Origin of the sequence: Jejuia pallidilutea (genome assembly GCF_002973595.1) — a bacterium.
GTDB classification, from domain to species: Bacteria; Bacteroidota; Bacteroidia; order Flavobacteriales; family Flavobacteriaceae; genus Jejuia; species Jejuia pallidilutea.
In genome coordinates, this window is record NZ_PVEO01000005.1 from 1 (window position 1) to 57,671 (window position 57,671).

A 57,671-nucleotide genomic window follows, 5' to 3' on the forward strand; every position below is an offset into this window, starting at 1 on the left:
GGATCACTCGTTGGGCCACCTGGGAAGGTTGTGGGATCATCTGGTGTGCTTGGGTCATCGATTCCTGTGGTTTCTTCACAATCCGTAAGTCCATCGCCATCTGAATCTGTTGTATTGATGCCGATTGGACTACAAGCATCATTTGGATCACTCGTTGGGCCGCCCGGGAAGGTTGTGGGATCATCTGGTGTGCTTGGGTCATCGATTCCTGTGGTTTCTTCACAATCTGTTAACCCATCGCCGTCGCTGTCTAAAGCACTCGGACATGGAGGTATTGTAACAGAAATAACAGCTTCGTTAGAAGTGTTACCTGCATCATCATTTACTGTATATGTTATCGTTGTTATTCCGTTATTAAAACCTGGAACAGGGTCAAAAGTTACAGTTCCATTTCCGTTATCAGTAAAAGTCCCCTCTCCTGGTACAGTAAATACACTTTGTTGACCCGGAGTATTTGGGTCTAAATCCAATGTACTATCATCAATAGTCCCATCAGAGTCCGTATCATTATCAGTAATATCAATAATAACATTTACATCTTCATTAGTTGAACTGGTATCATTGTTAGCAATTGGATTATCGTCTACTGGGTTTACGGTAACATCTATCACTGCTGTGGTACAATCGCCGTCCGCGTCACAGATTTCGTAGGTGATCTGGTCGGGGCCGTTGTAGTCCGCATTTGGCGTGTAGTCTATCGTATCGTCCGTAGGGTCGTTCGGTGTACCGCCATCGTTTACCGTGGCCGTTCCATTGGTCGGTGGCGTTGTGATGCTAATGGCGCCCGTACTTGGGCCGTCGCCGCCAAAATTATCGTTGCCCAGTGGGGCGATGTTTACCGTATCGTCCTCGTCTACGCTTGCTGTATCGTCCACGGCCGTTGGCGTGTCATCTACTGGGTTTACGGTAACGTCTACCACTGCCGTGGTACAATCGCCATCCGCATCACAGATCTCGTAGGTGATCTGGTCGGGGCCGTTGTAGTCCGCATTTGGCGTGTAGTCTATCGTATCGTCCGTGGGGTCGTTCGGTGTACCGCCATCGTTTACCGTGGCCGTTCCATTGGTCGGTGGCGTTGTGATGCTAATGGTGCCCGTACTTGGGCCGTCGCCGCCGAAATTATCGTTGCCCAGTGGGGTGATGTTTACCGTATCGTCCTCGTCTACGCTTGCTGTATCGTCTGTGGCCGTTGGGGTGTCGTCTACTGGGTTTACGGTAACGTCTACCACTGCCGTGGTACAATCGCCGTCCACATCACAGATTTCGTAGGTGAGCTGGTCGGGGCCGTTGTAGTCCGCATTTGGCGTGTAGTCTATCGTATCGTCCGTGGGGTCGTTCGGTGTGCCGCCATCGTTTACCGTGGCCGTTCCATTGGTCGGTGGCGTTGTGATGCTAATGGTGCCCGTACTTGGGCCGTCGCCGCCAAAATTATCGTTGCCCAGTGGGGCGATGTTTAGTGGTGTGTCTTCTATTGCGGTGGCTGTATCATCAATTGCGATAGGATTTGAGTCTACTGTTAGTGTAGCACATTGCGTTTCAGAACAAACAAAATTTGGATTTGAAATTACTACACAATAATCATTTCCATTCAATGTTGAATCTGTAATTATACTTAAGGTAGGCGTATTCACTCCAGAGTATGTTGTATCGTTTACTAGTGCAGAGCCTCCAGATGCAGGATTACCTAAATACCACTGATAATTCGTAGTTCCTGAAATATCTATAGCCGAAACTCCAGAATAATTTGGAGTTGTTGTTGGTGCTGTTCCCACATAATCTGTAGTACTGGTTGTGCTACTTACGACTGTAAATGTTGCTGTACCTCCCTCTGTTTCAGTTTGAGCAGTTGGTGAGGAAGAAACTAATATTTGGGTAGCAGTACTCTCTCCTCCTGCTAAACCGTCATAACCATCAGTTATAGATCCACCAGTTGTTACTTGTCCACTATTATTAAAACCATCTCCATCTAATTCACCGTCCCCGTTAGTATCTGTACCGCCCGATTCTAAGACATCGTTACAACCGTCATTATCAGAATCTAAATCTAAATAATCTGGTGTACCATCAACATCAGCATCTTTTTCAATACAATAATCTAATTCATATAATTGCATAGTTACGTTGCCACTATTACCATCTTGTTTGCCTACTGTTATTGAAAATGATGTTACAGGCCCAGGAATAGACACTGCTATACTGTTAGAAGGGGCATTAGCTCCTCCTGCTGTACTTACTACCGATTGCCCAGAAATAACTAAATTTCCTCCTAAATTTATATCTGAAATATTAACTACTGTACTGTTGGCACCATTTATAGCCAAAAAATCAGCCCTATCAGAGTTATCTAATCCTCCGAATTTAAAATCAACATCATAAACTGGTTCTGAAAATGTGTAAGTATAAATTGCTACATCTCCATTTGGAAAATCTGTATTATCAGGTTGAGTGTTAATATATGTACCAGAGACACCTCCTGTAGATTGACTATTTACTCCAGAAGACCAGTTTGCACTACCCTGTAATTGAAAAGTTGCATTAACGCTTACACCACTGAAAGCATAAATACTGTTAGCATTAAATGGATTTAAAGTACTTGAAAATGTTTGCCCTAAAGCTATGAAACTAGGAGAACAGTTTAATTCGTTAACATCTAAAATCCCATCGTTATCATCATCTAAATCTGTTACATCATTTATACCATCACCATCAATATCTGATAGAACTATTATTCCTAATGTTCCTATGTTTGAGCTTGCTGCGGCATCGTCTTCAACTCTAAAATTAATATCTGCTTTACCTAAATACCCTGAAGCAGGTGTGAAAACCACATTACCAGTATTATCAACAGCGTAAGTGCCGATTCCTGGAACTACTAAATCATTACCAACAGCCCCTACATTTGAAGCATTGTTAGGATCAATGAGAACTATTGATGTTGGATCTAGATTTCCGTCTGGATCTGAAGAACCTATTAATATATTGATTGCTGGATTTCCGGTAGAATTTTGTAAAACAACATTCCCCAAATTATCAATAACTACAGGAGGGTTATTAACTGTGGTTGTTGCTGGATTTATAAAATTGACTTCACCCAAAAAACTTACTGAATTTTGTCTTGTGCCACCGCTTGTAGAACGACCATTTCTAAACCTAACCCTACTCACATTATTATATACCACAGAAACCACAAATTCAGTTCTAGCAGCGTTTATTCCAGCCGAAAAATCAGTGTCGCTTTGAAAACGCGTAAATTCGCCATTAGTTGATACAACCAAATCCGTAGGACATCCTATAGCATTATTAATAGAAGCAGAACTTTGCGGACATCCTCCAGGAGTTGGACTGTTTCCTGCTTCGAGCGAGTAACTATCTGGCACTGAAACCTCAAAAAATTCATTCCCATCAACGTCGATAGCCTCTAAGGTATAAGAATCTAATAAAATTGGAACCCCATTACTTGTAGCTGTAGCAGTTCCATCTTGAATAAACAACAGCTCCCATTCAACAAATCCACCTGCTGCAGTAGTTGTTGTTGAGGGCTCAAACCTGTTGTCTACACCAAGAGTTGTATCAACACTGTTTACGGTAATGTTGTTAAGGTTAACTATGGTTACTACTGCATCAGCGTTAGTTGTTGTACCATTAACATTCACTACTACGTTGGTATATAAATACCTAGAACCTTGCTGGTTTAGAGTTCCTGAAAGCAGAGTTGGACCTTGAATTCCACCAAAAGTTGGTGTAGATTGTGAAAAACAGTTTAGCGCATTGATAATGAGAGCTATACCAATAACCAGTTTTAACTTCTGATGTATTACTTTAGTAGTTTTAAGCATAGTGTGATAAACTTTTAGAGGTAGTAAAATTCTTTTTTTAATGGGTTGAATTTATGTTCAAAATGACTTTGAAAGCCTAAATGTTTTTATTTTAAACTTTTCTATCATAAGGGATTTTTTTATAAGAGGGATTGAGAGTTTTACCAAAATTAACATTTGTTAACAATATTCCAAATTTATTATAAACAATAAATCTCCCTTAACCATTTGCTTAGTGTATATTCTATAACAAGAGATGAAAATTGATACTTTTCATATTGTAAAATAATACCCTGTTTAAACATTTAATAGCGCAAATTAGGGTTGTACTTTATCGGCAAAAAATGAATTTAATCGTTTTTATTTGCCGTTCATCGGGTAAATCTAATAATTAATAGGTGCTTTTGGGTAAAATTGTTCTGAATGGTAAAAAAAATGTTCTGAAATGTCTGAATCATGGTTTTTAGTGAGTTTTAGAATTTTAATTAAAACTTTTATACTAAGACACATCAATTAAACTAATGTCACTTTATGGTTTTTAATAATAAAGATGAATTTAGGCTCTATAGTATATATGGCAAGTAAGCTCTAGCTTTATTTTAAGCTAAAGTTTAAAACTTTAAGGGAGGTGTAATAATTATTTAGAACTGGTAACTAAATTTATATGTTTAAACAAAAGTTCTTTATACTTTTTACTTACGGGAATGCTTTTGTTTTGAATAACCAATGCGTTGCTATGAATTTGTTCTATATAGCTTAAATTTATGATATAACTTCGGTGTACTTGTATAAATGTGTTGTTCAATTTGTTTAGCATGTCATTTAAACTTGCCCTAACTAAATGTGTTTTTTTATTTTTTAAAACAATTTCTACGTACACGTGAGCACTTTTTAAGTATAAAATATCATTGAAAGCTAATTTAACCATAGCATCCTTTACCTTAATAAATAACGCATCTTCTAAAATTTGCTTATTATTTTTAGTAACATTTTTTTTCTGCAGGAAGTTATTGAGTACAATCTCGACAGTTGTATAAAGTTCTTCTTTAGAAAAAGGTTTCACCAAATATGCATGAGGCATTACTTTTTTTGCTTGGTTTAAGGTTACGTTATCAGAGTTCGACGTTAAAAAAACAAAAGGGAAATTATAATCTTCGTTAATTTTTTTTGCTAAGTCGATTCCTGTTTTTTTACCAGACAACTGTATGTCTAAAATTGCAATATCTGGGTTTTTGGTTTCAATTAATGCAAGAGCTTCAGTATAATTTATTGCGGGCTCTATAGTTTCAAAACCTAAATCTTCTAGAGTATCGCATATATTATCAGCAATTATAATTTCGTCTTCAACTACTAATACTTTAATCTTACCCATGAGTTTATATCTAAATTAATCAATAGTTTTTCTTGCATTTTTATCTTGGAACACAATTTCTATACAAGTTCCATTATTGTTGTAAATCGATAATGTACCACTTAGTTGTTTTACCAAACGATTTACTAGGTTAAGCCCAAAGCCTTCAGAACTTTTAGCGCTATACTCATTCGGTATTCCTGGGCCGTTATCTAATACGGTTAGTTTATATTTTCCGTTATTTATTTTATTTATTGTAATGTGTAATATGCCATTAATGGTGGTAGAAAACGCATACTTATAAGCATTTGTTACCAATTCGTTAACTATTAAACCTAAAGGTAATGCAGTATCTATATCAAAAAATAAGTTATTGGTAAATATATGTATATCTACTTTATCTTTAGAATTGTGTAGTGCGGACACTTCGTTAATAAGTTGGCGTACATATTGATCAAAATTTATTAAGCCCTCTTTGTCTTGATAAAGTTTTTGGTGGACTAACGCCATAGATTTTAATCTATTTTTACTTTCGTTGGCAAATGCTAAAGCTTTTTCGTCTGTTATACTTTTTGCTTGGAGTTCCAATAAACTAGCAATAATTTGAAAATTATTTTTAACACGATGGTGCACCTCTTTTACTAACAATTCCTTTTCTTTTAATGCTTGGTTTATTTGACCGTTTTTTATTTCTAACAACCTTGATTGTTTGCGTTTACGAATTAAAAAAACAAAGGTTATTAATAATAAGCTCGCTACTAAAGTTGCTATAACAATGTATAGGTTTGAACGTTCTGTTACACGCTCTATTTCTACCTCTTTTGCTTTAACAGCTTGTTTTGTTTTGAAACTGGATAGAGATTGGGACAAATCTTCAGAATAAATTTTTCGTGTAAGCACTATACACTTGTCTTTATATCTTATAGCTTCATTTAAAAAACCATGAGCCGCTAAAGCTCTTGAAGACTCGTTTAGAACATGAAAAAAATCGTTTGGATTTAATGTATTTTCGCCTAGAGATTCTATTTTTTTACAAAATTCTAATACGCTAGAAACTTCAAACTGTTTAAAAACAGATTGTAATTTTGAAGAGTCTGCACCTAAAGTAGAAATATATTTTGCATACAGCGAATAGCTAAGTTGTCTTGTATCTTGCTTGCTGTAAAGTAGACTTAACAGTTCTTCAACTCTTTTTTTGTTACTGCCTTTATAGATGTAAGCATCTAACAAATGAATTATAGTACCTATGTAATATGATGTTTTTGTTGGCAGTGTATTTTCTAGCTCTAAACTTTGTTCACTAGCTTGTATATACTCCGTAAGCTTTCCTTCTACAATATAGTAGTCGCATAAATGGTACAAGAAAATAATTTTTAGTCTTGTATCACCAAGCTCGTCTGCCTTTTTTAGGTTTTCTAAACATAAAGCTTTACCTCTTTTAACATCATTCTGTATTTGTAATAGCACTAGTTGATGAGTACTCGCTAACAAATTAGCTTTAATTGTATTTACATCATTGGGATTAAAACGCTTAATGTAAGCTTCTAGTTTATCTTGTTCTGTATTCGCTTCTTCAATAGTGGCTTCATCCCGTAGCTTAGATACTTGGCTCCATTTAAGAGTTACATAATCTAGATTTATTTCATTATAATTTTGGGGTGTGTTTATTGTTTTATTAATGTAATTAGAAACATCCCCATAACTCACATCTGGGCTATTTGCTACGTTAGAAACAAACTTATAATAATCTGAATAGGAAGGGTTTTCTTTTCTATAAATTCGCTTTAATACCTCTATGTAAGGAGTTTGTTTTTGCTTTGCAATTAATAACGAAACAGAATCTAGCTGATCTTTTAAAATAAAGGTTTCTATTTTGTGTAATACAGAATCGTTTAAATAAAGCTTTTCTTGAGATGATAAACTAACTGAAATTATAAAAAAACAAAGTAGTGAAACAAGGCTGTCTTTCATGCAACATTAAGTTATAAGCTATAAATATATAGATGTTTCATAAATATTACAGAGTAAAACCATTTAATCATATATTTTAATTGAACTTATTAATAGTATCTTTGCAAACTATTTGAACGATTATTATGAGTTTTTTAAAAGAAATACAGCGCAGACGTACATTCGGCATCATTTCTCACCCTGATGCTGGAAAAACAACCTTAACAGAAAAATTATTATTATTTGGAGGGGCTATACAAGAAGCTGGTGCCGTTAAGAGCAATAAAATTAAAAAAGGTGCTACGAGTGACTTTATGGAAATTGAACGCCAACGTGGTATTTCTGTTGCAACATCTGTTTTAGCGTTTGAGTATGATGGCATAAAAATAAATATTCTTGATACACCCGGACATAAAGATTTTGCCGAGGATACCTTTAGAACACTTACTGCGGTAGACAGTGTAATTGTTGTAATTGATGTTGCTAAAGGTGTTGAGGAGCAAACCGAAAAGCTAGTTGAGGTTTGCCGCATGCGCAACATACCAATGATAGTTTTTATTAACAAATTAGATAGAGAAGGTAAAGATGCTTTTGATTTATTAGATGAAGTTGAACAGAAATTAGGTTTAAAAGTAACACCTTTAAGTTTTCCTATAGGAATGGGGTATGAATTTAAGGGCATTTATAATATTTGGGAAAAGAATATTAACCTATTTAGTGGCGATAGCAGAAAAGATATAGAGGAGACTATAGAAATTTCAGATTTATCATCTCCTGAACTTAATAAACTGGTAGGCGATGCTCCTGCCAACACACTAAGAGAGGAAATTGAACTTGTTGAAGGCATTTATCCTAAATTTGATAAAGACGCTTACTTAGAAGGAAATCTTCAACCTGTGTTTTTTGGATCGGCTCTTAATAATTTTGGTGTTAGGGAACTACTAGATTGTTTCGTAGAAATAGCGCCGAAGCCTAGACCGAAAAAGAGTGAAGAACGACTTGTAAAACCTGATGAGAAATCCTTTAGTGGTTTTGTGTTTAAAATTCATGCCAATATGGATCCCAACCATAGAAACCGATTGGCTTTCGTTAAAATTGTTTCAGGTGAGTTTAAACGTAATACACCATATCTGCACGTAAGGCATAATAAAAAGGTAAAATTTTCAAGTCCTAATGCATTTTTTGCTGAAAAAAAAGAGATAGTAGATATATCTTATCCTGGTGATATTGTTGGCCTGCAAGATACAGGTACATTTAAAATTGGAGATACCTTAACCGAAGGGGAAACACTTAATTACAAAGGCGTTCCTAGTTTCTCCCCTGAGCATTTTAGATATATTAATAATGCAGACCCCATGAAATCGAAACAGCTTTATAAAGGTATCGATCAACTTATGGACGAGGGTGTTGCACAATTGTTTACTTTAGAATTAAACGGAAGAAAAGTAATAGGTACAGTGGGCGCACTGCAATATGAAGTTATTCAATATCGATTAGAACACGAATACGGGGCTAAATGTACTTATGAGAATTTAAATGTACATAAAGCGTGTTGGGTAGACCCTAATGATCCAAAAAATGAAGAATACAAAGAGTTTTTAAGGGTAAAACAGCGTTTTTTAGCAAAAGACAAGCAAAACCAGTTGGTGTTTTTAGCTGATTCTGCCTTTTCTTTACAAATGACACAACAAAAATATCCAAGTATTAAATTTCATTTCACTTCAGAATTTGAATAATTTGCTAAAAGATTTTACTAAAACTAATACATTAACCATTCATTTTAAGTTATTAGTCGATTTTTTTAAGCAGGCCAATCATCTTATTTATACATTTAATACAAATCAACCCCCAAATTGATACATCATGGAAATAGCATCTAAAGAATTTAGCAATCAAGACATTACAGTAACTTATGATCCATGTATATGCACATTATCTGGAAAATGTGCCAAGGAATTATCCAACGTTTTTAGCAATACGGTTATCCCTTGGATAAACTTGGATGAAGGAAATACAGAAGACATTATAAAGCAAATACAAAAATGTCCTTCTGGTGCATTACAGTTTCACAAAAAAAACAAAAAACAAGTTATTTAGTATCTTAGCTTGTATAATAGAAAAGCCTTTTTGCTTAAAAACAAAAAGGCTTTTACAGTATTATATCTGTTCCTCCCATTAGTCCAAAATTTAATGGGATTAATGGTTGGTAGCTTTTATAATTTCGAGCACCCACCAAAAACAAACATCCTACTATCGTTTATATAAATAATTTATGCTTGCCCTGTTGGGCCAAAATTTAATGGAATTGGTGGTTGCTCGCTTTTAAAATTTCGAGCACCCACAAAAATAAACATCCTACTATCGTTTATATAAATAATTTATGCTTGCCCTGTTGGGCCGAAATTTAATGGAATTGGTGGTTGCTCGTAATCTTTAATTTCACCATGAGCAGTTTCAAATCTAGAAATGTTATCACCTAATGCTTTAAGTAATCGTTTGGCATGTTGAGGTGTTAAAATAATTCTAGATTTCACTTTATTTTTTGGTACCCCAGGCATAATATTTACAAAATCTACCACAAACTCTGATACAGAATGATTAATTATTGCTAAGTTAGAATATGTGCCTTCTGCTACTTTTTCATCCAATTCTATATTTATTTGTCCTTGCTGTTGTTTGTTTTTTTCGTCTGCCATAATAGTTATTTTTTATTAAAAAAGCCTTCAGGTGAACTCACTTGAAGGCTTTAATTCATCTATTTTTTTATCTCAAAAAAAGTTTGAGATCCCGAAACTATTTCGGGGTAAATTCAACCATCAGATTTCACTTTGCCTTCGGCTTGCGAAATCTTAGGTCTCATTTAATTAAAATTCATCTCTTGTTTTACTTGCATCATTTCGTCAAACTCTTCCTTAGAACCTACTATAATGTCGGTATAATTTCTCATACCTGTACCTGCTGGAATTCTATGACCAACAATTACATTTTCTTTCAGTCCTTCAAGAGTATCAATCTTTCCTGCAACTGCCGCTTCATTCAATACTTTTGTTGTTTCCTGGAACGATGCTGCAGAGATAAATGATTTTGTTTGAAGCGAGGCTCTAGTAATACCCTGTAATATAGGTGTTGCTGTTGCTGGTTTCGCATCTCTTGCTTCAACAAGTTTCTTATCTTCTCTACGTAAAATAGAGTTTTCGTCTCTTAATTCACGAGGTGTAATAATTTGTCCTGCTTTTAAGTTTGTAGAATCTCCAGCATCTTCAATAACTTTCATTCCAAAAATCTCATCATTTTCAATAATAAAGTCATCTTTATGAGCTAGTTGATCTTCTAAGAAAATGGTATCACCAGAATCTATAATTCTAACTTTACGCATCATTTGTCTTACTACAACCTCAAAGTGCTTATCGTTAATTTTTACACCTTGTAAGCGGTATACTTCTTGTACTTCGTTTACCAAATATTGTTGCACCGCAGAAGGTCCTTTGATGTTTAAAATATCGTTAGGTGTTATAGAACCATCTGATAAAGGCATACCTGCTTTCACATAATCATTTTCTTGTACAAGAATTTGATTGGATAGTTTTACAAGGTATTTTTTAACTTCACCTAATTTAGATTCTACTATAATCTCACGATTACCTCTCTTAATTTTTCCAAAAGATACCACGCCATCAATTTCACTTACCACAGCTGGGTTAGATGGGTTACGTGCTTCAAACAATTCAGTTACACGAGGTAAACCACCTGTAATATCACCTGCCTTAGCCGATTTACGAGGTATTTTCACTAAGATTTTACCAACCTTAATTTTATCGCCATCATCAATCATAAGGTGTGCGCCAACTGGTAAGTTATAAGAACGAATTGTTTCTCCCTTAGCATCTTCGATATGAAGTGTTGGAATTAACTTTTTATTTCTAGATTCTGAGATAACTTTCTCTTGGAAACCGGTTTGCTCATCAATTTCAACTTGATAGGTTACACCTTGCTCGATGTTTTCGTATTTTACTTTACCAGCAAATTCTGAAATAATTACACCGTTATAAGGATCCCATTGACAAACTACATCTCCTTTCTTAAGTTCTTGTCCGTTTTCAACAAAAATAGTTGAACCGTAAGGGATATTGTTAGTACTTAAGGTAATGCCAGTTTTCTTATCTATAAGTTTAAGTTCAGATGTACGGGAAATTACAATATCTGCAATATTACCTTCGCTATCTTCTCCTTTAACCGTCTTTAAATCTTCTATTTCAGCAATACCATCAAATTTAACGGCCAACTTATTATCTTCTGAAATGTTACCTGCAATACCACCTACGTGGAACGTACGCAATGTTAACTGTGTACCTGGTTCTCCAATAGATTGTGCTGCAACAACACCAACAGCTTCACCTCGTTGTACCATTTTACCTGTAGCAAGGTTACGGCCGTAACACTTGGCACAAATGCCTTTAGTAGCCTCGCAACTTAATGGCGAACGTACTTCTAAAGATTCTATTGGTGAATCTTCAATTGCCTTAGCAATTTTATCATCTATTAAATCTCCAGCAGCTACTAACAGCTCATCTGTTTGCGGATTGTAAGTGTCATTTAAGGCCACACGACCAACGATTCTTTCTTCTAAAGTTTCAACAACTTCATCGTTTTTCTTCAATGGCTCTACTTCTACTCCTCTTAGAGTACCACAATCTTCAGTATTAATAATAACATCTTGTGATACATCTACTAAACGACGTGTTAAGTAACCTGCATCCGCCGTTTTAAGAGCGGTATCTGCAAGACCTTTACGTGCACCGTGAGTAGAGATAAAGTATTCTAAAATTGAAAGTCCTTCTTTAAAGTTAGAAAGAATTGGATTCTCAATAATCTCACCACCACCTGCGTTAGATTTTTTAGGCTTTGCCATTAACCCACGCATACCTGTAAGCTGACGAATCTGTTCTTTAGATCCACGAGCTCCAGAATCAAGCATCATAAACACAGAGTTAAATCCTTGTTGGTCTTCACGAATACGCTTCATTGACAACTCTGTCAATTCTGCGTTTGTAGACGTCCAAATATCAATTACCTGATTGTAACGTTCGTTATTAGTGATAAGCCCCATGTTATAGTTTCCGGTTATACCGTCAACCAAACCGTTAGCCTTATCAATCATACCCTGCTTTTCTGGCGGGATAATAATATCTCCTAAACTAAATGATAATCCACCTTGGAATGCAAATTTAAAACCTAAGGTTCTAATAGCATCAAGGAATTCTGCTGTTTCAGGTACAGAAGTTACTTTTAAAATACCATGGATAATATCTCTTAAAGACTTCTTAGTTAATACTTGATTGATGTAACCAGCTGCTTGAGGTACGTGTTGATTGAATAATACACGACCTACAGTAGTCTCAACAATCATTCTGTCTAGCTTACCATCTTCATTAATATCAATAGTTCTTACTTTGATACCTGCATTTAAGTCAACTCTTTTCTCATTAAAAGCTATTTCTACTTCCTCTGGGGAATAGAATGTTAAACCTTCACCTTTAATTGGTAATTCAGGTGTAGATTTACGCTCTTTCGTCATATAATATAAACCAAGTACCATATCTTGTGAAGGTACAGTAACTGGTGAACCATTTGCTGGGTTTAAGATATTATGAGACGCTAGCATTAATAGTTGACACTCTAAGATAGCCTCTGGCCCTAACGGTAAATGTACCGCCATTTGGTCACCATCAAAATCCGCATTAAATGCCGTACATACTAATGGGTGTAACTGGATTGCTTTTCCTTCAATCAACTTAGGTTGGAACGCTTGGATACCTAAACGGTGTAACGTAGGCGCACGGTTTAGCAATACTGGATGTCCTTTAAGTACATTTTCCAAGATATCCCAAACTACTGGCTCTCTTTTATCTATTATTTTCTTTGCAGATTTTACAGTTTTTACAATACCTCTTTCAATTAGTTTTCTAATTACAAAAGGCTTGTATAATTCTGCTGCCATATTTTTTGGCAATCCACATTCGTATAATTTTAATTCCGGTCCAACAACAATTACAGAACGTGCAGAATAATCAACACGCTTACCTAGTAAGTTTTGACGGAAACGTCCTTGCTTACCTTTAAGCGAATCTGATAATGATTTTAACGGTCTGTTAGAATCTGTTTTTACTGCTGATGATTTACGTGTGTTATCAAATAATGAGTCTACAGATTCTTGTAACATACGTTTTTCATTACGTAAAATTACCTCGGGTGCTTTTATCTCAACCAATCTTTTTAATCGGTTGTTACGAATAATTACACGACGGTACAAATCGTTTAAATCAGATGTTGCAAAACGACCACCGTCTAATGGCACTAATGGACGTAATTCTGGTGGAATAATTGGCACAACTTTCATAATCATCCATTCTGGACGATTTTCTCTATTGTTGTTAGATTCACGTAAAGCTTCTACAACTTGAAGGCGTTTTAAAGCTTCGGTTTTTCGCTGCTTGGAAGTCTCAGTATTAGCCTTGTGGCGTAATTCATAAGATAAGCCTTCTAAATCTATACGTGCCAATAAATCTATTAAACATTCAGCACCCATTTTAGCTATAAACTTATTTGGATCTGAATCTTCTAAATACTGGTTTTCCTTAGGTAGTTCTTCAAGAATGTTTAAATATTCTTCTTCAGTAAGGAAATCCATTTTTTGTAATGGTTCGCCTTCTTCATTTTTAGCTTCACCCGGTTGAATTACTACGTAACGTTCGTAGTAAATTATCATATCTAATTTCTTAGAAGGTAAACCTAATAAATAACCTATTTTATTTGGTAAAGAACGGAAATACCAAATATGAGCCACAGGTACTACTAAATTAATGTGCCCTACACGATCACGACGAACTTTCTTTTCTGTTACCTCAACGCCACAACGATCGCATACAATACCTTTGTAACGTATTCTTTTATATTTACCACAAGCACACTCGTAATCCTTTACAGGACCAAAAATACGCTCACAGAACAAACCATCACGTTCTGGTTTGTGAGTTCGATAATTGATAGTTTCTGGTTTTAAAACTTCACCTCTAGACTCTGCTAAAATAGACTCTGGTGATGCTAAACCAATTGAGATTTTATTAAATCTCTTAACTGTATTTTTATCTTGTTTTCTTGCCATGTTTTTTAGTCTTCAGTCTTCAGTCTTCAGTACTCAGTTACTGCTAACTGTTTACTGCCTACTGGAGACTATTAAAATTTACTCCTCTAACCTGATGTCTAATCCTAAACCTTTCAATTCATGCATTAATACATTGAAAGATTCTGGTAAACCTGGATCTGGCATTGGTTCTCCTTTAACTATACTTTCGTAAGTTTTAGCTCTACCAATAACATCATCAGATTTTACAGTTAAAATCTCACGTAAGGTACTTGATGCACCATAAGCTTCAAGTGCCCAAACTTCCATCTCACCAAAACGCTGTCCACCAAATTGTGCTTTACCACCTAATGGCTGTTGTGTAATTAATGAGTAAGGTCCTATAGAACGAGCGTGCATTTTATCGTCAACCATATGTCCTAGTTTCAACATATAGATAACCCCAACAGTAGCTGGTTGATCGAAACGATCTCCTGTTCCTCCGTCGTATAAATATGTATGACCATATCTTGGGATTCCTGCTTCGTCAGTTAAGGCATTAATTTGATCGATATTTGCTCCATCAAAAATTGGTGTAGCATATTTTTGACCTAATTTTTGTCCTGCCCATCCTAATACAGTTTCATAAATCTGCCCAATGTTCATACGAGATGGTACACCAAGTGGATTTAATACAATATCAACAGGGGTGCCATCTTCTAAGAACGGCATATCTTCTTGACGAACTATACGAGCCACAATACCTTTATTTCCGTGGCGTCCTGCCATTTTATCACCTACTTTAAGTTTACGTTTCTTTGCAATGTAAACTTTAGCAAGTTTGATAATACCTGCTGGTAATTCATCACCTACAGAAATGGTAAACTTCTCACGGCGTAAAGCCCCTTGTAAGTCGTTTTCCTTAATTTTGTAGTTATGAATTAACTCTGAAACCAATTGGTTTGTATGGTCATCAGTCGTCCATTTTCCAGATACTAAATGTGCATAATCGTCAACTGCATTTAACATTTTTAATGTGAACTTCTTACCTTTTGGCAGTACTTCTTCTCCTAGATCATTAAAAATACCTTGAGCGGTTTTTCCGTTTACAATAGCAAACAATTTTTCAACTAAAACATCTTTAAGTTCATCAAACTTTCTGTCGTATTGTGCTTCTAGTGCTAAGATATCATCTTTATCTTGTGCTCTCTTACGCTTATCTTTTACGGCTCTAGCAAATAACTTTTTATCTATTACAACACCATTTAATGAAGGCGACGCTTTTAATGATGCATCTTTTACGTCCCCAGCTTTATCACCGAAGATAGCACGTAATAATTTCTCTTCTGGAGTTGGATCTGATTCACCTTTAGGCGTAATTTTACCAATTAGAATATCTCCTGGCTTCACTTCAGCTCCAACACGTATCATACCATGCTCATCCAAGTCTTTGGTAGCCTCTTCAGAAACATTAGGAATATCGTTAGTTAACTCTTCGTTACCAAGTTTTGTATCTCTTACTTCAAGAGAATACTCATCAATATGAATAGAAGTAAAAATATCTTCACGAACTACTTTTTCAGAAATTACAATTGCATCCTCAAAGTTATACCCTTTCCAAGGCATAAAGGCTACTTTCATATTTCTACCTAGAGCCAACTCTCCTTTTTGGGTTGCATAACCTTCACAAAGTACTTGCCCCTTAGTTACCTTGTCGCCTTTTACAACAATAGGTTTTAGGTTAATAGAAGTACCCTGGTTCGTTTTTCTGAATTTTACTAACGGATAAGTTTTAATATCGCTATCAAAACTTACTTTAGCTTCATCCTCCGTACGATCGTACTTAATTTTTATTTCATTTGCATCTACATAAAGTACTTCTCCTGTGCCTTCAGCGTTGATTAACACTCTTGAATCTGAAGCTACTTGACGCTCTAAACCAGTTCCTACAATTGGTGCGTCTACCCTTAATAATGGTACCGCTTGACGCATCATGTTAGATCCCATTAGTGCACGGTTTGCATCATCATGCTCTAAGAATGGAATTAACGATGCCGAAATTGATGAGATTTGGTTAGGTGCAACATCCGTGTAATGTAACTCGTTAGGGTCAATAACAGGGAAATCCCCTTCCATACGTGCAATTACCTTATCATGTAAAATTTTTCCATTATCATCAACTTTAACAGTTGCTTGAGCGATTAATTTTTCCTCCTCTTCTTCTGCACTTAAATAAGTTGGCTCATTTTTAATATCAACTACACCATCTTCAACTTTTCTGTATGGTGTTTCTATGAATCCCATAGAATTGACTTTAGCGTATACTGAAAGTGAAGAAATTAAACCAATGTTTGGTCCTTCAGGAGTTTCAATAGGACAAAGTCTACCATAGTGTGTATAGTGTACGTCACGAACCTCGAAACCAGCGCGTTCTCTAGAAAGACCTCCTGGTCCTAATGCCGATAAACGGCGCTTATGTGTAATCTCCGCTAATGGATTGGTTTGATCCATAAACTGAGATAATTGGTTTGTTCCAAAGAAAGAATTAATAACAGAAGACAAAGTCTTTGCATTAATCAAATCTATAGGGGTAAATACCTCATTATCTCGAACATTCATGCGCTCGCGAATAGTACGCGCCATACGAGCTAAACCAACACCAAATTGAGATGACAATTGCTCACCAACTGTACGTACACGACGGTTAGATAAGTGATCGATATCATCAATCTCTGCTTTAGAGTTAATTAACTCAATTAAATATTTTATAATGGTTATAATATCTTCTTTGGTAAGCACTTGCTTATCCATTCCAATATCTAAACCTAATTTTTTGTTCATTCTGTAACGACCAACTTCGCCTAAAGAGTAGCGTTGGTCTGAGAAGAATAACTTATCTATAATACCACGCGCAGTTTCCTCATCTGGCGGTTCTGCATTACGTAGTTGTCTGTAAATATGTTCAACAGCCTCTTTTTCAGAGTTTGTTGGATCTTTTTGAAGCGTATTGTGAATAATAGCATAATCACCTTGCTCATTACTTTCTTTGTGTAATAAGATAGTTTTTACGCCAGCTTCTAGAATTTCTTCAATATTTTCTTTATCTAAAACAGTATCACGATCAAGCACTATTTCGTTACGCTCGATTGATACTACTTCGCCTGTATCTTCATCAACAAAATCCTCGTGCCATGTATTTAATACACGTGCTGCTAATTTTCGTCCTAGATATTTTTTTAACCCTGTTTTAGAAACTTTAGCCTCTTCTGCCAAGTCAAAAATTTCTAAAATATCCTTATCGCGCTCAAAACCTATTGCACGGAATAAGGTAGTAACAGGTAATTTTTTCTTTCTATCAATATAGGCATACATTACCTGATTGATATCTGTAGCAAATTCTATCCAAGAGCCTTTAAAAGGAATTACTCTTGCAGAATATAATTTTGTACCATTGGCATGGAAAGATTGACCAAAGAACACCCCGGGTGAACGGTGTAATTGAGATACTACTACGCGTTCTGCACCGTTGATAACAAAAGTACCACTAGGTGTCATGTAAGGAATAGTGCCTAAGTATACGTCTTGAACAATAGTCTCGAAATCTTCATGTTCAGGATCTGTACAATACAACTTAAGTCTTGCTTTTAGCGGCACACTGTATGTTAACCCTCTTTCAATACACTCTTCAATGGCATATCGTGGTGGGTCAACGAAGTAATCTAAAAATTCTAATACGAATTGATTACGTGAATCTGTAATAGGAAAGTTTTCCATGAAGGTATTGTATAACCCTTCATCACCTCTTTCTTCAGATTTTGTTTCTAATTGGAAAAAATCCTGGAAGGATTTAATCTGAATATCCAAGAAATCTGGATATTCCGTTCTATTTACAATAGAGGAGAAATTTAATCTTTCAGCTTGTGTTGACAACATCAATGGACGGAATTTTGATTAAAAAATATTTTGATAGTGCTTTTAAACACTAGTAAAACAGTGGCATATCTAACCTACTTAGAAAACTGTTTTTTTCAATTTATTTACGCATATCGTTATATACGCAAAATGGTCTAGGTGTTATCACGCTTGCGGCGTGATAAACCTAAACCTTTGTATTGTTGAGTAATTAAGCTTACTTAAGCTCAACCTCAGCTCCTGCTTCTTCTAATTGAGCTTTTAAAGCTTCAGCTTCATCCTTAGCAACACCTTCTTTTATTGGAGATGGAGCTTCGTCTACAAGACCTTTAGCTTCTTTTAATCCTAAACCTGTTAATTCTTTAACTAGTTTTACAACTGCTAATTTTGAACCACCAGCCGCTTTAAGGATTACATCAAACTCTGTTTTTTCTTCAGCAGCGTCTCCACCACCTGCAGCAGCTCCACCAGCAGCAACAGCAACAGCTGCAGCAGCAGGCTCGATACCATACTCATCTTTTAATATAGTAGCTAACTCATTAACTTCTTTTACTGTTAAGTTAACTAATTGTTCTGCGAAATCTTTTAAATCTGCCATTTTTTCTATCGTTTTAATAGTTTTTTAATAATAATATAATTGTAAAAAGTGCGTACTTGTTTGCTTATCCTTCTTTTTCGGATAATGTTTTAATGATACCTGCCAGTGTTCCGCCACCTGATTTAAGTGCAGAAATAACATTCTTAGCAGGAGACTGTAATAATCCAACAATCTCTCCTATCAATTCTTCTTTAGATTTGATATCTACTAACATATCTAACTGGTCGTCACCAATGTAAATAGCTTCCTCAATAAAAGCACCTTTTAAAAGAGGCTTGTCTGATTTTTTTCTAAAAGCTTTAATTACTTTAGCTGGCGCATTACCAGTTTCAGAATACATTACTGATGTATTGCCTTTTAAAACCGATGGAAGCTCTCCAAATTCTTTATCTGAAGCCTCCATTGCTTTTTCAAGTAATGTGTTCTTAACGACTGCCATACTTACATTGGCTTTAAAACAAGCACGACGTAAGTCTGAAGTAATTCCTGCATTTAATCCTGAAATATCTGCTAAATAGATATTTGCATTATCAGTTAATTGTGCAGTTAAGTCTTGAATTACTTGCGATTTTTCTTCTCTTGTCATAATAAAAGTTATTTAACTAATTAACCAATTTTAGGATCTATTGCAAGACTAGGACTCATAGTAGAAGACATAAAAATGCTCTTTACGTAAACTCCTTTAGCAGTAGTTGGTTTTAACTTAATTAATGTTTGTAATAATTCATTTGCGTTACCCGCAATTTTATCAGCACTAAATGATGCCTTACCAATAGCAGCATGTACTATACCAGTTTTATCAACCTTAAAGTCAATTTTACCAGCTTTTACTTCTGTTACTGCTTTAGCAACATCCATAGTTACCGTACCTGTTTTTGGATTTGGCATTAAGCCACGAGGACCTAATACACGTCCTAAAGGACCTAATTTACCCATAACACTTGGCATGGTAATGATAACATCAACGTCGGTCCAGCCATTCTTGATTTTATCAAGATATTCGTCTAAACCTACGTAATCTGCTCCAGCTTCTTTAGCCTCGGCTTCTTTGTCTGGTGTTACCAGTGCTAATACTTTCATATCTTTACCAGTACCGTGTGGAAGAGATACTACGCCTCTTACCATTTGATTTGCCTTTCTAGGATCTACACCTAAGCGCACTGCTAAATCTACAGATGCATCAAATTTAGTATTAGTAATTTCTTTGATTAATGCAGATGCTTCATCAATAGAATATAATTTACCTTTTTCTATTTTCGCTAAAGCCTCTTTTTGCTTTTTTGTTAATCTTGCCATTTTATAATGTCTTTAATAGATTAAGAAGGGAATTTCCCTGTTACAGTTATTCCCATTGATCTTGCTGTACCAGCAACCATTTTCATTGCAGATTCTATAGTAAATGCATTTAAATCTTGCATTTTATCTTCTGCGATGGTTTTTATTTGGTCCCAAGACACTTTAGCTACTTTTTTACGGTTTGGTTCGCCAGAACCTTTCTTCACCTTGGCCGCTTCTAATAATTGTACTGCGGCTGGAGGGGTCTTGATTACAAAATCAAACGACTTGTCCTTGTAAACACTAATAACAACAGGTAATACTTTACCAGCTTTATCTTGAGTTCTAGCATTAAATTGCTTACAGAACTCCATAATGTTTACCCCAGCAGCACCTAGAGCGGGTCCAACCGGTGGCGATGGATTCGCTGCACCTCCCCTAACTTGTAGCTTAACTACTTTACCTAACTCTTTTGCCATGTTTTAAAATTTAAATTTGATAAGATTAGTTTGGAAGCTCTAAACCTATCTGGATATGTAACAATTATTATATTTTTTCAACTTGCATATAGCTTAACTCCAATGGCGTTTTTCTTCCAAAAATCTTTACCATTACTTCTAGCTTACGCTTTTCTTCGTTTATATTTTCTATAGTACCATCAAAACCATTAAATGGCCCATCAATTACCTTAACGGTCTCTCCTTTTGTAAACGGAATAGCTACATGAACGTTTTCATCAACGGCCAACTCATCCACTTTACCTAACATTCTATTTACTTCAGATTGTCTTAATGGTACAGGATCACCGCCTTTTGTTTCTCCCAAAAACCCAATAACGTTAGTTACAGATCTTATGATATGAGGCACTTCTCCAGTTAAATTCGCTTGAATCATAATATATCCAGGAAAAAATACTTTTTCTTTTTGGATTTTCTTTCCGTTACGAATTTGAATTACTTTTTCAGTAGGCACTAATACTTGATCAACATAATCCTGTAAACCTAATCGAGCAATCTCATTCTCTATGTAGGTTTTAATTTTGTTTTCCTGACCACTTACAGCCCTAACAACATACCACTTTTTTTCACTTACTTCAGACATAAAAACTTGTTATTTAATTAAATCAAAGTAAGCTGTTATCACTTTGCTGAAAACTGTATCTACTCCCCATATTGCTAAAGAGAATATAATTGAAAACACAGCTACCAAAACTGTTAAACTTTGTGCTTCTGCCCATGTAGGCCATGACACATTATTTTTTAGTTCGCCAAACGATTCTTTTACGTATGTTACAATTCCAGCCATTTGTTTATTTTTTTTCTAGGATAAAGTCCTATTAAACTATTGAGTATTACTACCCGATTTTATTTGCACGGGTTGAGAGACTCGAACTCCCGACACCTGGTTTTGGAGACCAGTGCTCTACCAACTGAGCTAAACCCGTAAATATAAGTCAAAAGGCATTACGCTAAAAGCGTAATACCTTGAGTCTATATTTATATTAAACTAGTGTTTAGTCTAAAATCTCAGTTACCTGACCTGCACCAACTGTTCTACCTCCTTCACGGATAGCGAAACGTAAACCTACGTTCATTGCAATTGGTTGAATTAATTCAACTGTAATAGTTAAGTTATCCCCAGGCATTACCATTTCTACGCCATCAGGAAGCGCAATGTTTCCAGTTACATCAGTTGTACGAACGTAAAACTGTGGACGGTAGTTGTTATGGAATGGAGTGTGACGTCCACCTTCTTCTTTCTTAAGGATATAAACCTCAGCTTTAAACTTAGCGTGTGGTGTTACAGAACCCGGCTTAGTAATAACCATACCTCTAGAGATTTGAGTTTTCTCAATACCTCTTAATAAGATACCAGCATTATCTCCAGCTTCACCTCTATCTAATATTTGACGGAACATCTCGATACCAGTGATAGTAGAAGTTAATTTTTCAGCTCCCATACCAATGATTTCTACAGGATCTCCTGTGTTAGCTACACCAGTCTCAATTCTACCAGTAGCAACAGTACCACGACCTGTAATAGAGAATACATCTTCAATAGGCATTAAGAAAGGCTTATCCATATCACGAACTGGCTCTTCAATCCACTCGTCACAAGCTTTCATTAACTCTAATACTGTATCTACCCACTTTTGCTCACCGTTTAGCGCACCTAAAGCAGAACCTGAAACTACAGGACCATTATCTCCGTCGTACTCATAGAAGTTTAATAAATCTCTAACTTCCATATCTACTAACTCTAAAAGCTCTTCATCATCCACCATATCAACTTTGTTTAAGAAAACAACAATACGAGGAATACCTACCTGACGTCCTAAAAGGATGTGCTCGCGAGTTTGTGGCATAGGACCATCAGTTGCAGCAACAACCAAAATAGCACCATCCATTTGCGCAGCACCTGTTACCATGTTCTTTACGTAATCCGCGTGACCTGGACAGTCTACGTGAGCGTAATGACGATTTGCTGTTTGGTATTCTACGTGAGAAGTATTAATTGTAATACCTCTTTCTTTTTCTTCTGGTGCGTTATCGATTTGATCGAATGATCTTGCTTCTGAGAAACCTGCATCAGCTAATACTTTAGTAATAGCAGCAGTTAAAGTTGTTTTACCGTGATCTACGTGTCCAATAGTACCAATATTTAAATGTGGTTTTGAACGATCGAAAGTTGCCTTTGCCATGTTTTTAATAATTTAATCTTAGTTATATAATAATATTAGTGTACTCTATTCAATTTTTTTTTGAGCCAACGACGGGATTTGAACCCGTGGCCTCTTCCTTACCAAGGAAACGCTCTACCCCTGAGCTACGTCGGCAATTCATTTACGACTGCCGATTTTAGATTTACGAATTGCACTCGTACATCGTAACTCGTAAATGGTTGTTTTTTTTGAGCGGGAGACCAGGTTCGAACTGGCGACATTCAGCTTGGAAGGCTGACGCTCTACCAACTGAGCTACTCCCGCGTTTTGCAAACTTTAGTTTGCATGGTAATTTTAGGATTATCTCGCTTTGCGCGACGATCCTGAATTGGTTACCCAATCCAAATAATTTCAAAACGCAGCTTTACAAAAGTGGACTTTTGGCAGCTCCTTATTTGGAATTATTATGTGGGAAGAGCAGGATTCGAACCTGCGAAGGTAAAAACCAACAGATTTACAGTCTGTCCTCGTTGGCCGCTTGAGTATCTTCCCAATTAAATTTCAATATTTTAAAGAACTAATTTTTTCTTTTTTTGAGCCGATGGAGGGACTCGAACCCACGACCTGCTGATTACAAATCAGCTGCTCTAGCCAGCTGAGCTACATCGGCGTTTTTTTACATTTTTTCACATAAAAAAAGCCCGCTATTTCTAACGGACTGCAAATGTATATATATTTTTAGTTATTCAAAACATTTTTTTAAAAAAATTTATCATGAATGTGCTCTTAATTTTTCTTTGCGCTTTTTTAACTGTCTTTCTAACGATGCAACAGCAATGTCTGTGCCTTCTTCAAATGTTTTACATTGCTTTTTTACAATAAAACTATCTCCAGGTACACTTACCCTCGCTTCAAAAATTTTATTTTCCTTATCACTGGTATTTTCAACCTTTAAATACACATCAGATTTAATTACTTTATCGTAGAACATATCTAATTTATCCATTCGTTTCTGAATGAAATCAATTAATTTTCTGTCTGCATTAAAATTAATGGATTGTGTGTTCACTTTCATCTGTTTTAGGTTTTAAAAAATTAGGATAGACAAATTAGCCCTGAAAGAATATAGTTAAGAAAGTTTTAATTCTTTCCAGGCTTATTTCATACTATACTTATTTTGGTTAGACAATTACTTAAAGGTGCTACTTTTTACTCCTTGGATGCGCCTTTAAGTGTACTTTTTTAAGTTCTGCAATACTATTATGGGTGTAAACTTGTGTAGCTGCTAAACTTGTATGACCAAGAAGCTCTTTAACAGCATTTAAGTCTGCTCCCTGATTTAGCAAATGAGTCGCAAACGAATGCCTTAATATATGCGGACTCTTTTTTACTTTCGAAGAAGCCTGACTAAAATAATCATTTATAATTCTGTAAACAAGTGTTTCGTATATTTTAACGCCTTTTTTTGTTAAAAATAAATACTCTGAATCGTTTATCTCAGACAAACAACTTCGAGCATTTAAATAGTTTATTAATGTTTCCTTAACTGAATTTAATAACGGCACAATGCGCTCTTTATTTCTTTTACCTAGTACTTTTATAGTTTTTTTACTAAGATTAATTGCTGATAGTTTTATCTCGATAAGCTCTATTCTGCGGATACCTGTAGAATAAAACAATTCTATGATGAGTTTATCCCTTAGACCTTTAAAAGAATCATCAAAATCAAGTGCTAGTAAAGCTGTTTCAATTTCTTGTTGAGAAAAAGGCACCTGAACTTTCTTGCTCATTTTTAAAGCTTTGTGTTTTGCTAGCGGATTTTGCTGAAGATCTCCAACTTTAAACAAAAACTTATAGTATGTGTTTAAAGATGATATTTTTCTGTTGATGCTTCTGTTGCTAATACCTGCTTCAACCAAGCTTACAATCCATGTTCTTATTTGTGGGTAGTTAACATCTTTAATGGATTTAGAGCCGTATTCTTCTTTCACAAAATTTTGAAATGACTCTAAATCTGACCGATATGCTTTTACTGTAAGTTTAGAGTAGTTTTTCTCTAAAAGCAGGTAATCTGCAAAAGCGTTAAATAACATTGATGCGTAGGTTTTAAAGTTTTGAGCTGAATATACAATTAATATAGCTTTTAAACTCAAAATTATTGGGCAAAAAAAAAGTCCCGTTCTATACGGGACTTTTATAGTGTTGAAATGTAAATTTTATACATCTTCTGCATCTCTTAATTTCTGAATGTATTGCGCTTTTTGTATTTGCGCTCTACGTACAACAGATGGCTTGTTAAATTGCTTACGGCCTTGTAGTGCGCGTTTTCTTCCAGTTCTGTCAAACTTTCTTTTGTAACGCTTTAAAGCTCTATCTATATTTTCGCCTTCTTTTATTGGAATTATTAACATAGGTCTTAACCTCCTCTCTTTTAGAATTTTCAGGGTGCAAATATAAAAATATTTCTTAATTTTTATATTTAGAATTAAAAAATTTAAGTTGCAGGTTTGTACTCTTTTTTATCAATAATAATTTTAGATAAAATTTCGCGTAATATCTCAGAAGTACCTCCGCCTATTGGTCCTAGCCTACTATCTCTAAACATACGTGCCATTGGGTACTCTTCCATATAACCATAACCACCTAAAAACTGTAAACAGTTATAAATAACATCATCGGCCATTTTAGTAGATTTTAGTTTAGATATGGTAGCTTCCTTAACTACATATTCACCTTTGTTTAGTGCATTGGCTACGGTATAGTTGTAGTTTTTATTAATATCTAAATCGGCGTACAGCTCTACCATTTTGTGTCTTAAAGCCTGAAATTTATCTATTGTTTTTCCAAATGCAGTTCGTTCGCTCATGTATTGCCTAGCGTATTCTAGTGCAAATTCTGCACGCGCATGTGCGTTTATGCCCATTATTAAACGCTCTAATGCAAAATGCTGCATAATGTAATTAAAACCTTGGTTTTCCTTACCTAAAAGGTTGCTTTCTGGAATAACAACATTATCAAAAGCTATTTCGCCAGTATCAGATGCGTTCCATCCTAGTTTATGTAACTTGGTAGCCGATAACCCTTTTGAGGCTCTGTCTACAACAAATATGCTAATACCCTTATTACCAAGCTCAGGAGCTGTTTTTGCAGCTACTACTAAATAATCGCTATAAACACCATTAGTAATAAAGGTTTTAGATCCGTTAATAACGTATGAATCGCCTTTTTTAACAGCTGTGGTGCGCATACCTGCAACATCGCTGCCCCCAAAAGGTTCTGTAATACATAAACACCCTATTTTTTCCCCAGAAACACTAGGTGCTAGGTATTTTTCTTTAATGGCCTCGTCTCCCTCAGCGTTTAAATGGGTCATCGCTAAATACACATGTGCCCATACTGCTGCGGCAAAACCGCCTGAATTTATTTTTTGAAGTTCTTCTAATAAAACAACGGTGTAGAATAAATCTAAATCCAAGCCGCCATAAGCTTCTGGGTAGTTAATCCCTAAAAACCCCATTTCACCAAATTTTAACCAAACAGATTTATCTATTTCCCCAGATTTCTCCCAATCATCAATATGAGGCACTACCTCTTTTTTAAGAAAATCTTGTAAACTTTTTCTAAAGAGATTATGCTCTTCAGTAAAATACATACTCGTCATACATGCAATTTTTTGATAAACATTAAAACTTTGCTTGGTTTGCTTGGATAGGAAATTTTAATGCACTCTTTTATTGAATGTGCAAAGATAATTTAATTATATCTATTTTGCTTATTGGAAAGTCCTTAACTTTTAATAATTCGTTTAATGATGAAAAACCTTCGTGTAGCTTACGATACTCTACAATATTATGGGCTATTTCGTAATCTATATGTTTTATGGTAACCAAAGTATCTACTGTAGCGGTATTCAAATTAATTTTTGAAATTTTTCTTGGAGTTTTTACAGTAAAATGTTCTTGTATTTTTAAAATTATTTCTGGTGTTATTCCATACACCTCTTGCAGTTCTATATCAGCCAAAAACCCGCCTTTTAATGTTTCGCGATATGTTATTATACGTTTTGATAAGACGTTACCAATACCATTCACCTTTTGCAATTGTAAGGCAGTAGCTTTGTTTAAATCTGTTTTTTGAGAAAAGCTATTTGAAGTATTAACATAGGTACTTTTCATTTTGGTTTTGGGTTGTGTTACCCATTCTGGAAACTTAAAATAGGGTGATATTTGAGCCAGCAAACTATCTGAAACCCCTGTAACTTGTTGAAATTGTTTTGCTGAGTTTATCCATTTGTCCTGTTTTCTGTAATTGAGTAATCTATCAATTTCCTCACTGCTCATCCCTATAACAGAACCTTTATAATCTGTTATATAATTGGGGTTAAAAGGATACACTTTAGGTTTATTGGCTTCAATCTCAACTTGTCTTAAAGCGTCCATTTCTGCCTCATACTTTTGCAATTTACTATTGTTTATTGTAATATCTTCTGAAGAAAAATCGACAAAAAAATAAACACATTGAAGCACGATTATGATAAACAGCAATAAAAAAATCCCATTTCGTTGTTCTTTCGTGAATACAAAATGGGACTTCATATACTAAATTATTAATGTTTACATATGTTTTGTTAAATCCTCTGCTCCGTCATCTAAAGCTTCTTCCTTAACATTAATTGCATTCATATATTTTTTCAACTCCCTTTTTATTACTGGAGATAAAATAACAACACCAATAATATTTGGTACTACCATTGCAAAAATCATTGCATCTGAAAAATCTATAACAGCACCAAGGCTTATAGACGCGCCAACAATTACAAAAAAGAGGAATAATATTTTGTATACCAAATCTGATGTTTTTCCTTTTCCAAAAAGAAAAACCCAACCTTGCATACCGTAATAAGACCAAGATATCATAGTTGAAAACGCAAATAAAATTACAGCTATTGTTAATATAACCGAGAAATGAGGAATTACAGTATCAAAAGCTTGGGCTGTAATTTCAACACCTTCTTTTACTTCAACCCCATACTGCATAAAGGAACCATCAAAATTTGTTATTACAATTACCAAAGCAGTCATTGTACAAATTACTACAGTATCTACAAACGGCTCTAAAAGTGCCACAATACCTTCACTAGCAGGATATTTAGTACGTACAGCCGAATGCGCAATTGCTGCACTACCTACACCAGCCTCGTTAGAAAAAGCACCTCTTCTAATACCCTGTATCATAACTCCAACAAGCCCACCTGCAATGCCCAGTCCAGAAAATGCACCTTCATAAATTAAAGCAAAAGCATCGTCTATTAAAGTAAAATTAGCGCCTAAAATTATTAATGCAGCTAAAACATAGATACCTGCCATAAATGGCACAACTTTTTCTGTTACTTTGGCAATACGTTTTATTCCACCAATAATTACAATAGCTACCAAGGCCGCCATTACAATACCAAAATACAGTCCAGCATTTCCGCCCTCGAGTTCAAATAATTTTACAAATTGCGCAGCAGCTTGATTTGCTTGAAACATGTTACCACCACCAAAAGAACCACCTATTACAAAAATAGCAAAAATTACTGCTAAAACTTTACCTAAACCTTTAAGACCTTTTTCTTTAAAGCCCTTGGTAAGGTAATACATTGGACCTCCGTAAATTGTACCATCTTCCCCAACATCTCTATATTTTACACCTAGAGTACACTCGGCAAACTTAGAGGCCATACCTAGCAAACCAGCAAGTATCATCCAGAATGTTGCCCCAGGGCCACCTATAGAAAGAGCAACGGCAACACCCGCAATATTACCCAAACCAACGGTTGCAGACAAAGCAGCTGTTAAAGCTTGAAAATGCGATACTTCACCATGTGCACTATCGTCTCGTAAAGTTTCTATAATGTTTTCGTCTTCATTTGGTGTAGAGTCTCCGTATAATGTATCAGCTCCGTGTTTTTCAATATCTTCATATTTACCTTGTACAACGCGTATAGCTGTTCTAAATCCAGTAAAATTTATAAACTTAAAGTATATTGTAAAAAACAAAGCACCACCTACCAACACTATTAATACCCATGGAATTTGATATGTTTCTGAAAAAGGAATTTCGTAGAAAATAGCGTCTACAAACCATCCTGTATAATCTTTAAAAACCCTATCTATTTTTTCTGAAGTAGACTCTTGAGCAAAAGTTAAAAAAGGTGAAATTAATGTAAATAATGATAGAAGATATTTCTTCATAATTGATTTATTAGTTAGTCTTTATTGAAAAATACACATAAGAAGTTAGCAAGATGCTAAAAAAAAATCGTTTTTTAAAACATATTATGCTAAATGTGGTTATTCTTCCAGCTCTATATCGTAAACGGAATTTAGTTCCTCTATTTGTTCTGGTTTTCCTAAAACAATTATTTTTGAATTTGGCGCTAAGTGCAATTCGGCTTCGGGATTTACGGTATACTCTCCGTTTTCATCCTTATACCCTATAACCGAGCAACCTGTTTTTTTTCTTAGGTCTAAATCTTTAATGGTTCTACCTACTACTTTTTTGGTATTAAACAGCTTTTCTACAGCTACCTCTTCAATATTAATATTAGAGTTGCCTACAATAGAAAGATTATCTATAAACTCCATTAAACCAGGAACCACAACTAAAGAAGCCATATGATCTCCTCCTATTTTGTCGGGTAAAATTACATTGTTGGCACCTGCAAATTTTAATTTTTTATAAGACGATTCTTGGGAAGCCCTACTTATAATATTTATAGTAGGGTTAAGCTGTCTTGTAGAGAGCACCACGAATAAATTGTCTGCATCGCTTGGAAGTGCCGATATAAAACTTGAGGCTCTATCTACTCCTGCTTGCAACAAAATTTCATCTTCGTTTGCATTACCAATAACATATGGTACCTCATCGTGCTTTAAGCGTTCTTCTACATCTTTATTTTTCTCTATTACAACAAACGATTTATTATGTGCTTGTAACTTTCTAGCAGCTTGCTTACCGTTTCTACCATAGCCGCAAATAACAACATGGTCTTTAAAACCGTCTATCTTTTTTTGCATCTTTTTATGTTTTAACTCTTCAATATCATTTTTACTTAAAATATATTCTGTAATTATAGATAGGGCATAACCCACTATAATAATACTTGCCAATATTAAAAAAATGGTAAATATTTTAGATTGGTCGTCTAATGGCACTACTTCCCCAAAACCAACGGTGGTCATGGTTATAACAGTCATGTAGAGCGCATCTACCCAAGAATAGTTAGAAATAAACCTATACCCAAATACACCAATAACTACTATAAACGCTAATAAAATTAGTGCTGTGTATATTCTAGATCTAAAAAGTCTTACTATCGGGTTCATTTATTACAAGTCGAATACAGACGAACGTTTTGTATATACAATATCTTTAATGCGCATCCAGAATGCCAAAAATAAATACAAGGCAAAACCAAAGCCTACCGTAACAAAGGTTAAGTACATAAAAGAGGTTCGCACTACTTTTGCGCGAATACCCAACCTATCTGCTATTCGCTGGCACACATGGTATCCATGCTTTTGTAAATACAATAATATGCGGTAAAAAATATTCATAAGCGCAAGTTAACCTTTAGTTTATTCTTTTTAAAATTTAATGGTTTAAAAGTTTATTGCCAATTGCACATTGCAAACATTTATTTTTTATACAGTATTCTGTTTTTAATTGAATTAATGCTTGAGATTGCATTGCATTTTTTGATACATTTTTAAGCGAATTAAACTTATTTACAATACTATTTTTCTCTGTAGGCAATGCTTCAACCAAGTTTAAAATTTCGTCTTCTAAAGACTGCCCTTTATATTTAGCATAGCTAAACTTTAAAGGAATAATAGTATTGACGATTAACAAATTAACAAACGTTTTTGATATATTTTTTTTCGTAGCTTTTGATGCTTTTGAAAACGTATAATGTGTTTTCCAAAATTCTGAGGTTTCCACCATAAAGAGCGAATGTATTTCGTTTACTGTTGTTGCCCCTATTAGTTTTGAAAATAAGTTTTGATGCCCAAAATACACATTTGCCAATTGCGACAACCTAATAGTTGGAAAATTATTGGGGCGCAACCTAAAAAATGAAGGTGCCATAACCAAAGTATTATCGAGTTTAAACTTCTGTTTTAAAAAATAATATTCATTTTGAAGCGCTTTATGGTAAGGCTCTTCTACCTCAACATCCAACAATCCAGATTGTCCAAACAACAAAGCTTCAAGGCTCTCTAGTTTTGATTGCGATTTTCTAAGAATAGAAAAATCGAAGGAATTGGCAAGACTTAAAAATGCGTCGCCATTTACTTTAAGCCCAAAACTTTTAGCCAACATTTTAAACAATACCGCTTCCCAGTTGTTTTGGGACGCCTTTAGTAAGCTAAGAATTTCTGCAGATTTTCGTTCTAGCCGTTCAAAATATAAACGCTCTAACCAATTAATAATGGTAAAATCATCAATCGTGCTAAAATCGTTTTCACAATTAATCCAGTTTTGATTTGAGTTAAACAGCTTTTTGTAACTTTTTAAAGCAGCACTAGCTACGTAATTCTTAAGTTCTAAAGTTGGAATTATAGAGTTATTGTTTCTAAACACTTCAGAATCGTGCTCCCAAACCACATGAAGTATTACATTATCGTAAGCTTTATCTGTTTCATGATTATGCAAAAACCAATCTGAAGATTTTATATGAATCTCTACATTACCTGCCCAAAGTTGCTCGCCTATTTTAAGTTGCGCATTAAAAAAATCGGGGCCTGCATTAAAATTATGCTCTCCATTAGAAATAACGACAACGTGTTCCCCTTTAGAAGTTTTTAAATCTTGTTGATGAAACTTTTTGTGTTTCCAGATGTAATGTAGAAAATCTTCTTGCATTACACTAAACTAATAAAACCCAACAACATAAATGCTATTTTTTTATTTTAGAACAAACTATTGTACAAAAAGAAGGTCTAAGTTATAAAATCTTCTAATTATGAATCAAGAAGTAGAACTCATAAAAGATCTAAAAAATCCGAAGTTAAAAAATAAGGCATTTAAGGATTTACTTGATTTGTATCAAGAGCGCCTGTATTGGCATATTCGAAAAATAGTAATTACGCACGATAATACGAGCGATGTACTGCAAAACACATTTATAAAAATTTTTAAAGGCATAGATAAATTTAAAGAAAAAAGCACATTACATACTTGGATGTATAGAATAGCCTATAACGAATCGTTACGGTTTTTAGAGCAAAACAAGATTAAAAACTCGGTATCTATAGATGAGAACAATAACAGCTACATTAAAAACCTAACACAAGATAGTTTTTTTAACGGCAATGAAATACAATTAAGATTGAACAAGGCAATTTCTGAACTCACAAACAAACAAAAACGTGTTTTTCAAATGAAATATTTTGACGATTTAAGTTTTAAAGACATCTCTGATATTTTAAACATAAGTGAGAATACATTAAAATCATCTTACTACAGTGCAGTAAAAATTATTGAAAAGAAAATATTAGAACAGTGCTAAACAAACTATTTTAAGTATTTAAGATCAAAACAAAAAATAAGATTAAAAAACTATGAAAAATTCAAATCAACAAAATAAAGATATTTCTAAACTTCATAAAGAAAAACTTGGAATGGATATCCCAAACGATTTTTTTGCAAAGTCTAAACAAACTATTCTTAACAAGGTGATACAAGAAGAACAGCCTAGACAAACCATTTTTTGGTTAAGGCCAATGATTGCTTATCCTATTGCTGCCAGTATAGTTCTTGCTATTGCACTAACACTTTGGATGCAAAACAAAGACATTGATACTACAGAACAAATTACAAATACCGAAACCATTAAAACAATAAGCCCTGATATGCTTGATGGTGATTTTTTAACATCATCGTTACTAATTTCAGAATCTGAAATGGACACTTACCTTAACAGCTACCTTATTACTAATGTTGTAATTGAAGCCGAATTATCTCAACAAGAATTAGAGAATATTTTTATCAATTCTATTTTGATAGAAGATTCTTTAATAAACACCTACCTAAATAAAAGTTTAATTGAAAATATAGTGTTATAATTTCAAACTATTGTAAAATTTTAGGTTCTAAGTAATAGAACAGATTTAATAACATAAATTCATAAGTCATGAAAACAATATCATTAAAAAACGTAATCGCATTATTTAGTTTAATAATGCTTTTAACAACAGGAAGCACACTTTTTGCTCAAGAAGATGATTATACTCCCATTATGAATAAATTAACACTTCAACAAAAAGAAATGCTGCAAACGCAACGCCAATTAATGTTAAAAAACCGGGAACAACTTCGCGCTTCTTTAACAGAAGAACAGTTGGCCATCTTGCAAGACAAAACTCAAACTAAAGAACAAATAAGATTACGTTTGAGAAAATCATTCACAGATGCTCAAAAAGAAATGATTCAAACTCAAGAGCGCCAGTTACGTCAAGCTAGAGAACAGTTTAGAGAATCTTGTACTGAAGAACAACGACAAATGTTACAAGAACACATGAAACAAACAAGACAACAATCTGGCCAAGGAGAAATGAGAAATGGTGAAGGTTTTGGAGGAAATGGTAACAATGCTAGAAATGGCGATGGCACACGCACTGGAAACGGAAATAGAAACGGAAACGGTGGAGGAAACGGAAAAGGAGGTAGTTAAAATCTTATACAGATGAATACGCAACCCTTATTTAACAAACAAGTTTTAGTATTCTGGTTGCTGCTGTTTACAGCAGCAACCAATGCTAATTTACATGCACAAGAACCTAAAGAAGACGAGATAGATATGCTGCTTGACGAGCTTTTTTTTAACGACGAACAATTTATGAACGATATTTTAAATTCGTTTAACACCAATAATTTTATATATACAAACGTATCCTTTAACAGTAATACTTTTTTTACGGGTCGCGATTCTGGAATCGATCAATTTAATATGGTGCCACAAATATCGTATTACAGTGCTTCTGGGTTCAATATTAGCGTTTCTGGCATTTATTATGAAAACTTTAGCCCAAATTGGGATTTTACAAATGTTTCGGTAGGTTACTACAACACCTTAGGCCAAAAAAAATTATTTAATTATAACGTTGGATATACACGCTATTTTTATGCAAATGGATGGGATGTTTTTACAAACTCTATTAGTTTAAGTTTAGGTGTACGAAACAAAAAACGAACTTTAGGCACTAAACTAACAACGTCTTACTTGTTTGGAACCGATCAGTCATTTCAAATTGTATCTCGTAGCTATGCAAATTTAAACTTAAACCAAGGAAAGCACTACTCGCTTAAGTTAAGACCACAAATTAGCTTTGTTATAGCACAACAAACCATAGCGTTAGAGCAATTAAATACTCAAAACGAAATACCTACAATTGAGTATATTTATAATGATATTTTTGATTTATTAAACACACAAATTAACATACCGCTAACTTTAATAACAAAATCATGGGATTTTGAATTAGGCTATAATATTAATTTCCCTTCTCGTTTAGAAACAGAACCCGAATTAAAAACTACTGGCTTTGTTAATTTATCCATTGGCTATTTAATAGATTTTATTTAACCATTAAAATTTAAATAATCTATAACTATTACCTTATTAAAACTAAAATTCCATTTTAAATACATATTTTGAAGTAAGATATACTACTCAAACTCTTTAAAGTTCTCTAACTTTGAACAAATTTTTAAAATGGAACAACTTACCCTTACCACACCTGCCCTATTATTTTCGGCCATATCCTTAATAATGCTAGCCTATACTAATAGATTTTTGGCATATGCAGCCACTATTAGAAGCTTACACGACAAATACATACAGAATAAAGACTCCGTTTTAATTGCTCAAATAGAAAACATAAAAAAACGCTTGTATTTAACCCGCGCTATGCAAATATTAGGTATTTCTAGTTTATTACTTTGCGTGCTTACCATGTTTTTAGTTTATATAGAACAGCAAACCGTTGCCGTTTGGGTGTTTGGAGTTGCACTTTTGCTGCTTATAGCGTCTTTAGCTTTTTTAATTTTAGAAATACAAATCTCGGTAAAAGCCCTAGAACATCATATTAGTGATATTGAGGGGAAATAACACTTAATGTATTTCGTTTAAACAGTAAAACTTTCTTATTAATGGGGAAAAAAAAATTATTAATTATTGTATTTATAACAAGCCTTAATTTGTATTGCCAAAACTTAATAAATACCAAATGGCTTAAAATTTATGAAGAACGAAAAGATGGTAGCGTTATACACTACAGAGGCAGTAAACCTATTGCTGGTGAATATTATTTTAAATCGATAGATAAGGTATCTGTTAATTCAATAACACCAGATGCAAATTACAAAATTGATAAATCTGAATTAACCATTGGCAATCAATTATTTACTATTGAAAAATTAACTGACACTGAATTAATAATTTGCGAAAAAGCCGAAATTAACACACCTGACGATAAAGTTAATAGGCTCTATTTAGTTAAGTCTGAAAAATTGGTAGATTATTTAATAAAAAACGAACTACTTTTCTTTATAAACGACAGTACCATTATTGCTAAAAAGTATTTAGCACCAAGATTAAAAAATAAAAAAGACCTTAGTTATGTTATTACAAAATCGTTAAAAGGCCAAAAATTTGTAACTGGAAAACAACAAAAGTTTAATAGCGGTTTTCTAATGGGACATTTTCGCATTAATACTTTTGGAAAAATAGATAGCATTCAAATAACTAAAAATTCAAAAATTTATAAAACTATAGAGAACAAATTCGTTAACAAATTAAAAAAATTAGAATTTTTACCTGTTGAAATTGAAAAAAAGTACAATCAAATTATAAATTTTAGTGCTCTTTTTAACGAGTTTAGTGGTGTCCACGGAGTTAGTATTACCACCAATACTACCGTAACACCAATGAATAAAAAACATAATCTATCAATTAGTGAAAAAAGAAAATCTGAAAATTATTTTCTAGATGGTAATCTTGAATTTACCAAAAAAAAATATGCGAAAGCTATAGAAAATTTTAACAAAGCGATTGAAATCGATTCTTTACTTTTCGATGCTTATTATAATCGAGCTTACGCTAACTTAATTATGAACAATATTGAAGATGCATGTAAGGATTGGGAATATTTAAAGGATAAACAGCAAAAAGAAGGCAATCGTTTATTCAATCTAAAATGTAAAGAAAACTAATTATAATATAAGTCTATAAAAACCTATTCAAACCGAATTGCCTTAACCGGTGAAATCTTGGTAATAATATAAGAAGGCACCAAAAGCATTAATAAACAAAGTATTAGCGTACCAACGTTAAGTGCTAAAATATAGCTCCAATTAATATAAACAGGAGCTTCGGTAACATAATACACATCAGGATTCATTTCTAAAACCTTAAACTGCTTTTGTACAAAAAGAAAGCACAACCCTAAAACGTTACCCCAAAACAAGCCTAATACAATTAAGTAAGAGGCGTTGTATAAAAACAATTTCCTAATGCTCCAATTAGAACTTCCCAAGGCTTTTAAAATACCAATCATTTGGGTGCGCTCCAGTATTAACACCAAAAGTGCCGTAATCATGTTTATACCTGCTACCAAAATCATTATACCGATTATGCCATAAATATTTTTATCAAAAATCTTTACCCATTCTATAATGGAATAAAACTTTTCGTTAATGGTAGATGTGTTTAATGTAGAAGGTGTGTTTTGAAATATTTCTACGCCCATACGCTCAATATCGTCGTAATCTTCAATAAACACCTCAAAGTTACCAATTTGGTCGTCGTCCCAATTATTTATACGCTGAATATGTCTTAGATTACCAATTAAATACGTAGCATCGAAATCTTGAAATCCCGAATTATAAATCCCTACTATTTTAAAACTAATAATGTTTGGTGGTTTTTCGGTATCGTCTTTTAAGAAATACATTTGAAATGTATCGCCCAGTTGAAATCCCAACCTATCTGCCAAATAATTAGAGATTAATACCTCTTCACTCCATTTTTTATCAAAATTTGGCACACGTCCTTCAACTAAAAACTCATTAAAATAGCGCCAATCGTAATCGTTACCAACACCTTTAAAAACTGCGCCTTCAAAATCGGTTTCCGTTCTAATAACACCAAATTTAGTAGCAACTGCCTGTATATGCTTTACACCTTTAACTGTATTAAATTCTGGATAAAACTCTTGCGTTTTAGAAATAGGCACCACACTTTCCTGCGATGCATTACTATCGTAGTTTGTAATGGTTACGTGCCCATTAAACGCTACTACTTTTTCACGAATTTTTTCCTGCAAGCCAATGCCGGTAGCAATAGCAATCATCATTACTACCATACCAATGGCAATAGCAGCAATACCAATTTTTATTATTGGTGCCGAAATACTACTTTTATACGCTTTACTGCCTATAATGCGTTTTGCTATAAAATACTCGTAATTCAAAAGATGCTTTATGCGATTTAATATTTTCAAAAATACTGTTTTCCCCATAATTATTGGGTTTGTTTTGGTAATGATTTCTTGTGGAAATGTTAAGACTACAGAAAACGGAAATGCTTTAACCAATAAAGGAAAACAGGAAATAGAAGTTAAAAAAAACAAAAACAGCCTTAGTGACGCTCTAGATGATACAACAGTTGTTGTTGGCGCAAATAGAACCGCACTGTATTTACCATTATTGAAGGATAAACGCGTTGGTGTTGTAGCGAACCAGACTTCTGTAATTTTTAAAGAGATTGCTTTGTTGATTAATACGCCTCGCAATGATTCTAGCACTCATTTAGTGGATTCACTTTTAAAATTGAAAGTAAACATAAAAAAAGTTTTTGCACCAGAACACGGTTTTAGAGGAAAAGCCGATGCTGGCGCACAAATTGCCGATGGTATTGATACCAAAACAAAACTTCCCATAATTTCCCTTCATGGAAAACATAGAAAACCAACACCTGAGCATTTACAAGACTTAGATGTTGTGGTGTTTGATATACAGGATGTTGGCGTTCGCTTCTATACTTATATTTCTACGCTTCATAATATTATGGAGGCCTGTGCCGAAGCAGGAATTCCTGTTTTAATATTGGACAGACCCAACCCTAACGGTCACTATATTGATGGGCCTACCTTAAAAATTGAACACCAAAGTTTTTTAGGCATGCACCCCATTCCTTTGGTTCATGGTATGACAATTGGCGAATATGCAAAAATGATAAATGGAGAACAATGGTTAGCCAATAAATTACAATGCGATATTACGGTAATACCTGTTAAAAATTACACACATAATACGTTTTACAGCTTACCTATAAGGCCTTCGCCAAATTTACCAAACGACCAAGCAATTATGCTATATCCAAGCTTGGGGCTTTTTGAGGGTACAAATATAAATGCTGGCAGGGGTACAGAATTTCAGTTTCAAAGGTATGGCGCTCCGTTTTTAAATAAAGACACTATGCGCTTTACATATACTCCTGTTGCTAATTTTGGAGCTAAATACCCAAAGCATTTAAATGAATTATGTTTTGGTGAAGATTTAAAAAACGAAACGCTAAATGGCGTTATGACGTTAAAATGGATTATTAAAGCGTACAAAAACGCAACAGACACATCGAAATTTTTTAATACTGCAAATTTCACCAAACATGCTGGAACAGAAGTGTTACAACAGCAAATTGAAGCAGGTTTATCTGAAGCTGAAATTAAAGCGACATGGCAAGATAATTTAGAGGCTTTTAAAAAGGTACGAGCGCAGTATTTATTATACGAATAGTGTTTTTTTTAGAATAGTTCTCTATACAATTTCGATAAAAAATAGAAACCACTCGAACTGACATGAAAACATATTGGGATAAAAACCATGTTTGCAGACCGATGCGTTAGGGATTGCAGCGGCATCCTTTTTAAAGTTTTTTTACAAATTCGCCGTCATTACGAGGAGTTACGACGACGTAATATGCTTCGATTAAGGAAATTGCTTTACTGCGTTTGCAATGACGTTAGCGCAATGACGCTTTAAAAAGATATAGCGGAAAGCCCGACCCGACCTTAGGAGGGGAACGCCCAAATTAAAATATTATCTGTCGTGATGCATGGTAGGTTTATCATATTTCTGAAATGGCTGTTTTAACAACTCACCAATATTGCCGTTCTTTTTTTTATCTGGAAATACATCAACTCCATAGATGATTTTATCTGGATCTAATGTCATAAACGTACCACACAGCCTATCCCAAACCGAAAAAATATTTCCATAGTTAGAGTCGGTATAAGGCAACCTGTAGTGGTGGTGCACTTTATGCATGTCTGGAGATACAATAAAATAGCTTAAAATAGCATCAACCCGTTTTGGCAACCTAATATTGGCATGGTTAAATTGTGTAGCCACAACAGATAGAGATTGGTACAACATAACTAAAGCTATTGGTGTACCTATTACAAAAACCCCTACCAAAGTAAATACATAGCGTATAATACTCTCTAACGGATGGTGCCTATTTGCGGTTGTTGTATCTACGTTGTGATCGGTATGGTGCACCAAATGCACCATCCAAAGAGGTTTTACCTTATGCTCTACGTAATGTGGCAAGTAGGCCCCAATAAAATCCATAAGCAAAAGCCCTACAATAGCATAAAGCCAAAGTGGCATTTCTGGTAACCAATTTAAAATACCAAAGTTATGTACCATTACCCAATCTGAAGATTTTAGAAGTAAGAATGCTAAGGGTAAATTTACCAAGATTGTAGTAATAGTAAAAAAAATATTAGGAACAGCGTGTTTCCATTTTTTATAAGGCTTGCCAAATAAAGGCATAATGCCTTCTAGCAGCCAAAAAAAAGTTAATCCGCCAACTATAATAAGTGCGCGATGGTGGGATGGAATGGTTTCAAAATAGTTTAATACGGCTTCCAAGGTTTTTTTTCTAAATATAATAAATAAAAAAAAATTGAAAAACTACTTTATAACCTGCAATTTGGCTCTTTTAAAACAAGCTTCCGCAATTTTTATTTTGCAGAAGGGAAAAGGTATAGAAATTTAAAACTCAATTTTAATATTACACTAAATTGTAGATTATTACTGCAATGCAAAATTAAACTTTAATGCGTTTTTTCATTTCTTCAACAATATTAAAAGCGGCAGGACAAATAGCCACGTTTTTTAAGGTTAAGTTTGAAATTTGCTGAAACTTTTTTCTATCGGTGTGTGGAAACTCTCTACATGCTTTGGGGCGTACATCGTAAATAGAACAATAATTATCGGCGCCTAAAAACACACAAGGCACACTCTGCAATACATAATCGTTATCCTCATCAATTCGCAAATACTGCTCAATAAATTGTTGTGGTTTTAGTTTAAAGGATTTGGCAATACGTTCTATATCTTTATCTGTAAATAATGGGCCTGTAGTTTTGCAACAATTGGCACACTCTAAACAATCGGTACGCTTAAACTCTTCCTCATGCAGCTCCTGCATCACATAGTCTAGATTTTTAGGAGGTTTCTTTTTAAGTTTTGCAAAGAATTTTTTATTGTCGTTATACTTATCTTTGGCGAGCTTTGAAAGATTATTAATAATGTCTTGCATGGTGTAAAAATACCAATTTTTAGTTATTACAACTGAAGTAATTTGGTAAACAAAAAGAGGAGATTGCCACGTCCTTCGTCCTCGCAATGACGCAGAATTATGAAAGACCTTTTTGGACAAGCCTTATTAGATTACCATAATGGAAATTACACCGAAGATATTATAACTTCTACAAGTATTTCTGGTGAAGATATTTTGCCCCTCCCTTATCTATTTCGAGACTTTAATGAAATGCCAAATCTAGAACAAAAGGCTCTAAAATTGGCAAAAGGAAATGTTTTAGACGTTGGTTGTGGTTCTGGAAGCCATAGCCTGTATCTCCAAAAAAACGGACTTGATGTTAAAGGTATAGATATTTCTAAAGGAGCTATTGATGTTGCCAGAAAACGTGGTGTTTTGAATGTTAAAGTTTTGAATCTTCTAGAAGAAACCGAAACCTTTGATACCATTTTATTAATGATGAACGGTACAGGAATATTTCAAGAATTAGTTCAGGTTTCTAAATATTTGAAACATTTAAAAGGCTTACTTAAACCTAACGGACAAGTTTTAATTGATTCTTCTGATATAAAATATATGTATGAAGATGATGATGGTGGTTTTTGGATTGATACCAATGCTAATTATTACGGTGAACTCGATTATTTTTTAAGTTATAAAGGTGAAAAGGAAACACCTATGAAATGGTTGTATCTAGATTTTAAAACTTTAAAGTTGGCTTGCGAAACCGTAGGCTTAAAATGCGACCCGATTTTAGAAGGTGAGCATTATGATTATTTAGCGTGCTTAAGGCAGAAATAGTCAGTTATTTCTACGCGAACAGGAACCTTAGGAAAACTGCATGTTCAACTTGATATTGTAAAAATTTTCATCTACCTTCGCTTAACGACGGATGTAAGTCATTAAAACGATGCATATCCTCGGAACATAGGGCAACAGTTAAAATTACACTCAAAAATTGAATGTTTAGATTTAATTTGTAAATTTGATATTATGGGCTTAAGTTTAGAAAATAAAAAAATAGAATTAATTCAATGGTTATCAACTTTGAATGATAGTTCTCTGATTGACAAACTAATGAAATTAAGAGAAAAAGAGAAAAACGATTGGTGGAATGAAATTTCCGCAAGCGAAAAAGAGTCTATTGAGAAAGGAATTCAAGATGCAGATAACGGAAAATTGACTTCTCACTCAAACGTGAAAGGAATTTATGAAAAGTGGTTATAAAATTCTGTGGACTGACCACGCAATATCTGAACTAAAAGAAACTATTGAATATCTTGAGAACAAATGGACTGAAACAGAATTAAGAACATTCTCTGCAAAATTAGACCATACAATTGAACTGATTTCAAAATCACCCAAAATTTTCCCAATATCATTCGAGAAAAAAAATATTAGAAAAGCTGTAGTCGAAAAACACAATAATCTTTATTACAGAATAAATAAAAATTCCATTGAGATTGTTTCTTTGTTTTCAAACAGAAAGAATCCGAATAAGAAAAAACTATAAAAACCGTAGCCTGACACCGTATATAAAAATTGCTATTTCTAGCTTAACCAATGTGAGTTGTTTTGCTTGCTTGCATCTGATTTTCCTTCGGAAAATCTTCTGACACAAGCACGCACTTTTCATACACGAAACCGTAGGCTTAAAATGCGACCCGATTTTAGAAGGTGAGCATTATGATTATTTAGCGTGCTTAAGGCAGAAATAGTCAGTTATTTCTACGCGAACAGGAACCTTAGGAAAACTGCATGTTCAACTTGATATTGTAAAAATTTTCATCTACCTTCGCTTAACGACGGATGTAAGTCATTAAAACGACGCATATCCTCGGAACATTACCAATCATACATATCATCAGAATGAATAAAAATATTATTGCAGTACTATTTTTACTAATTGGAATTAATCAAGTAAAATCACAAGATGTCGAACAGATAACAATCGGCACAAAACATGTACTTTATTCCAATATTTTGGATGAAGATAGAGAATACTGGGTGAATCTTCCTGAATCTTACCTCAAGACAGAAGCATCCTACAAGAAGTATCCTATTCTTATCATACTTGATGGAAATGTACATTTTAAGACTGTAACAGGCATGGTAAACTATATGAGTTCCGATTCATACAGAAGCTGGAAAATTCCAGAGATGATTGTGGTCGGCATTAAAAATATTGATAGAAGACGAGACTACACACCTGACAAAGTTGTTACGGTAAGAGAGAATAATACAGGTGGAGGAGAAGCTTTTCTAAGCTTTTTGGAAGATGAACTTATTCCCGAATTGGATAAAAAGTATAGAACAGAGCCTTATCGAATTCTTTTTGGACATTCTTTAGGTGGATTACTAGCTGTTCATGCCTACATGAAAGATGAGACTCTTTTCAATGCATTCATTGCCGTTGACCCAAGCTTTGGCATGTGGGACGAAGAAACCATGGATAGAAAATTAGAAGCCGTGACTGAGCAATCATTTGAAAAATTCATCTACATAGCCACTGCAAATTGGGGCAAAAGAAATATCAGAAATCGTGACCGTCATGTTAGGTTATACGAGGCATTAAATAGTAAATGTGAAGGTGAGTTTCCCGCACAATTGGAATACTTTGAAAATGAAAACCACGGTTCTGTTCCTCCAATAGCTTTTTATAATGGAATTTCAAGCATTTTTAAAGACTATGGGGTTTCCCACCGAGATGTGGAAAGCAAAGAGCAACTAACTCAACATTTCAAGTCTCTTTCTCAGCGACTATCTTGGAATTTTAGTCCACCAGAATCTCTTGTTAACCGAATAGGTTATAGAATGTTACGAAGTAGAAACGAAAATGAAAAATCTAAAGCCCTGACTTTCTTTATCTTAAATACAGAAAACTTCCCAAGTTCATTTAATGCTTTTGATAGCTTAGGAGAAACTTATGAATCTCTGGGAGATAACAAAAAAGCAATCGAAAATTATAAAAAGTCACTTGAGCTAAATCCTAATAATGAACATGCCAAAATGAAGATAGAAAGCTTAGGCAATAACGAATAAATACGATTGGTAACAATGTATAAAAAATAATAGCCAAGACAGTATGAATTAATAGTCTTTAGCACTAACAAACATTCTTGCAACTTGAAAAGATACTGTCACTTAATCGGGTACTATTCTTATACTAGACCGCTAAATGAAACTTTGACCCGTCCTGAATAAAGGCTACATAATCTTAAACAATTATGCACAAAAATGACAAAGTAATCTGTAAGCTTCTTTTAATAACTGATGCCGCCTATAAATGTTTGCACTACTTTGATATTTGGAATTTCTGAAACATCAACCGTCATGATGTCTTTATCTAAGATGATAAAATCTGCGAATTTACCTGTTTCTATACTACCTTTTTCATCTTCTTCAAAATTAGAATATGCAGCCCAAATCGTCATTCCTTTAAGGGTTTCTTCCCTACTTAGGGCATTCTCTGTTTGAAAGCCCTTCTCTGGATAACCTTTTAAATCTTGGCGTGCAACAGCAGCGTAAAACGTGTAAAACGGACTTACGTGTTCTACTGGAAAATCAGTACCCAGTGCTACTTTACCATAGGCATTTAATAAATCTTTATACGCATAACCGCCCTTAATACGTTTAGGGCCTACTCTGTCTTCTGCCCAATACATATCGCTTGTAGCATGCGTAGGCTGTATAGATGGTACAATATCCTGAAATAGTTTAAAATCTTCTGGCGATACTATCTGTGCATGCTCTACCCGCCAACGCCTGTTTGGTTTACCTTGCAATACCTTTTTATAAGTATTTAATACAGCATGGTTTGCAGAATCGCCAATGGCATGTGTATTCATTTGGTATGCTGAATTTGCTATACGTTTTGCTGTTTCTTTTAAATTATCTATGCTATTTACCAATAACCCTAAATGTCCGGGTTTATCGGTATATGGTTTACGCAACATGGCACCTCTAGAACCTAAAGCACCATCGGCATAAAACTTAAAGGAACGTACATTTAGGTTATTAGTTTTTATAATGCCTTTGTTTAAATAATAATCTAGGTTTTGCTTGGTTGCAGATACCATAGCATAAACCCTTATATTTAAGATACCGGCTTGTTGCAAACTATCTATAATTTCAATTTCGTTTTGGTTTAAGCCAGCGTCATCCACGGTAGTTAATCCATAGTTTAAACATATATTCTGAGCTTCCAATAGTGCTGCTACCAGTTCTTTTTTGGTAGGTTTAGGCCAATGTTGCATAACCAAAGACTCCGCTTTATCAATTAACACACCTGTTGGCTTTCCGCTTTTAAGAACAACTTCACCACCATCTATTTTACTGTTTGCGGTTACGTTACCCAAATCTAAAGCTGCTTGATTTGCTAAAATGGCATGCCCATCTACACGCTCTAAAACAACTGGTGTGTTTGGAAATAAGCTATTTAACAATGCGTTGTTTGGAAATTCTTTTATATCCCAGTCGTTTTGGTCCCAACCTCGGCCGTAAATAAATGCTTGCTGACGTTTATTTTGAAAATCGGTAACACGATTTACTACCTCATCAAAACTTGTAGTGCCTGTTAAATCTACATTTAATTGATTAAGCCCTAACCCTAAAAAATGACAATGCGCATCTATAAATCCGGGAACTATTGTTTTTCCTTGCGCATTAATAATTGTATCGGCTTTAAACTTATGTTTTAAATTATTAGAATTACCAATTTCAACAAACTTACCATCCTTAACAGCAAATGCTTCAGCGTTTTCGAAAGTATCATTTACGGTGTATACATTTGCATTAACAACTAAAACATCTACTATTTCTTTTTTTTGGCATGATATACAAGCTATTAACAAGAGAAGTAAAATGATTTTTTTCATAAGATTTATTTTAGAAGTCTCGTAAAAATAAAAAAAGCGCTCTTAATAGAACGCTTTAATACTGTAATATTTTTAAAGCTAGAAATCGAACTTAAAAGTAGCTCCTGCCAGAAATTGAATGCCCTGTACTGGAAAGTTTTGCCAGCGTTGGTACTCGTTATTTGCTATGTTGTTCGCTTTTGCGTACACCGAAATTTGATCGTTAATATGGTAGCCTACATGTGCATTAGCATCGAAAAAGCTATCTAACGTAACTGTAATGGGTGAAGTTATGGTAAAACCATCATTTAAAAAGAATCGGTCTTTACGCTCTCCTGTATAAATTAAATTTGCGCCTGCAAACCAATGTTCGTCTATTTGATAGTCTAAAAATAACGATCCCTGTATATCTGGAAGGTTCCAAGCTTCGGCTTCATTATCGGTATTGTAACTAAAATATTCGGCTTTAACACCTAAAGTAAAATTTCTATTCACATCTACATTTAGTTCTCCAGCAATACCAAAAGTATCAACATCATCGTATACAATACCATAAGAATTACCATAGGAGTAAGCTTCACCTTGTGGAAAAACAATGATATCGTTATTTCTAAATAAAGCTCTATTTCTATCTGCTTTATACAATCCGTTTACGCTATAACTCATGTTACTAGACAACTTACCTTTAAGACCAATGTGTGCATTATATTGCGTATCGGTTGGCGCAATTAATAATGTGGGAGATACAAAAGGATTTTCTGAAGCAAATGCGTGATAGGTATTTTGAACCAAACCGCCTTGAATACCCCCAAAAGCAATTAAAACATCGTTTACCAACCTATAAGTAGCTGTTACATTAGGATACACGTAAAGTGTATTATCACCAGACTCCCTGTCGTTTAAAAAGTTGATTGAAACTCCCAAATTTACGGTTAAATCGTCTTGTTTTAATTGATACGAAGGTGAAGCACCAATGATAAAATTACCATAAGACAACTCTGCATTTGTAAAATAACCCCTATCAAAAGTTCCTCCCAAATAATCAATCTTAAAATTGGTTGAAATTTCTTCACGATTTACAGGAATATCAATTTTAGCCTTTGCTACAAATCTATTTTCTCCAGAGCCTTGGTTATCGCTAAAACGTCTAAAAAAGAAACTCCCTGAGTTTATATAAGTATCTTCAAAAGAAATATCGCCACCAAAATGTACATTAAAAAATGCATGATCGGTGTCTATACCATCTGCTTGCGCTCGGGCTATCTGAGATTGCGGCACACCGTACCAGTTGTATAACTGATGTTGAAAACCAGCTTGAACATTCCAAGCCAAATCCCTAAATTGCGACGCATAATTAGCGTTAAGCTTTGTGTTTGAAAAATTATCATCAAACTGTACACCTTCAATACCTCCAGCAGAAGAATGGTGACTAAAATACCCGCCAACACTTTCGGTTCTGCTTATGGCATGGTTTAAATATACTTCACCTAAAATTGTAGTATAGCTCCCCACTCCCAAAGTAGCATAGTTATCGAACAACTTAACGGGTTTTGCTTTCTCTACAGTAGCAGCTTTTCCCTTAGCTGGCGTAAATGTAGAGGCCACAGGAAAAGAAAAAATATTGTATTTAATTTCTTTTTTCTTTATGGCTTGGTCTTCTTCGGTTGAAGGCACTTCTTTTACCTTAAACGCATCGGATATTGATGGTGTATAGGGTTTTACAACATCTATGACCCCTGTGTTTATCGTATCATTTTTCTTTCTTTGAGAAAAAGACAAACTAACCTGTAATACAATTACAATTAATAAGATATGTTTGATGTGCTTGCGCATGGACTTAAATTTTAAATTTTTTAGTGATGATTGATGATTTTAAATTTTATTATTGAGATATTTCGATTACGCTCAGCATAACAATAATCTATTTCTGGATACTGTGACCGAGACTGTATACTTATTTTTAATCCTGTGGCATTATAGATGAATTCGTCTTAGATTCTTCTCGTTTTATAAGATTTAATTCAGTTTGTGCGTCTTCCACTACATCATCAAATTGCTTAAAGTTTTCTATAACACTTTCTAAAATATAAGTAGCTTGATAGGCATCTTCTAAAGCATAAAAGTTTTTTGCCATTACCACTAAACCTTTGGCGCCATAGTATTTGTAACCCGAATAATCTTTAGCCAATTTTTGAGCTGAAATATTAGAACTTTTATAATCTCCTGCTTTGTTTTTAAAATAAGCATCGTAAAACAAAGCTTCGGCTGCTGTTTCTCCAGTAGCTACTTTTTCTACGTTTTTATATGCCGATTTAGCTTTGGCTTCATCACCTGTTTTTATGGCAGAACGCGCGATAATGATATACGCATCACTCTGTATTTTATTATCAATTTTAGAATTCTTTAAAACTTTATCGGCATAAGTTACGGCCTCATCGTAATGCTCTAATTGATAATTAGCCTTCATTAAATTAGATTGTGCAAAAACTACATTTTGAGGAAAATTCGCTTCGGCCTCCAAACGTTTTAATAGAGGTATAGCTTGGTTCCAATTTTTGCCTTCCAAATGGTATTGCGATAATCTGTAAAGTGCTTCCTCGGTAAATTCGCTTTGCGAAGCCTCTACAACATATTTATAATGTGGTGCAGCATTAGCAATTAAATCTTTTTTGTAATACAACTGCCCTAAATAAAAATGCGATTGTAAACTATGTATACCATTAGGAAAATTATTTAAATAACTATTAAACTGTTTAATTGCTGCATCTGTATTACCCTCTAAATACTGTTTTTCTGCGGCTTCGTAACTGGCATTATCTAAATCGGCATCGGTTACCTCAACATAATCTAATTGCTTTACCCAAGCTGCATACTCGTTTACACGCCCCAAATCTATATAAATTAATCGTGCAGTAGATACGGCTTGAACCGCTTCGGGTGTGTTTGGATAATCGCCTGCTACTTTTTTAAACTTACTTAAAGCAGCATCATTTTCACTAGCGTTATAATGAATTAAACCTTGCCGTAATAAAGATTTTGGCACAAACGAACTCATTCTATATTCTAAGTTTAGCTTATCGTAACTCGCCATCGCCTTATTTATATTACCTGCTTTTACATAAGAATTACCTAATTCGTACAACGCATCGTCTCGCAATTTAGACTTTGGGTATTCTAGGATAAAGGCTTCCAACTCTTTAATTTTTTTTGGAGAATTTCCCGCATAACCTGTACTTATCGCTTTTTGGAAGAAAGCATAATCGGCCTCCAGTTCGTTTAATTTTATGGCATTGGTATACGCTTTTATAGCCTCGTTATACTTACTGGACACAAAATAACCATCGGCCAAACGCAAATAAGCATCATTTAAACGCACTTTGTCCTCTTGCGGTTTCGCTATAAACTGATTGAAATAATTAGAGGCTTGATTGTAGTTTTTTAACTTAAAATAGGTGTAAGCTAAATTATAATCTATATGCTTCTGCTCAGGCAAATCCATTCCAGCGGCTTGCTGCACAAATTGCTTAAAACCAACTAAAGCGTCATCATAATCGGTTAAATTATAATCTGCTTCGGCTTTCCAAAAAGTTGCTCTTGCAGTAAATCTTGCATCTCTGGGCTCGCTTAAAGATTTGTCAAAAAGTGTTTCTGCTTCCAAATATTTACTTTCGTTGTATAACTCTAAACCCCTATAAAATGCCACTTTCTGGTATGCCATTTTGTTCTCGAAACTTTTTTTCCTTTCTAAAAGGGTAAGTGCCTCTTCGTAGTTTTTTGATGTAATGTAAGAATCTATTAAAAGGGTTTCTATTTCTTCTTTATACGCCGTTTTAGGATATTTATCTAAATACGCTGCTAAAACTTGCGGTACAGATTGGTATGGATTTCCAATTTCGTAACTAATCTTAGCGTAGTTTAACCAAGCATCTTCTTGAATTTTTAAATTAAAATCCATTTGTGATGCATTTCTAAAAGCATTTAGTGCTTCTTGTTTTTTGTTTAATTTAATATAGCTTTCACCTAAGTGATAGTAGGCATTTTGCGCTATACTATTATTCCCATCAATAATTTTACTGAATTCTGAAACTGCATTTTCGTAATCTCCTTGTTTATAATGTGCGTATCCCAATTGGTAAAAATCGGTATTATTCCACTTGCCCTTTTTACCTTTATAAGCTTGTAAATATGGGATGGCCTCGGCATATTGTTCTAGGTTAAAATAGCTTTCGCCGATAATTTTTGATAATTCTGAGACTTCATCAGCATCACTAGCATCTAATCGTGCTTTGGCAAGTTCAATAGCTTTTTCGAATTTACCGAGTTTAAAGTTTAAATCTGCTTGGTAATACGATAGTTTTTCTTTGTAGCGCTCTTGGTTTTCTACCTGTTCAAAATATTCATTTGCCCTATCATAGTCATCCCCTTCATAAGCCATAAACCCAATGTAATACTTTGCTTGGGCTCCATATTGTTGAGAGTTTTCTACCCTACTCAAATATTTTTTTGCGTCTTTATATTGCTTTGTTACAAAAGCGGTATACCCATTATTAAAATAGAATTTTTGTTGTTCTTTTTTAGATAGTGCGCTTTCGTCTACCCGCTTGTACCACTTTCGGGCATAAGCATATTTTCCATTGGCAAAATAATAATCTGCTACATCTACAAAAGCTGTGTTACGCTTTGTGCTAGTTGGGTACTCCTCTACAAAATCATTAATAAGTTGATCTGCATTTTGCTGATTTAGCCGTACAGCGCAATTAGCAATGTAATACGTACAATCTGCAATTAAACCTTCCCTTTCGGCCTCTTTTTTAATCTGGGCAAATAAGGATTGTGCTGCTTGATATTGCTGATTATTGTACAAGCTTAATGCTTTTTGAAAGTCTACCAAATTATTTGTGTACACTGCCGATTGTTGCGCGACAACCTGTATACAAAGACATAAAGCTGTAATTAAAATACTATGTTTAAGATTCATTTAGTATTTGGTTTTGTTTGATGAAATTCAAAGATAAACAAAGGTTTTAGATTCCCGCATTATTCATTGATTCTCAATTTATACTAATGTATTTATGAATCTTCGATTTCGCGAGAATAATAAATTCAATTGATACCAAAATATACATTTTGGAAATCTTCTTAATCCATAACGCAACAATCGTGCTAGAATTATAAACCAACTTATTAAATCTTAAAAAAAATTAAGCAAATAGAGGTGAGAAAAAACCAAAAAAACATAATAAAAAAAAAGAAATACGGTTATTGGTTTGCGCTATTAAACTTTAAACTCTAAACTTGTATATTGAAATTCATATACTATGTCTGAAACCATTTTACAGCTAAAAGATGCATCTATCTACCAAGGGGAAAGTTTAGTACTCTCTAATGTTAATGTTGAAATAAACAAAGGCGAATTTGTATACTTAATTGGAAAAACCGGAACAGGAAAAAGTAGTTTTATGAAGACGCTTTATGGCGATTTACCCTTAACTGAAGGCGAGGGCTTTATAGTAGATTACAATTTAAAAACCTTGAAAGAAAAAGATATTCCGTTTTTAAGGCGTAAACTTGGTGTAGTTTTTCAAGACTTTAAATTACTTATAGACAGAACTGTAAACGAGAATTTGCTTTTTGTTTTAAAGGCTACTGGGTGGAAAGACAAAGAAAAAATGAACGCTCGTATAGAAGAAGTGCTAACAAAGGTAGGCATGAAAACCAAAGGCTTTAAGTTTCCGCACGAACTCTCTGGTGGAGAACAACAGCGCATAGCCATTGCCAGAGCACTATTAAACAACCCCGAACTAATTTTGGCCGACGAGCCTACCGGAAACCTAGACCCGCAAACCAGTGTAGAAGTTATGGAAGTATTGCAAGACATTAACAAAAATGGCAACACAATACTTATGGCCACACACGATTATGCCTTACCTTTAAAGTACCCAAGCAAAACATTAAAGTGTGATGAGAATCAGGTTTATGAAGTGGTACAACGAAAAGGGTAAATTTCATGAAAGGTTTGAGTGTTTGTATTCCAGTTTATAATTATGATTGTTTAAAAACAGTTGTACATATTTGCAAGCAAATTAAAACCTTAAAATTAGCTGCCGAAATTATTGTTTTTGATGACGCTTCTACCCTTGAATTAACAAAACTGTCCACTTTTAAAAACCCCATCTATACCTATAAGAAGCTACAAAACAACGTAGGAAGATCGAAAATTAGAAACCTTTTGGTAAAAGCTTCTGCGTTCGATTATGTACTTTTTTTAGATGGAGATTCCAAAGTTTCTGAAAATTTTATAGCCACATATATTGAAACAATTAAAAAGCAGCCTAACACAATAATTTATGGAGGTACTAGCAAGCCAAAGCGTACTAATACTAAAAATAAATTACGTTACAACTATGGCTTAAAATATGAGTATAAGACAACTTTAAAAAGAAACGAAAATCCATACCATCATTTTAGACCCAATAATTTTGTATCCCCTAAACATATTTTAAAGATTAACCCTTTTAACGAAGAGCTAGACACATATGGACATGAAGACACCTTTTTTTGTTATGAAATGGAAAAAAAAGGTATTGAAATTATTCACATCAATAATCCCGTTATTCATTTAGATATGGATAGCAACATTGAATTTATAGAAAAGACCAAAACAGCAATAAAAAATCTTATCTTACTAAAAAAAAAGCATCCAGAATTCACCTCTTACAGTAAGCTTTTATTAGCTCTAAATAAATTTAAGTTCTTAAACTCTGTATTTGCAAAAAAAATAGCAACTCTATTATCTGTCTTTTTTGAAAGGGCTGCAATCAAAACCAATAGTGCAAATAGCCTACAACTGTTTAAATTTTGCTACATTGTGTCTATTCAAAACCATTATGACTAATTTTAACACTACACCTTTTTTTTCGGTTGTAATTCCTTTATACAACAAGGAAAAGTATATACTTAGCACCATTGCAAGTGTAACAAATCAGTCGTTTAAAGATTTTGAAATTATAATAGTTGATGATGGAAGTACAGATAGAAGCAAAAGTATAATTTCGAAAATAAAAGATTCTAGAATAAAAATAATTACACAACAAAATTTAGGAGCGCCTAATGCAAGAAATAACGGTATAGCTAAAGCCAAAGCCAAATATATTGCACTTTTAGATGCAGATGATACGTGGTACCATAACCACCTATTAGAATTAAAAAAACAAATAGAAATTTACCCAAACGCTGGGTTATATTGTAATAATTACGACATTTATTATAGCGAAACCGTAAAAAAAAATGCCCAGTTTAATTTTAATTTTGATGATAAATGTCTTGTTGTTGATGACTATTTTAAGGCCAGCATAATAAATTCAGTTGCGTGGACTTCTGCTGTTGCCTTCGAAAAAGAAAAGTTTATTTCAATTGGAGGGTTCGATACCACATTAAAAACAGCTCAAGACATAGATTTATGGATACGATTTGCTTTACTGTATAAGGTTATATTTAACCCAACTATAACCATGTCTTACAAATTCCATGTAGACGATAGTCTTTCTAAAAATGAAGAAAGCTATAACCAAATTAGATTAGATTCTTTTAAGAAATATAAAAAAGAAGAAGCAAATAACCCCTCTTTAAAATTGTATTTAGATATTAATAGATATGCCTTAGCTATACGCTGTAAATTAAACCATCAATTAGAGCTGTTTGAAACTGTAAAAAAAGACATAGACTATGCCAACTTAAACCTAAAACAAAAAATATTAATTAGCTTACCTAAGCAGCTGCTAATACTTGCTAAAAACACCCAGAACTTTTTAAAAAAGAGAAAACTTTACGTGACTGCCTACAAATAAAGAACTTAAGTTATTTAAAATATGTATCAAAATTAACAGTATCCTTAATAATTCTTTTTCTCTCTTTAAAATATTTACTAAAAATACTTCTAGTACTATCTATTTCTTTTGCCTTAATATCTAACAAATCTGCCATGGAATGGAAAAAGTCGTCAACCATATATTTTCTGTTAGTAATAAAAGGAAAGTTTTCTTGCTGCTTAAATTTATTTGATTGCCATACAAAGAAAGGGATTTCAAACATTTGTCTGGAATATATATCTTCATTATGTCCTGCCATATTTATAGTATCGTACATTTCCTCAGCATGATCAGAAAAGTATAAAACAAAACTTTTAGCTTTCAAACTATTTACTTGTTTAATTATTTCTGAAATAATAAAATCATTGTATAGAATTGCATTGTCATAATGGTTAATCTTCTCAAAACTTTCATTCGATTTAAAATTAGTTTTCGGCGTATCTTTAAATTTATTGAATGTTTCCGGATATCTATTTTCATAATGATGATGAGTACCCATCATATGAACAAAAATGACTTTTTTACTAACTTTTTCTCTTAAAATTCTATTTAAAGGCGCTAAGAGCTCTCCATCTAAAACTTTGCTGTTTCCTGCTAAGGTTGTTGTTAAAAATTCATGGTTTTTGGAGGATAGACCAATCTTAGTAATCATGCTTTCATAAGGCCCTATTGGTCTTTGATTAGACAACCAATAGGTTTCAAAACCTACACTATTAAGCAATTGTAATATAGAGCCTTCTGTTATTAATTCTGGAGCTTCATAATTACCCAAGGTTAATATTTTAGTTAAGGCACCAACCGAGTATGCATGTGGACTAATAACATCTTGGTATATTAACAATTCATCCTTAATACTATTTAGCCTTGGTGTTGTTGCTCTGTAATAATTATAAATTCCCATATGAGAGCGAGCAGTGGATTCTCCAATAATTATTACATATACCTCATCTTGATCATCCATGTACCGGTAAACATCATTAAAATCACCTGTTTTATTCGTTTTATAATCTCCTAATTTTTTAGATTCTATGTTATAATCTACTACAGATTTTAGAATTAGGTAAGGTAAATTGAAATTTATAAGCGATGTTAGCTTAATAAAGACAATACAAATTAGAAATAATAGAGAAATTTTAATCCTCTGAGCTGTCCTTTCTGGGAATACTTTTAATTTAAAAAGCCTTTTGGTATTCTTTATTGCAAAAAAAACAATAAGGGAAAAAATTATACTATATATTATTATTGGAAGATCTACATAAAAACTTAAAAACTCCTTACTTTCATTAGTGTTAGAATCTAGAGTAACAAAAATTGCCGATGAACTGAAAAAAGTTTGAAATAAATAATAATAAATAGTTTCTATATATAAACATAAAGCAAAAACAACATATGATAGTTTAAAATAAAGTGATTTGAAATTTAAACCTTTGAGTAAAAAAATTGGAATGATTAATGTTGCTCCAAAAAAAATATTTTCTAAAAAATTTAATAAAACAAACAACGTAATGTTATTAAAAACAACATTAAAAAAAAAGCCAGAGCATACCAATACCAGGTATCTTAGAAAAAGTTTTTTTAAAACTATCATACGCTTTTCGTTAATTGTCTGCACTGGTTAATCCCTTTAAAACCTACTAGTAGTTTGTTAAAGCTACCTCTTATACTTACTGCTCCATTAACCACTAAAAAAAATATATATTTTAACAACAATATGTAACTAAAATTTTTAAACTCTAAATAATTTATAGCGCATATTGTTTTCACGTAATTATCACTACCCATATTGCTAGTAGATCTTTCCAGAGCATGTTTAACTATAGTACTATTTACAAAATAAACAGATAAGCCATTTGATATGGCTTTCTTTAAAAACAGATATTCTTCTCCAGATTGAAAATAACTACCCAAGCCAAAAAGTGTATTAAATGCTATTCCTTTCTCAAGAATTGCCTTTCGTTTAAAGGCTATTTCTATGGATGATGTTGGTTTTATGCTTTTTCTTGAGAGCAGTTGCCCGCCTGTTTTTGGATATGCTTTATATTGTTCTCCAGTAAACGTATCTATTTTAAACCTTATAATTGTAGCTTCAGGAAATTTTATAAAGCCTTCCTTGGTAATAGTTTCAAATTCTTTAACATATTCCACATCATCATCAGCTATCAAACATATATCACCAACTGCATTCTTTATTGCTAAATTTCTACTTTTAGATAGTCCTTTCTCATAGGAATTAACTACTCTAATGTTTTTTAATTTTGACGTTAGTTCGCGTCCTTTAGTAGTTTGGTTTACAATTAAAATATTTAATTGTTTTATGTCTTGATGCGGAAACATCTTTTCTAAAAAAGATAGAGAAGTACGGTTCATTGTAGATACAAGAACCTCTAATGTATTGCTTAAAACTAAACTACCCATAAAAAACTATAACGCTCTATTAACTCCAACAAAACTTTTTCTTAAAATAAACAATACTACCAAGAAGTACAATATGTACCTAATAAAATGTGCGATTACTACGCCCTCTGTACCATAGTAATCAATAAAATAAACTGAAAGCATATAAAAAACAATGACTGAAAAAAGCTCTGTAATAATAAAATTAGTTGTTTGCTTTTTAGCCAAAAACTGATATGCGATTACAAAAGCTGTAAACTTAACCAAATCTCCCAGCAATTGCCACTTAAAATATTTAGACATTTCTAAAAATTCTGTGGTGTAAAGTAATGTTATAATTTGTTGTTTTAATAAGAATACTAAAAATAGACCAACAATAAGCAGCGGCAACAGCATTTTGTATATATGTTTTACCTCTTTTCTAAAATTATACGTATTTGTAATTCGGGCATATCTTGGTAAAATATATAAAGGAAAAATAGCAGCCGTAAACTGCATATATGCGTTTGAAATAGAGTTCATAGCCGTCCAATAGCCAGAATCTGCAATACTTATCTTATGTTCTATAAGTCGTCTTATAGCTATTTCGTTTATATTGGCAAAGAGCACAACCACAATAGTCATTAAGCTATATGGCAATAATTTATTCTTAAAACTTAAATTTAAAGTTACGCCTTTTAAACTTATATAAGTAAAACTCGTTTTAAAGGTAATTACAATGTAGCATATAAACTGTACAATTGGAATAATTGCAACTGCCACCAAACTACCATACAATCCTAATTTATAAGTAAAACCAACTATTAAAACAGTATTAACTACCACAATTACTAATGTGGCTTTGGTAAATATTTTATACGCAGAAAGACCATTTAAAAGCGCATTTACAATAGCATTTAATGAAAGAAATGGAATAACAAAGGCTAAAATTTTAAATATTAATTTAAAATCTCTAGTCTCACCAAAAATTGATTGATTTAAGAAACTTGCTCCAAAAAAAAGAATACAGAAGGATAATAGTGCCGCCGCTGTACTAAACAGTAATGTAGTTGAGAATAATTGATTTAGTTTTTGTTTATCATCTTTATACTCGGCAACGTATTTTACCAATCCGTTTGAAGTGCCCAAAACTGAAAATTTTTCAAAAAAAGCAGTTACATTTTTTAAATTACCTACCAAAGCAATGCCTTCTGCCCCAATAATTATAGCCAATACTTTTTGGGTTATTAAGGTGAAACCCATTTTTGCAAATACAAGAAATGCATTAGCAGAAGTAACCTTAAATAATAGGTTGTTTTTTATAAACCCTGGTAATTTCAATAGAAAAAATATAAGCTAGTTAAAATTGTTTTTATCAGACTCTACTCCAAAAAGCGAACTTCCAAAAATAAGCAAGATTACACCATAATACATTAAATAACTTACAAAATGACCTATTACGGCTCCTTTTACACCATAAATTTTAATAAAATAGATACTTGTAGTATAAAGTATTATAACCAAAAAAGCTTCGGTAATTACATAATGCCAAAACATTTTTTTTGCTAAAAACTGGTAAGCGATAATCATGGAAAGTACTTTAACAAAGTCGCCTAAAAGTTGCCATAGAAACAAATCTTCTACGGGTTTAAATTCTTCTGTAAAAACAATCCAGACTATGTAAGGTCTCAATACATATATTAGTACTAAACCCAAAATAAAATATGGCACTACAGTTTTATAAAGTGAAAACACTTCTTTTTTAAATTCCTTAATATCGTTAATCTCAGAAAATCTTGGAATGATATATAGGCCCAATAACGAACTTACCATCATTAAATAATACTTAGAAATTCGCAACATTGCCTCCCAAAAACCAGCATCTTTATAACCAATAGTATCTATAATATGAGAACGTATCGCTAAAATAACAAGCGGCAATATTACTGCCGAAAACAGGGCCATACCCGTATAAGAACTTAATTTCTTAATGTATGTAAAACTTACTTGCTCTACGCTAATTAAAGGCACCAAACTTTTTCTATTTATAATTCCTACGAGAGTAATTAAAAATATTAGGGATTCTGAAATTGCTACCGAAATTAAGGCGCCATCTAAATTCTTTTGGTAAATTAATAAGAGGGCGACACATAAACTTAAAATCTGACCAATTATATTTATTATAATTAGAATTTTATACTTAGAAAACCCGTTCATGATAGAAAACGTAAACAT

The 57,671-nt window shown here is 33.7% G+C and carries 48 protein-coding genes and 5 tRNA genes (1 of these 53 running past the window's edge); 16 read left to right on the top strand and 37 right to left on the bottom strand.

Annotated features, from left to right (window positions below):
- The 3 genes from CLV33_RS09145 to CLV33_RS09155 all read right to left on the bottom strand — a co-directional run.
- Window positions 1-3,836: beta strand repeat-containing protein (locus tag CLV33_RS09145; protein WP_105473665.1), on the bottom strand; the 3,836-nt coding region annotated here is incomplete at its 3' end.
- Between the two features lie 616 nt (window positions 3,837-4,452).
- On the bottom strand, window positions 4,453-5,187 hold the full coding sequence (locus CLV33_RS09150; protein WP_105473666.1) for a LytR/AlgR family response regulator transcription factor: 735 nt from the start codon (window positions 5,185-5,187) through the stop codon (window positions 4,453-4,455).
- A gap of 15 nt (window positions 5,188-5,202) precedes the next feature.
- A complete protein-coding gene (locus tag CLV33_RS09155) occupies window positions 5,203-7,137 on the bottom strand; it encodes a sensor histidine kinase (RefSeq protein ID WP_105473667.1) in 1,935 nt (644 codons plus the stop codon).
- Window positions 7,138-7,262: 125 nt separating this feature from the next.
- On the opposite strand from CLV33_RS09155, the gene CLV33_RS09160 reads away from it, so the two are divergent.
- Together CLV33_RS09160 and CLV33_RS09165 are read left to right on the top strand one after the other, a co-directional pair.
- Window positions 7,263-8,852 (top strand): peptide chain release factor 3, encoded by a 1,590-nt coding sequence (locus CLV33_RS09160; protein WP_042247136.1) that lies wholly within the window; start codon window positions 7,263-7,265, stop codon window positions 8,850-8,852.
- A 127-nt stretch (window positions 8,853-8,979) separates the two neighbouring features.
- On the top strand, window positions 8,980-9,213 hold the full coding sequence (locus CLV33_RS09165; RefSeq protein WP_042247139.1) for a (4Fe-4S)-binding protein: 234 nt from the start codon (window positions 8,980-8,982) through the stop codon (window positions 9,211-9,213).
- Window positions 9,214-9,494: 281 nt separating this feature from the next.
- Here the strand turns inward: CLV33_RS09165 and CLV33_RS09170 are convergent, their stop codons facing one another.
- The 24 genes from CLV33_RS09170 to CLV33_RS09285 form a co-directional block, all read right to left on the bottom strand.
- A complete protein-coding gene (locus tag CLV33_RS09170) occupies window positions 9,495-9,812 on the bottom strand; it encodes a DUF3467 domain-containing protein (protein ID WP_042246409.1) in 318 nt (105 codons plus the stop codon).
- 164 nt (window positions 9,813-9,976) lie between these two features.
- Complete coding sequence (rpoC, locus tag CLV33_RS09175; RefSeq protein WP_042246412.1) at window positions 9,977-14,278, bottom strand: DNA-directed RNA polymerase subunit beta'; 4,302 nt, start codon at window positions 14,276-14,278, stop codon at window positions 9,977-9,979.
- A gap of 78 nt (window positions 14,279-14,356) precedes the next feature.
- Complete coding sequence (gene rpoB / locus CLV33_RS09180) at window positions 14,357-18,169, bottom strand: DNA-directed RNA polymerase subunit beta (protein ID WP_105473668.1); 3,813 nt, start codon at window positions 18,167-18,169, stop codon at window positions 14,357-14,359.
- Between the two features lie 196 nt (window positions 18,170-18,365).
- Window positions 18,366-18,746 carry a 50S ribosomal protein L7/L12 gene (gene rplL / locus CLV33_RS09185; RefSeq protein WP_042246416.1) on the bottom strand — a complete coding sequence of 127 codons (381 nt, stop codon included), beginning with the start codon at window positions 18,744-18,746 and terminating at the stop codon, window positions 18,366-18,368.
- Window positions 18,747-18,810: 64 nt separating this feature from the next.
- The gene (rplJ, locus tag CLV33_RS09190; protein WP_042246420.1) at window positions 18,811-19,332 is read right to left on the bottom strand and encodes a 50S ribosomal protein L10; all 522 of its coding nucleotides are present in this window, start codon (window positions 19,330-19,332) and stop codon (window positions 18,811-18,813) included.
- A 20-nt stretch (window positions 19,333-19,352) separates the two neighbouring features.
- Window positions 19,353-20,042, bottom strand: coding sequence for a 50S ribosomal protein L1 (rplA, locus tag CLV33_RS09195; RefSeq protein WP_042246423.1), 690 nt, complete (start codon window positions 20,040-20,042; stop codon window positions 19,353-19,355).
- 20 nt (window positions 20,043-20,062) lie between these two features.
- Window positions 20,063-20,500 carry a 50S ribosomal protein L11 gene (gene rplK / locus CLV33_RS09200; protein ID WP_045372686.1) on the bottom strand — a complete coding sequence of 146 codons (438 nt, stop codon included), beginning with the start codon at window positions 20,498-20,500 and terminating at the stop codon, window positions 20,063-20,065.
- Between the two features lie 67 nt (window positions 20,501-20,567).
- Window positions 20,568-21,122, bottom strand: a complete 555-nt coding sequence (nusG, locus tag CLV33_RS09205; RefSeq protein WP_105473669.1) for a transcription termination/antitermination protein NusG — start codon at window positions 21,120-21,122, stop codon at window positions 20,568-20,570.
- Between the two features lie 9 nt (window positions 21,123-21,131).
- Entirely contained in the window at window positions 21,132-21,326 is a 195-nt protein-coding gene (secE, locus tag CLV33_RS09210) for a preprotein translocase subunit SecE (protein ID WP_042246432.1), read from the bottom strand.
- A gap of 66 nt (window positions 21,327-21,392) precedes the next feature.
- Window positions 21,393-21,465 (bottom strand) — tRNA-Trp (locus CLV33_RS09215).
- Between the two features lie 69 nt (window positions 21,466-21,534).
- Window positions 21,535-22,722: an elongation factor Tu gene (gene tuf, locus CLV33_RS09220; RefSeq protein ID WP_042246435.1), complete on the bottom strand. Its 1,188-nt coding sequence runs from the start codon at window positions 22,720-22,722 to the stop codon at window positions 21,535-21,537.
- A 63-nt stretch (window positions 22,723-22,785) separates the two neighbouring features.
- A tRNA-Thr gene (locus CLV33_RS09225) sits at window positions 22,786-22,857 on the bottom strand.
- A 77-nt stretch (window positions 22,858-22,934) separates the two neighbouring features.
- Window positions 22,935-23,007, bottom strand: a tRNA-Gly gene (locus tag CLV33_RS09230).
- 145 nt (window positions 23,008-23,152) lie between these two features.
- Window positions 23,153-23,235, bottom strand: a tRNA-Tyr gene (locus CLV33_RS09235).
- Window positions 23,236-23,279: 44 nt separating this feature from the next.
- Window positions 23,280-23,353, bottom strand: a tRNA-Thr gene (locus tag CLV33_RS09240).
- Window positions 23,354-23,455: 102 nt separating this feature from the next.
- Window positions 23,456-23,758 (bottom strand): HPF/RaiA family ribosome-associated protein, encoded by a 303-nt coding sequence (locus tag CLV33_RS09245; RefSeq protein ID WP_042246438.1) that lies wholly within the window; start codon window positions 23,756-23,758, stop codon window positions 23,456-23,458.
- 127 nt (window positions 23,759-23,885) lie between these two features.
- Window positions 23,886-24,776 carry a tyrosine-type recombinase/integrase gene (locus CLV33_RS09250; protein WP_105473895.1) on the bottom strand — a complete coding sequence of 297 codons (891 nt, stop codon included), beginning with the start codon at window positions 24,774-24,776 and terminating at the stop codon, window positions 23,886-23,888.
- Between the two features lie 123 nt (window positions 24,777-24,899).
- Complete coding sequence (gene rpsU, locus CLV33_RS09255; protein WP_042246441.1) at window positions 24,900-25,094, bottom strand: 30S ribosomal protein S21; 195 nt, start codon at window positions 25,092-25,094, stop codon at window positions 24,900-24,902.
- A gap of 83 nt (window positions 25,095-25,177) precedes the next feature.
- A complete protein-coding gene (locus CLV33_RS09260) occupies window positions 25,178-26,344 on the bottom strand; it encodes an acyl-CoA dehydrogenase family protein (protein WP_105473670.1) in 1,167 nt (388 codons plus the stop codon).
- A 70-nt stretch (window positions 26,345-26,414) separates the two neighbouring features.
- Window positions 26,415-27,143 (bottom strand): ComEA family DNA-binding protein, encoded by a 729-nt coding sequence (locus CLV33_RS09265; protein WP_244906412.1) that lies wholly within the window; start codon window positions 27,141-27,143, stop codon window positions 26,415-26,417.
- 153 nt (window positions 27,144-27,296) lie between these two features.
- On the bottom strand, window positions 27,297-28,919 hold the full coding sequence (locus CLV33_RS09270; RefSeq protein WP_105473672.1) for an alanine/glycine:cation symporter family protein: 1,623 nt from the start codon (window positions 28,917-28,919) through the stop codon (window positions 27,297-27,299).
- Window positions 28,920-29,018: 99 nt separating this feature from the next.
- On the bottom strand, window positions 29,019-30,053 hold the full coding sequence (locus CLV33_RS09275; protein ID WP_042249321.1) for a potassium channel family protein: 1,035 nt from the start codon (window positions 30,051-30,053) through the stop codon (window positions 29,019-29,021).
- Between the two features lie 3 nt (window positions 30,054-30,056).
- On the bottom strand, window positions 30,057-30,284 hold the full coding sequence (locus CLV33_RS09280; RefSeq protein ID WP_042246454.1) for a PspC domain-containing protein: 228 nt from the start codon (window positions 30,282-30,284) through the stop codon (window positions 30,057-30,059).
- Between the two features lie 37 nt (window positions 30,285-30,321).
- Window positions 30,322-31,593 carry a DUF2851 family protein gene (locus CLV33_RS09285; protein ID WP_105473673.1) on the bottom strand — a complete coding sequence of 424 codons (1,272 nt, stop codon included), beginning with the start codon at window positions 31,591-31,593 and terminating at the stop codon, window positions 30,322-30,324.
- Window positions 31,594-31,693: 100 nt separating this feature from the next.
- Between CLV33_RS09285 and CLV33_RS09290 the strand changes: the two genes are divergently transcribed.
- The 6 genes from CLV33_RS09290 to CLV33_RS09310 all read left to right on the top strand — a co-directional run bounded on the left by CLV33_RS09290 (window position 31,694) and on the right by CLV33_RS09310 (window position 35,943).
- Complete coding sequence (locus CLV33_RS09290; RefSeq protein ID WP_105473674.1) at window positions 31,694-32,239, top strand: RNA polymerase sigma factor; 546 nt, start codon at window positions 31,694-31,696, stop codon at window positions 32,237-32,239.
- Between the two features lie 52 nt (window positions 32,240-32,291).
- A complete protein-coding gene (locus CLV33_RS09295) occupies window positions 32,292-32,795 on the top strand; it encodes a hypothetical protein (protein WP_105473675.1) in 504 nt (167 codons plus the stop codon).
- 68 nt (window positions 32,796-32,863) lie between these two features.
- Window positions 32,864-33,403 (top strand): hypothetical protein, encoded by a 540-nt coding sequence (locus tag CLV33_RS17445; protein ID WP_146109731.1) that lies wholly within the window; start codon window positions 32,864-32,866, stop codon window positions 33,401-33,403.
- Between the two features lie 12 nt (window positions 33,404-33,415).
- Window positions 33,416-34,315: a hypothetical protein gene (locus CLV33_RS09300; RefSeq protein ID WP_105473676.1), complete on the top strand. Its 900-nt coding sequence runs from the start codon at window positions 33,416-33,418 to the stop codon at window positions 34,313-34,315.
- Between the two features lie 129 nt (window positions 34,316-34,444).
- Window positions 34,445-34,840: a DUF2721 domain-containing protein gene (locus CLV33_RS09305; RefSeq protein ID WP_105473677.1), complete on the top strand. Its 396-nt coding sequence runs from the start codon at window positions 34,445-34,447 to the stop codon at window positions 34,838-34,840.
- A 41-nt stretch (window positions 34,841-34,881) separates the two neighbouring features.
- Window positions 34,882-35,943: a tetratricopeptide repeat protein gene (locus CLV33_RS09310; RefSeq protein ID WP_105473678.1), complete on the top strand. Its 1,062-nt coding sequence runs from the start codon at window positions 34,882-34,884 to the stop codon at window positions 35,941-35,943.
- Between the two features lie 23 nt (window positions 35,944-35,966).
- Here CLV33_RS09310 and CLV33_RS09315 read toward each other — a convergent pair whose 3' ends face one another.
- Window positions 35,967-37,202, bottom strand: a complete 1,236-nt coding sequence (locus tag CLV33_RS09315; RefSeq protein ID WP_042246464.1) for an ABC transporter permease — start codon at window positions 37,200-37,202, stop codon at window positions 35,967-35,969.
- A gap of 10 nt (window positions 37,203-37,212) precedes the next feature.
- Here CLV33_RS09315 and CLV33_RS09320 point away from each other — a divergent pair, with 10 nt between their 5' ends.
- The gene (locus tag CLV33_RS09320) at window positions 37,213-38,526 is read left to right on the top strand and encodes an exo-beta-N-acetylmuramidase NamZ family protein (RefSeq protein WP_105473679.1); all 1,314 of its coding nucleotides are present in this window, start codon (window positions 37,213-37,215) and stop codon (window positions 38,524-38,526) included.
- Between the two features lie 303 nt (window positions 38,527-38,829).
- Here CLV33_RS09320 and CLV33_RS09325 read toward each other — a convergent pair whose 3' ends face one another.
- Window positions 38,830-39,666, bottom strand: a complete 837-nt coding sequence (locus CLV33_RS09325) for a sterol desaturase family protein (protein WP_105473680.1) — start codon at window positions 39,664-39,666, stop codon at window positions 38,830-38,832.
- A 178-nt stretch (window positions 39,667-39,844) separates the two neighbouring features.
- Window positions 39,845-40,339 carry a YkgJ family cysteine cluster protein gene (locus tag CLV33_RS09330; protein WP_105473681.1) on the bottom strand — a complete coding sequence of 165 codons (495 nt, stop codon included), beginning with the start codon at window positions 40,337-40,339 and terminating at the stop codon, window positions 39,845-39,847.
- 99 nt (window positions 40,340-40,438) lie between these two features.
- Here CLV33_RS09330 and CLV33_RS09335 point away from each other — a divergent pair, with 99 nt between their 5' ends.
- The 4 genes from CLV33_RS09335 (at window position 40,439) to CLV33_RS09350 (ending at window position 43,381) form a co-directional block, all read left to right on the top strand.
- Window positions 40,439-41,140 (top strand): class I SAM-dependent methyltransferase, encoded by a 702-nt coding sequence (locus CLV33_RS09335; RefSeq protein ID WP_105473682.1) that lies wholly within the window; start codon window positions 40,439-40,441, stop codon window positions 41,138-41,140.
- Window positions 41,141-41,332: 192 nt separating this feature from the next.
- Entirely contained in the window at window positions 41,333-41,566 is a 234-nt protein-coding gene (locus tag CLV33_RS09340; protein ID WP_105473683.1) for a hypothetical protein, read from the top strand.
- Window positions 41,550-41,852 (top strand): type II toxin-antitoxin system RelE/ParE family toxin, encoded by a 303-nt coding sequence (locus tag CLV33_RS09345; RefSeq protein WP_105473684.1) that lies wholly within the window; start codon window positions 41,550-41,552, stop codon window positions 41,850-41,852. The genes CLV33_RS09340 and CLV33_RS09345 overlap by 17 nt, the downstream gene beginning before the upstream one ends.
- 356 nt (window positions 41,853-42,208) lie before the next feature.
- Window positions 42,209-43,381 (top strand): alpha/beta hydrolase-fold protein, encoded by a 1,173-nt coding sequence (locus CLV33_RS09350; protein ID WP_105473685.1) that lies wholly within the window; start codon window positions 42,209-42,211, stop codon window positions 43,379-43,381.
- Window positions 43,382-43,602: 221 nt separating this feature from the next.
- Here CLV33_RS09350 and CLV33_RS09355 read toward each other — a convergent pair whose 3' ends face one another.
- The 3 genes from CLV33_RS09355 to CLV33_RS09365 all read right to left on the bottom strand — a co-directional run bounded on the left by CLV33_RS09355 (window position 43,603) and on the right by CLV33_RS09365 (window position 50,173).
- A complete protein-coding gene (locus tag CLV33_RS09355; RefSeq protein ID WP_105473686.1) occupies window positions 43,603-45,216 on the bottom strand; it encodes an amidohydrolase in 1,614 nt (537 codons plus the stop codon).
- Between the two features lie 78 nt (window positions 45,217-45,294).
- Complete coding sequence (locus CLV33_RS09360) at window positions 45,295-47,028, bottom strand: porin family protein (protein WP_105473687.1); 1,734 nt, start codon at window positions 47,026-47,028, stop codon at window positions 45,295-45,297.
- A 127-nt stretch (window positions 47,029-47,155) separates the two neighbouring features.
- Entirely contained in the window at window positions 47,156-50,173 is a 3,018-nt protein-coding gene (locus CLV33_RS09365; RefSeq protein WP_105473688.1) for a tetratricopeptide repeat protein, read from the bottom strand.
- 340 nt (window positions 50,174-50,513) lie between these two features.
- On the opposite strand from CLV33_RS09365, the gene CLV33_RS09370 reads away from it, so the two are divergent.
- Genes CLV33_RS09370 through CLV33_RS09380 form a run of 3 tightly spaced genes read left to right on the top strand, consistent with a single transcriptional unit; the run spans window position 50,514 to window position 53,042 of the window.
- Window positions 50,514-51,197: a cell division ATP-binding protein FtsE gene (locus tag CLV33_RS09370; RefSeq protein WP_105473689.1), complete on the top strand. Its 684-nt coding sequence runs from the start codon at window positions 50,514-50,516 to the stop codon at window positions 51,195-51,197.
- Between the two features lie 5 nt (window positions 51,198-51,202).
- Window positions 51,203-52,090, top strand: a complete 888-nt coding sequence (locus CLV33_RS09375) for a glycosyltransferase family 2 protein (RefSeq protein WP_105473690.1) — start codon at window positions 51,203-51,205, stop codon at window positions 52,088-52,090.
- Window positions 52,083-53,042 carry a glycosyltransferase family 2 protein gene (locus tag CLV33_RS09380; protein ID WP_105473691.1) on the top strand — a complete coding sequence of 320 codons (960 nt, stop codon included), beginning with the start codon at window positions 52,083-52,085 and terminating at the stop codon, window positions 53,040-53,042. Before CLV33_RS09375 ends, CLV33_RS09380 begins: the two co-directional genes overlap by 8 nt.
- Before the next feature lie 10 nt (window positions 53,043-53,052).
- On the opposite strand, the gene CLV33_RS09385 is transcribed toward CLV33_RS09380, so the two are convergent.
- The 4 genes in view from CLV33_RS09385 to CLV33_RS09400 are tightly spaced (at most 15 nt apart) and all read right to left on the bottom strand, a layout consistent with a single transcriptional unit that may run on beyond the window.
- A complete protein-coding gene (locus CLV33_RS09385; RefSeq protein WP_105473692.1) occupies window positions 53,053-54,651 on the bottom strand; it encodes a sulfatase-like hydrolase/transferase in 1,599 nt (532 codons plus the stop codon).
- Complete coding sequence (locus CLV33_RS09390) at window positions 54,648-55,478, bottom strand: glycosyltransferase family A protein (RefSeq protein ID WP_105473693.1); 831 nt, start codon at window positions 55,476-55,478, stop codon at window positions 54,648-54,650. The genes CLV33_RS09385 and CLV33_RS09390 overlap by 4 nt, the downstream gene beginning before the upstream one ends.
- 6 nt (window positions 55,479-55,484) lie before the next feature.
- Complete coding sequence (locus CLV33_RS09395; RefSeq protein ID WP_105473694.1) at window positions 55,485-56,777, bottom strand: O-antigen translocase; 1,293 nt, start codon at window positions 56,775-56,777, stop codon at window positions 55,485-55,487.
- 15 nt (window positions 56,778-56,792) lie between these two features.
- Window positions 56,793-57,671 carry the 3' portion of an O-antigen translocase gene (locus CLV33_RS09400; RefSeq protein WP_042241870.1) on the bottom strand. It continues 429 nt past the right edge of the window, so the window shows 879 of its 1,308 coding nt (coding positions 430-1,308); its start codon lies beyond the right edge, outside the window; it ends in the stop codon at window positions 56,793-56,795.

Excerpts from the sequence above, each read along its gene's own strand:
- CLV33_RS09150 (WP_105473666.1), bottom strand. The coding sequence starts at position 5,187 with ATGGGTAAGATTAAAGTATTAGTAGTTGAAGACGAAATTATAATTGCT.
- CLV33_RS09155 (WP_105473667.1), bottom strand. The coding sequence starts at position 7,137 with ATGAAAGACAGCCTTGTTTCACTACTTTGTTTTTTTATAATTTCAGTT.
- CLV33_RS09160 (WP_042247136.1), top strand. The coding sequence starts at position 7,263 with ATGAGTTTTTTAAAAGAAATACAGCGCAGACGTACATTCGGCATCATT.
- CLV33_RS09165 (WP_042247139.1), top strand. The coding sequence starts at position 8,980 with ATGGAAATAGCATCTAAAGAATTTAGCAATCAAGACATTACAGTAACT.
- CLV33_RS09170 (WP_042246409.1), bottom strand. The coding sequence starts at position 9,812 with ATGGCAGACGAAAAAAACAAACAACAGCAAGGACAAATAAATATAGAA.
- rpoC (WP_042246412.1), bottom strand. The coding sequence starts at position 14,278 with ATGGCAAGAAAACAAGATAAAAATACAGTTAAGAGATTTAATAAAATC.
- rpoB (WP_105473668.1), bottom strand. The coding sequence starts at position 18,169 with ATGTTGTCAACACAAGCTGAAAGATTAAATTTCTCCTCTATTGTAAAT.
- rplL (WP_042246416.1), bottom strand. The coding sequence starts at position 18,746 with ATGGCAGATTTAAAAGATTTCGCAGAACAATTAGTTAACTTAACAGTA.
- rplJ (WP_042246420.1), bottom strand. The coding sequence starts at position 19,332 with ATGACAAGAGAAGAAAAATCGCAAGTAATTCAAGACTTAACTGCACAA.
- rplA (WP_042246423.1), bottom strand. The coding sequence starts at position 20,042 with ATGGCAAGATTAACAAAAAAGCAAAAAGAGGCTTTAGCGAAAATAGAA.
- rplK (WP_045372686.1), bottom strand. The coding sequence starts at position 20,500 with ATGGCAAAAGAGTTAGGTAAAGTAGTTAAGCTACAAGTTAGGGGAGGT.
- nusG (WP_105473669.1), bottom strand. The coding sequence starts at position 21,122 with ATGTCTGAAGTAAGTGAAAAAAAGTGGTATGTTGTTAGGGCTGTAAGT.
- secE (WP_042246432.1), bottom strand. The coding sequence starts at position 21,326 with ATGGCTGGAATTGTAACATACGTAAAAGAATCGTTTGGCGAACTAAAA.
- tuf (WP_042246435.1), bottom strand. The coding sequence starts at position 22,722 with ATGGCAAAGGCAACTTTCGATCGTTCAAAACCACATTTAAATATTGGT.
- CLV33_RS09245 (WP_042246438.1), bottom strand. The coding sequence starts at position 23,758 with ATGAAAGTGAACACACAATCCATTAATTTTAATGCAGACAGAAAATTA.
- CLV33_RS09250 (WP_105473895.1), bottom strand. The coding sequence starts at position 24,776 with ATGTTATTTAACGCTTTTGCAGATTACCTGCTTTTAGAGAAAAACTAC.
- rpsU (WP_042246441.1), bottom strand. The coding sequence starts at position 25,094 with ATGTTAATAATTCCAATAAAAGAAGGCGAAAATATAGATAGAGCTTTA.
- CLV33_RS09260 (WP_105473670.1), bottom strand. The coding sequence starts at position 26,344 with ATGACGAGTATGTATTTTACTGAAGAGCATAATCTCTTTAGAAAAAGT.
- CLV33_RS09270 (WP_105473672.1), bottom strand. The coding sequence starts at position 28,919 with ATGAAGAAATATCTTCTATCATTATTTACATTAATTTCACCTTTTTTA.
- CLV33_RS09275 (WP_042249321.1), bottom strand. The coding sequence starts at position 30,053 with ATGAACCCGATAGTAAGACTTTTTAGATCTAGAATATACACAGCACTA.
- CLV33_RS09280 (WP_042246454.1), bottom strand. The coding sequence starts at position 30,284 with ATGAATATTTTTTACCGCATATTATTGTATTTACAAAAGCATGGATAC.
- CLV33_RS09285 (WP_105473673.1), bottom strand. The coding sequence starts at position 31,593 with ATGCAAGAAGATTTTCTACATTACATCTGGAAACACAAAAAGTTTCAT.
- CLV33_RS09290 (WP_105473674.1), top strand. The coding sequence starts at position 31,694 with ATGAATCAAGAAGTAGAACTCATAAAAGATCTAAAAAATCCGAAGTTA.
- CLV33_RS09295 (WP_105473675.1), top strand. The coding sequence starts at position 32,292 with ATGAAAAATTCAAATCAACAAAATAAAGATATTTCTAAACTTCATAAA.
- CLV33_RS17445 (WP_146109731.1), top strand. The coding sequence starts at position 32,864 with ATGAAAACAATATCATTAAAAAACGTAATCGCATTATTTAGTTTAATA.
- CLV33_RS09300 (WP_105473676.1), top strand. The coding sequence starts at position 33,416 with ATGAATACGCAACCCTTATTTAACAAACAAGTTTTAGTATTCTGGTTG.
- CLV33_RS09305 (WP_105473677.1), top strand. The coding sequence starts at position 34,445 with ATGGAACAACTTACCCTTACCACACCTGCCCTATTATTTTCGGCCATA.
- CLV33_RS09310 (WP_105473678.1), top strand. The coding sequence starts at position 34,882 with ATGGGGAAAAAAAAATTATTAATTATTGTATTTATAACAAGCCTTAAT.
- CLV33_RS09320 (WP_105473679.1), top strand. The coding sequence starts at position 37,213 with ATGCGATTTAATATTTTCAAAAATACTGTTTTCCCCATAATTATTGGG.
- CLV33_RS09330 (WP_105473681.1), bottom strand. The coding sequence starts at position 40,339 with ATGCAAGACATTATTAATAATCTTTCAAAGCTCGCCAAAGATAAGTAT.
- CLV33_RS09335 (WP_105473682.1), top strand. The coding sequence starts at position 40,439 with ATGAAAGACCTTTTTGGACAAGCCTTATTAGATTACCATAATGGAAAT.
- CLV33_RS09340 (WP_105473683.1), top strand. The coding sequence starts at position 41,333 with ATGGGCTTAAGTTTAGAAAATAAAAAAATAGAATTAATTCAATGGTTA.
- CLV33_RS09345 (WP_105473684.1), top strand. The coding sequence starts at position 41,550 with ATGAAAAGTGGTTATAAAATTCTGTGGACTGACCACGCAATATCTGAA.
- CLV33_RS09350 (WP_105473685.1), top strand. The coding sequence starts at position 42,209 with ATGAATAAAAATATTATTGCAGTACTATTTTTACTAATTGGAATTAAT.
- CLV33_RS09355 (WP_105473686.1), bottom strand. The coding sequence starts at position 45,216 with ATGAAAAAAATCATTTTACTTCTCTTGTTAATAGCTTGTATATCATGC.
- CLV33_RS09360 (WP_105473687.1), bottom strand. The coding sequence starts at position 47,028 with ATGCGCAAGCACATCAAACATATCTTATTAATTGTAATTGTATTACAG.
- CLV33_RS09365 (WP_105473688.1), bottom strand. The coding sequence starts at position 50,173 with ATGAATCTTAAACATAGTATTTTAATTACAGCTTTATGTCTTTGTATA.
- CLV33_RS09370 (WP_105473689.1), top strand. The coding sequence starts at position 50,514 with ATGTCTGAAACCATTTTACAGCTAAAAGATGCATCTATCTACCAAGGG.
- CLV33_RS09375 (WP_105473690.1), top strand. The coding sequence starts at position 51,203 with ATGAAAGGTTTGAGTGTTTGTATTCCAGTTTATAATTATGATTGTTTA.
- CLV33_RS09380 (WP_105473691.1), top strand. The coding sequence starts at position 52,083 with ATGACTAATTTTAACACTACACCTTTTTTTTCGGTTGTAATTCCTTTA.
- CLV33_RS09385 (WP_105473692.1), bottom strand. The coding sequence starts at position 54,651 with ATGATAGTTTTAAAAAAACTTTTTCTAAGATACCTGGTATTGGTATGC.
- CLV33_RS09390 (WP_105473693.1), bottom strand. The coding sequence starts at position 55,478 with ATGGGTAGTTTAGTTTTAAGCAATACATTAGAGGTTCTTGTATCTACA.